This window comes from Shewanella hafniensis (genome assembly GCF_019655335.1).
GTDB classification, from domain to species: Bacteria; Pseudomonadota; Gammaproteobacteria; order Enterobacterales; family Shewanellaceae; genus Shewanella; species Shewanella hafniensis.
This window is the reverse complement of the sequence record NZ_BPFD01000023.1, coordinates 1-56,053: the sequence shown is the minus strand read 5'-3', so window position 1 is coordinate 56,053 and position 56,053 is coordinate 1. Positions and strand designations below refer to the sequence as shown.

General features: G+C 44.9%; 50 protein-coding genes and 1 other RNA gene. 24 read left to right on the top strand and 27 right to left on the bottom strand.

Annotated features, from left to right (window positions below):
- The first annotated feature begins 486 nt into the window (after positions 1 to 486).
- Positions 487 to 2,928 (top strand): TonB-dependent receptor, encoded by a 2,442-nt coding sequence (locus K5Q99_RS09145; protein WP_220776687.1) that lies wholly within the window; start codon positions 487 to 489, stop codon positions 2,926 to 2,928.
- 91 nt (positions 2,929 to 3,019) lie between these two features.
- Here the strand turns inward: K5Q99_RS09145 and K5Q99_RS09140 are convergent, their stop codons facing one another.
- The 4 genes from K5Q99_RS09140 to K5Q99_RS09125 form a co-directional block, all read right to left on the bottom strand.
- Entirely contained in the window at positions 3,020 to 4,789 is a 1,770-nt protein-coding gene (locus K5Q99_RS09140) for a monovalent cation:proton antiporter-2 (CPA2) family protein (protein WP_220776686.1), read from the bottom strand.
- 340 nt (positions 4,790 to 5,129) lie between these two features.
- Entirely contained in the window at positions 5,130 to 6,875 is a 1,746-nt protein-coding gene (locus K5Q99_RS09135; RefSeq protein ID WP_220776685.1) for a GGDEF domain-containing protein, read from the bottom strand.
- 48 nt (positions 6,876 to 6,923) lie between these two features.
- Positions 6,924 to 7,139, bottom strand: coding sequence for a hypothetical protein (locus K5Q99_RS09130; protein WP_220776684.1), 216 nt, complete (start codon positions 7,137 to 7,139; stop codon positions 6,924 to 6,926).
- A 58-nt stretch (positions 7,140 to 7,197) separates the two neighbouring features.
- A complete protein-coding gene (locus tag K5Q99_RS09125; protein ID WP_220776683.1) occupies positions 7,198 to 7,989 on the bottom strand; it encodes an SAM-dependent methyltransferase in 792 nt (263 codons plus the stop codon).
- A 418-nt stretch (positions 7,990 to 8,407) separates the two neighbouring features.
- Between K5Q99_RS09125 and K5Q99_RS09120 the strand changes: the two genes are divergently transcribed.
- Positions 8,408 to 8,899, top strand: a complete 492-nt coding sequence (locus K5Q99_RS09120; protein ID WP_246604439.1) for an outer membrane protein assembly factor BamE — start codon at positions 8,408 to 8,410, stop codon at positions 8,897 to 8,899.
- Positions 8,900 to 9,013: 114 nt separating this feature from the next.
- On the opposite strand, the gene K5Q99_RS09115 is transcribed toward K5Q99_RS09120, so the two are convergent.
- Together K5Q99_RS09115 and K5Q99_RS09110 are read right to left on the bottom strand one after the other, a co-directional pair.
- Positions 9,014 to 9,346, bottom strand: coding sequence for an RnfH family protein (locus tag K5Q99_RS09115; RefSeq protein ID WP_106651167.1), 333 nt, complete (start codon positions 9,344 to 9,346; stop codon positions 9,014 to 9,016).
- Positions 9,336 to 9,773 carry a type II toxin-antitoxin system RatA family toxin gene (locus K5Q99_RS09110; RefSeq protein ID WP_028760728.1) on the bottom strand — a complete coding sequence of 146 codons (438 nt, stop codon included), beginning with the start codon at positions 9,771 to 9,773 and terminating at the stop codon, positions 9,336 to 9,338. Before K5Q99_RS09110 ends, K5Q99_RS09115 begins: the two co-directional genes overlap by 11 nt.
- A gap of 278 nt (positions 9,774 to 10,051) precedes the next feature.
- On the opposite strand from K5Q99_RS09110, the gene smpB reads away from it, so the two are divergent.
- The 3 genes from smpB to K5Q99_RS09095 all read left to right on the top strand — a co-directional run bounded on the left by smpB (position 10,052) and on the right by K5Q99_RS09095 (position 12,486).
- Positions 10,052 to 10,543 carry an SsrA-binding protein SmpB gene (gene smpB / locus K5Q99_RS09105; RefSeq protein WP_011790147.1) on the top strand — a complete coding sequence of 164 codons (492 nt, stop codon included), beginning with the start codon at positions 10,052 to 10,054 and terminating at the stop codon, positions 10,541 to 10,543.
- 71 nt (positions 10,544 to 10,614) lie between these two features.
- Positions 10,615 to 10,970: a transfer-messenger RNA gene (gene ssrA, locus K5Q99_RS09100) on the top strand.
- Between the two features lie 268 nt (positions 10,971 to 11,238).
- Positions 11,239 to 12,486 carry an integrase domain-containing protein gene (locus K5Q99_RS09095; RefSeq protein ID WP_220776681.1) on the top strand — a complete coding sequence of 416 codons (1,248 nt, stop codon included), beginning with the start codon at positions 11,239 to 11,241 and terminating at the stop codon, positions 12,484 to 12,486.
- A 51-nt stretch (positions 12,487 to 12,537) separates the two neighbouring features.
- On the opposite strand, the gene darG is transcribed toward K5Q99_RS09095, so the two are convergent.
- The 9 genes from darG to K5Q99_RS09050 form a co-directional block, all read right to left on the bottom strand.
- On the bottom strand, positions 12,538 to 13,599 hold the full coding sequence (darG, locus tag K5Q99_RS09090; protein ID WP_220776680.1) for a type II toxin-antitoxin system antitoxin DNA ADP-ribosyl glycohydrolase DarG: 1,062 nt from the start codon (positions 13,597 to 13,599) through the stop codon (positions 12,538 to 12,540).
- A gap of 8 nt (positions 13,600 to 13,607) precedes the next feature.
- Positions 13,608 to 14,147: a type II toxin-antitoxin system toxin DNA ADP-ribosyl transferase DarT gene (gene darT, locus K5Q99_RS09085; protein ID WP_246604437.1), complete on the bottom strand. Its 540-nt coding sequence runs from the start codon at positions 14,145 to 14,147 to the stop codon at positions 13,608 to 13,610.
- Positions 14,148 to 14,279: 132 nt separating this feature from the next.
- Positions 14,280 to 14,444: a hypothetical protein gene (locus K5Q99_RS22440; RefSeq protein ID WP_246604436.1), complete on the bottom strand. Its 165-nt coding sequence runs from the start codon at positions 14,442 to 14,444 to the stop codon at positions 14,280 to 14,282.
- A 378-nt stretch (positions 14,445 to 14,822) separates the two neighbouring features.
- On the bottom strand, positions 14,823 to 17,936 hold the full coding sequence (locus K5Q99_RS09075) for an HsdR family type I site-specific deoxyribonuclease (RefSeq protein WP_220776679.1): 3,114 nt from the start codon (positions 17,934 to 17,936) through the stop codon (positions 14,823 to 14,825).
- Positions 17,933 to 18,928, bottom strand: a complete 996-nt coding sequence (locus tag K5Q99_RS09070; RefSeq protein WP_217529378.1) for a Fic family protein — start codon at positions 18,926 to 18,928, stop codon at positions 17,933 to 17,935. The genes K5Q99_RS09075 and K5Q99_RS09070 overlap by 4 nt, the downstream gene beginning before the upstream one ends.
- 88 nt (positions 18,929 to 19,016) lie before the next feature.
- Positions 19,017 to 20,276, bottom strand: a complete 1,260-nt coding sequence (locus K5Q99_RS09065; RefSeq protein ID WP_220776678.1) for a restriction endonuclease subunit S — start codon at positions 20,274 to 20,276, stop codon at positions 19,017 to 19,019.
- Positions 20,273 to 21,832 (bottom strand): type I restriction-modification system subunit M, encoded by a 1,560-nt coding sequence (locus K5Q99_RS09060; protein ID WP_220776677.1) that lies wholly within the window; start codon positions 21,830 to 21,832, stop codon positions 20,273 to 20,275. The genes K5Q99_RS09065 and K5Q99_RS09060 overlap by 4 nt, the downstream gene beginning before the upstream one ends.
- A gap of 77 nt (positions 21,833 to 21,909) precedes the next feature.
- A complete protein-coding gene (locus K5Q99_RS09055; protein ID WP_220776676.1) occupies positions 21,910 to 22,845 on the bottom strand; it encodes a restriction endonuclease in 936 nt (311 codons plus the stop codon).
- A gap of 738 nt (positions 22,846 to 23,583) precedes the next feature.
- A complete protein-coding gene (locus K5Q99_RS09050; RefSeq protein WP_037459496.1) occupies positions 23,584 to 23,781 on the bottom strand; it encodes a helix-turn-helix transcriptional regulator in 198 nt (65 codons plus the stop codon).
- A gap of 132 nt (positions 23,782 to 23,913) precedes the next feature.
- Here K5Q99_RS09050 and radC point away from each other — a divergent pair, with 132 nt between their 5' ends.
- The 8 genes from radC to K5Q99_RS09010 all read left to right on the top strand — a co-directional run bounded on the left by radC (position 23,914) and on the right by K5Q99_RS09010 (position 28,307).
- A complete protein-coding gene (radC, locus tag K5Q99_RS09045) occupies positions 23,914 to 24,420 on the top strand; it encodes a RadC family protein (protein WP_246604434.1) in 507 nt (168 codons plus the stop codon).
- Positions 24,421 to 24,460: 40 nt separating this feature from the next.
- Positions 24,461 to 24,823, top strand: coding sequence for a hypothetical protein (locus K5Q99_RS09040; RefSeq protein ID WP_220776675.1), 363 nt, complete (start codon positions 24,461 to 24,463; stop codon positions 24,821 to 24,823).
- Positions 24,824 to 24,966: 143 nt separating this feature from the next.
- Positions 24,967 to 25,347: a type IV toxin-antitoxin system YeeU family antitoxin gene (locus K5Q99_RS09035; RefSeq protein WP_220776674.1), complete on the top strand. Its 381-nt coding sequence runs from the start codon at positions 24,967 to 24,969 to the stop codon at positions 25,345 to 25,347.
- Positions 25,348 to 25,492: 145 nt separating this feature from the next.
- The gene (locus tag K5Q99_RS09030) at positions 25,493 to 25,906 is read left to right on the top strand and encodes a DUF2787 domain-containing protein (protein WP_220776673.1); all 414 of its coding nucleotides are present in this window, start codon (positions 25,493 to 25,495) and stop codon (positions 25,904 to 25,906) included.
- Positions 25,907 to 26,028: 122 nt separating this feature from the next.
- The gene (locus K5Q99_RS09025; RefSeq protein WP_220776672.1) at positions 26,029 to 26,589 is read left to right on the top strand and encodes a tyrosine-type recombinase/integrase; all 561 of its coding nucleotides are present in this window, start codon (positions 26,029 to 26,031) and stop codon (positions 26,587 to 26,589) included.
- Positions 26,590 to 26,736: 147 nt separating this feature from the next.
- A complete protein-coding gene (locus K5Q99_RS09020; RefSeq protein ID WP_220776671.1) occupies positions 26,737 to 27,459 on the top strand; it encodes a lecithin retinol acyltransferase family protein in 723 nt (240 codons plus the stop codon).
- A 283-nt stretch (positions 27,460 to 27,742) separates the two neighbouring features.
- Positions 27,743 to 28,051, top strand: coding sequence for a CopG family ribbon-helix-helix protein (locus K5Q99_RS09015; protein ID WP_220776670.1), 309 nt, complete (start codon positions 27,743 to 27,745; stop codon positions 28,049 to 28,051).
- Positions 27,996 to 28,307 carry a type II toxin-antitoxin system RelE/ParE family toxin gene (locus tag K5Q99_RS09010; protein ID WP_220776669.1) on the top strand — a complete coding sequence of 104 codons (312 nt, stop codon included), beginning with the start codon at positions 27,996 to 27,998 and terminating at the stop codon, positions 28,305 to 28,307. Before K5Q99_RS09015 ends, K5Q99_RS09010 begins: the two co-directional genes overlap by 56 nt.
- Before the next feature lie 191 nt (positions 28,308 to 28,498).
- Here K5Q99_RS09010 and K5Q99_RS09005 read toward each other — a convergent pair whose 3' ends face one another.
- Both K5Q99_RS09005 and K5Q99_RS09000 read right to left on the bottom strand, forming a co-directional pair.
- Positions 28,499 to 29,167, bottom strand: a complete 669-nt coding sequence (locus tag K5Q99_RS09005; protein WP_220776668.1) for an inovirus Gp2 family protein — start codon at positions 29,165 to 29,167, stop codon at positions 28,499 to 28,501.
- Between the two features lie 331 nt (positions 29,168 to 29,498).
- Complete coding sequence (locus K5Q99_RS09000; RefSeq protein WP_220776667.1) at positions 29,499 to 30,812, bottom strand: helix-turn-helix domain-containing protein; 1,314 nt, start codon at positions 30,810 to 30,812, stop codon at positions 29,499 to 29,501.
- Positions 30,813 to 31,044: 232 nt separating this feature from the next.
- Here K5Q99_RS09000 and K5Q99_RS08995 point away from each other — a divergent pair, with 232 nt between their 5' ends.
- On the top strand, positions 31,045 to 31,764 hold the full coding sequence (locus K5Q99_RS08995) for a hypothetical protein (RefSeq protein WP_220776666.1): 720 nt from the start codon (positions 31,045 to 31,047) through the stop codon (positions 31,762 to 31,764).
- 468 nt (positions 31,765 to 32,232) lie between these two features.
- Here K5Q99_RS08995 and K5Q99_RS08990 read toward each other — a convergent pair whose 3' ends face one another.
- The 3 genes from K5Q99_RS08990 to K5Q99_RS08980 form a co-directional block, all read right to left on the bottom strand.
- Positions 32,233 to 32,745 carry a hypothetical protein gene (locus K5Q99_RS08990; protein ID WP_014620650.1) on the bottom strand — a complete coding sequence of 171 codons (513 nt, stop codon included), beginning with the start codon at positions 32,743 to 32,745 and terminating at the stop codon, positions 32,233 to 32,235.
- A 107-nt stretch (positions 32,746 to 32,852) separates the two neighbouring features.
- Positions 32,853 to 34,088: a DEAD/DEAH box helicase gene (locus tag K5Q99_RS08985; protein WP_220776665.1), complete on the bottom strand. Its 1,236-nt coding sequence runs from the start codon at positions 34,086 to 34,088 to the stop codon at positions 32,853 to 32,855.
- A 152-nt stretch (positions 34,089 to 34,240) separates the two neighbouring features.
- Positions 34,241 to 36,979, bottom strand: coding sequence for a sensor domain-containing protein (locus K5Q99_RS08980; protein WP_220776664.1), 2,739 nt, complete (start codon positions 36,977 to 36,979; stop codon positions 34,241 to 34,243).
- A gap of 521 nt (positions 36,980 to 37,500) precedes the next feature.
- On the opposite strand from K5Q99_RS08980, the gene K5Q99_RS08975 reads away from it, so the two are divergent.
- Positions 37,501 to 39,918 (top strand): Lon protease family protein, encoded by a 2,418-nt coding sequence (locus K5Q99_RS08975; protein WP_220776663.1) that lies wholly within the window; start codon positions 37,501 to 37,503, stop codon positions 39,916 to 39,918.
- Between the two features lie 78 nt (positions 39,919 to 39,996).
- Here K5Q99_RS08975 and K5Q99_RS08970 read toward each other — a convergent pair whose 3' ends face one another.
- Entirely contained in the window at positions 39,997 to 41,064 is a 1,068-nt protein-coding gene (locus tag K5Q99_RS08970; RefSeq protein ID WP_220776662.1) for an alkene reductase, read from the bottom strand.
- Positions 41,065 to 41,197: 133 nt separating this feature from the next.
- On the opposite strand from K5Q99_RS08970, the gene K5Q99_RS08965 reads away from it, so the two are divergent.
- Positions 41,198 to 41,779, top strand: coding sequence for a TetR/AcrR family transcriptional regulator (locus K5Q99_RS08965; RefSeq protein WP_220776661.1), 582 nt, complete (start codon positions 41,198 to 41,200; stop codon positions 41,777 to 41,779).
- Between the two features lie 296 nt (positions 41,780 to 42,075).
- Here the strand turns inward: K5Q99_RS08965 and K5Q99_RS08960 are convergent, their stop codons facing one another.
- Together K5Q99_RS08960 and K5Q99_RS08955 are read right to left on the bottom strand one after the other, a co-directional pair.
- A complete protein-coding gene (locus K5Q99_RS08960) occupies positions 42,076 to 42,300 on the bottom strand; it encodes a TIGR02922 family protein (protein WP_106651195.1) in 225 nt (74 codons plus the stop codon).
- 329 nt (positions 42,301 to 42,629) lie between these two features.
- Positions 42,630 to 44,198 carry a methyl-accepting chemotaxis protein gene (locus K5Q99_RS08955; protein WP_106651196.1) on the bottom strand — a complete coding sequence of 523 codons (1,569 nt, stop codon included), beginning with the start codon at positions 44,196 to 44,198 and terminating at the stop codon, positions 42,630 to 42,632.
- Positions 44,199 to 44,617: 419 nt separating this feature from the next.
- Here K5Q99_RS08955 and K5Q99_RS08950 point away from each other — a divergent pair, with 419 nt between their 5' ends.
- Entirely contained in the window at positions 44,618 to 45,340 is a 723-nt protein-coding gene (locus K5Q99_RS08950; protein ID WP_006085103.1) for a YebC/PmpR family DNA-binding transcriptional regulator, read from the top strand.
- 64 nt (positions 45,341 to 45,404) lie between these two features.
- On the opposite strand, the gene K5Q99_RS08945 is transcribed toward K5Q99_RS08950, so the two are convergent.
- Positions 45,405 to 47,045, bottom strand: a complete 1,641-nt coding sequence (locus K5Q99_RS08945) for a carotenoid oxygenase family protein (protein ID WP_220776660.1) — start codon at positions 47,043 to 47,045, stop codon at positions 45,405 to 45,407.
- A 14-nt stretch (positions 47,046 to 47,059) separates the two neighbouring features.
- Positions 47,060 to 47,569 (bottom strand): DUF2141 domain-containing protein, encoded by a 510-nt coding sequence (locus K5Q99_RS08940; protein ID WP_220776659.1) that lies wholly within the window; start codon positions 47,567 to 47,569, stop codon positions 47,060 to 47,062.
- 183 nt (positions 47,570 to 47,752) lie between these two features.
- Here K5Q99_RS08940 and K5Q99_RS08935 point away from each other — a divergent pair, with 183 nt between their 5' ends.
- Both K5Q99_RS08935 and K5Q99_RS08930 read left to right on the top strand, forming a co-directional pair.
- Positions 47,753 to 48,931 (top strand): sensor histidine kinase, encoded by a 1,179-nt coding sequence (locus K5Q99_RS08935; RefSeq protein ID WP_220776658.1) that lies wholly within the window; start codon positions 47,753 to 47,755, stop codon positions 48,929 to 48,931.
- Positions 48,932 to 48,959: 28 nt separating this feature from the next.
- Positions 48,960 to 49,610, top strand: a complete 651-nt coding sequence (locus tag K5Q99_RS08930; protein WP_220776657.1) for a response regulator — start codon at positions 48,960 to 48,962, stop codon at positions 49,608 to 49,610.
- 93 nt (positions 49,611 to 49,703) lie between these two features.
- On the opposite strand, the gene hpf is transcribed toward K5Q99_RS08930, so the two are convergent.
- Both hpf and K5Q99_RS08920 read right to left on the bottom strand, forming a co-directional pair.
- The gene (gene hpf, locus K5Q99_RS08925; protein WP_006080817.1) at positions 49,704 to 50,060 is read right to left on the bottom strand and encodes a ribosome hibernation-promoting factor, HPF/YfiA family; all 357 of its coding nucleotides are present in this window, start codon (positions 50,058 to 50,060) and stop codon (positions 49,704 to 49,706) included.
- 248 nt (positions 50,061 to 50,308) lie between these two features.
- Positions 50,309 to 51,877 (bottom strand): methyl-accepting chemotaxis protein, encoded by a 1,569-nt coding sequence (locus K5Q99_RS08920; RefSeq protein WP_006080816.1) that lies wholly within the window; start codon positions 51,875 to 51,877, stop codon positions 50,309 to 50,311.
- Positions 51,878 to 52,307: 430 nt separating this feature from the next.
- On the opposite strand from K5Q99_RS08920, the gene K5Q99_RS08915 reads away from it, so the two are divergent.
- From K5Q99_RS08915 to K5Q99_RS08895, 5 genes are all read left to right on the top strand, one after another.
- Positions 52,308 to 52,691: a DUF3649 domain-containing protein gene (locus K5Q99_RS08915; protein ID WP_220776656.1), complete on the top strand. Its 384-nt coding sequence runs from the start codon at positions 52,308 to 52,310 to the stop codon at positions 52,689 to 52,691.
- A gap of 1 nt (position 52,692) precedes the next feature.
- Entirely contained in the window at positions 52,693 to 54,390 is a 1,698-nt protein-coding gene (locus K5Q99_RS08910; RefSeq protein ID WP_220776655.1) for a PepSY-associated TM helix domain-containing protein, read from the top strand.
- A complete protein-coding gene (locus K5Q99_RS08905) occupies positions 54,387 to 54,737 on the top strand; it encodes a DUF3325 domain-containing protein (RefSeq protein WP_006080813.1) in 351 nt (116 codons plus the stop codon). The genes K5Q99_RS08910 and K5Q99_RS08905 overlap by 4 nt, the downstream gene beginning before the upstream one ends.
- Before the next feature lie 108 nt (positions 54,738 to 54,845).
- On the top strand, positions 54,846 to 55,283 hold the full coding sequence (locus tag K5Q99_RS08900) for an OsmC family protein (protein WP_106651204.1): 438 nt from the start codon (positions 54,846 to 54,848) through the stop codon (positions 55,281 to 55,283).
- A gap of 209 nt (positions 55,284 to 55,492) precedes the next feature.
- Entirely contained in the window at positions 55,493 to 55,933 is a 441-nt protein-coding gene (locus K5Q99_RS08895) for a hypothetical protein (protein ID WP_220776654.1), read from the top strand.
- The last annotated feature ends 120 nt before the right edge of the window (positions 55,934 to 56,053 follow it).

Genomic DNA, 56,053 nt, shown 5'->3' with positions numbered 1-56,053 from the left:
ATACAGTATTTTTATCCTATTAGACCTAAGTAGAAAATACTCGATGTTTTGAACTAACCTAGAGGGAAGCAAGCTAAATCCATATAAATCATGATGATAATGACTGCGACCATCACCAATAATTTAAACGACCGTTTCATTTTGACGTTTACGTAAAAGCAATAATAGCTAAGTGCAATACCCGCTAAGCACTAGGTTGCGTTTCCCGATCAACAAGGTGGGATGTAATGGTTAACTCAAAAAATAAATCACTTTTTTATAAAAAAAATGAAACAAATTTGAAATTACAACGGGATGGAGCGTAAACCCGCCCATTTATGACGTTTCTCTCTTGCTAGAGCCCATTATCGGTTTGCTGACAAAGATGCCATTTCGCAGCATTTATTGGCAGCACTGCACATTTTGACAATAACAACTGAAACATTTGTTGCCAACTTAAATGCAAATCATTACTATTCGCGACCTATTTATTTGGGGGAACCATTAATGAAACCATTTCGTTTGTCGCTAACTGCACTCGCCTGCCTTTCTGTTTTATCGCAAACCGCACACGCCGAAGCCAACTCGATATCAGCAAATGCTGAAGCCAACGTTGAGCGCATCACGGTTTATGGCAGACAGAACTCAGTAGTGAAGAATTCAGGGCTGGCAACTAAGTCCGACATGTCTCTTATGGAAACCCCAGCAGCTGTAGTGATTGTTGGCCAAGAGCTGATCGAAACCCAAGGCACTGATAATCTGCAGGACTTGATCCGTAACATCAGTGGCGTGACTCAAGCGGGAAATAACTATGGCATTGGTGACAACATAGTCATCCGTGGTTTAGGCGCAAATTACACCTATGATGGGATGTATGGCGGTGCTGGCCTAGGTAATACCTTCAACCCCACGCGCTCTTTAACCAACGTTGAATCCGTTGAAGTATTAAAAGGCCCAGCGACCGGACTCTATGGCATGGGAAGTGCTGGTGGCGTGATTAATCTGATTGAAAAGAAACCACAGTTTGAGTCAAAGCATAAGTTCAGCGCCGAAATGGGCCAATGGGACACCTACTCCCTTGCTCTGGATAGCACGGGCGGCCTGAGTGATGATGTCGCCTACCGTTTAGTGGCTAAATCTGGCCGCAGTGATGGGTATCGTGATATAGGTACAGACAGAGACGAAATCTATGGCGCCTTAAAATGGGTATTAAGTGATAGCCAAGATGTAATGCTTTCAGGCGCTTACATCAAAGATGCTATTGCCGTTGATTCAATTGGTCACCCGATTCGGATTTACAATGCAGAATCTGTCGGCGGTAAGAGCGCGGGCGAGGTCACGTGGCAAGATCTGGTTAATGATCCCAACGGTAATGGTCTACAACTCACCGATGCACAGCGTCAGCAGTTAGCGGCCTCGTTGTCGGGCGCTGACGGCTTAACCCCCTATTCGTTTGGTGATGCAGGGCTGATTTCACCCATGGCGAAGGACAATGAGGGTGAAGAGTTAAGATTTAAACTGACCCATAATATTTACTTCAACGATAATCTGTTTCTTAATCAGCAGTTGCAGTATCGCGACTACACGTCAGGTTTTGCACGCCAAACTGGTGCCTATAACTACGTCTATTGGAAACAAGGCAAAAACCCGATCAACACAGATCCCCGCGCGCCATTAGTTGAAAATGGCGTACTTTATCCTTTTGCCGCAAGACGTCAGGAATACCGTAAAGTCGATGCCGACGAAACGTCTTGGCAGTACTTTGCCGATCTACGTTATGACTTCCAAATCGGCAATATAGACAATGAATTATTGGTCAATGCCAACTATGAAGACCGTAATATTCGTTTCCAGCAATATTCTATCTTCGATGCCGATCAAATCTATAAAAACAAGGATGGAGAAATCACTTATCAAGGTTCCCTGCCTTATATTTACGACATCCGTAATCCTAACTGGGGTACAGGCAAGTTTGAGGACTATGACCCACTCAAGACTGCGAACTATGACAAAAAAGTCAGCGCTTGGGGTTTGGGTGTACAACACGTGGGATATTTAGGACATGGCTTTACCACACGTGTAGGCGTTGCCTTTAACGAGATAAAACAAAGTTATGAACACTTAGGTGTCGATGAACGCTATAGTGCAAGTCAAGCTGCTGCGACGCAGGAAGAGGACACTACGGATAACGGCATCACCTATAATCTAGGTTTAACTTATATGCCAACGGACGATTTATCTTTCTTTGTGAACCACTCAAAGGGGCGCACGGCTTACAGTATATTAGGCTCTGTGACCGGCAAAAATACTGACCGTGAAGATTCAGAATCGGTAAGCAATGATCTGGGTATGCGCTTTAAAGCCTTTGATGATCAAATGCTCGCATCATTGGTGCTCTTTAAAAGCTCACGAACCAATGTGCCTTATACGAATGAAGAATATAAAGTAGGCGTATCAGGACCAGAAGTACCCGTGTACTTTTACGATGGTAGCGAAGATACTCAGGGAGTTGAACTCGATCTCAATGCCCATCTTAATGATCAATGGCGCGTTAACCTCAACGGCATGTACCAAGATGCAAGGGATAAACAAAATCCAAATACTTTAACCTATAATAGCCGACAAAAAGGCGTACCTTATGTCACTGCCAGTGCTTGGGTGACCTATGGCGCCGATTGGTTTAGCTTATCAAGCCCAATCGAATTAAGCCTTGGTGCTAAATTTGTCGATGATCGCAGCACACACTCTAGCTCATTTGGTATTCCAGACGGTTATGTGCCTAGCTATACCGTTGTCGACTCGGCGGTGAGCTTCAACGCGGATTCTTGGAAAATCCAGCTTAATATCAATAATCTGTTCAATAAAGACTATTACAGTAAAGCGATGTTCTTAGGCGGTATGCCGGGTGAAGAACGCAACGTCAAACTGCAATACAGCTATAGCTTTTAACACCTAAACATCAGCGTTAAATTTGATGTTTTAAACCAATAAAAAGAGAGCATTTATGCTCTCTTTTTATATCCAAATCAAAGTGACAATATTAGCTCACATTCTCCCTATCGCCGCGCATAAGGGATTCCAACTCTGCCTTACCCTTGTTCGATAGATTGATTAACGTCGCTAAATCATTCTGATGAGCCGCACTGGCAATCACCAGTTTCTTATCATGCTCAGCAAAGATTTTTACCCGCTCGTTGGCTTGTACCTGCGATAAACCTAAACCTTGAAGGATCTTCTCGCTGGCCGACAGCGCCGAGCCAAAGGTCTCACGAAAGACATCTGTCACCCCAAGGCTCATCAAACGATATGCATGGTTACGGTCCCTCGCCCGCGCGACTATGTTGATATGCGGAAAATGCGTTTTCACTTGCTGAGCGATTTCAATAGAATCTTCAACACTGTCCACGGCAAGCAATAATAAACGCGAGCGAGCAATCCCCGCCGACATCAACATGTCTAAGCGTCTGGCATCACCAAAATAGACCTCACCGCCATATTTGCGAATCACATCCACATGACTCGCATCCTTATCCAATGCGACAAAAGGGATACCTGATGAGGCCAAAATACGCCCGGTGATCTGGCCTACTCGACCAAATCCAGCAATCACCACTTCAGATTCGGTGACATTAATCGTATCTGGCAGACGAGTATCCACCACTTTGGCTTTAGTTGCTCGGAACAAAGTAAATAATAGAGGCGTTACTGCCATAGACAAACCAATAGCAAGCACAAGGACTTGCGCAATTTTATCGCCGACAATACCAGATAGCTGCGCCTGAGATAAAAGCACAAAGGCAAATTCACCGCCTTCTGCAAGGATCAACCCTAGTGCAATACTCGGGCGCCATTTGTGGTGCCGAATGCGCCCCAACACCATCAGCACAAAGGTTTTAATCAGCAACATAGCCATTAAAATGCCCAGAATAAGTAACGGATCTGATAGTAATAACTTCAAATCCATACTCATACCGACCGCCATGAAAAACAGCCCAAGCAATAAGCCTTTAAAAGGTTCTATGTCAGTTTCGAGCTGGTGCCGATAACTTGAGTTAGCGAGCATAATACCCGCCAAAAATGCCCCCATGCCCGCAGAAAGTCCCAACCACTCCATTAACTCAGCGCTGCCCATCACCAGCAATAATGCAAAGGCGGTGAGCACTTCACGCACCCCACTGCTTGCCACTAGTTTAAGGAATTTAGGCAGTAAATATTTTCCCACTAACACAAAACCAACGAGCGCAAGACACGTCCAGTACCAAGGCACCGCATGATGTTCAATCTGAGCAGAATTGGGCGCCAAATATGCTGTCAGCAGCAACATGGGGATAACGGCAAGATCTTGCATTAACAAGACCCCAAAAGCATCACGTCCAAGTGGGGTTGTGAGCAACCTATGCTCACTCATTAACTGCACGGCAAAGGCTGTCGATGATAAAGATAGCGCGGCGCCAACCACTAAAGCCGCCTCAATAGACAAGCCAAAGCCCCAAGCCAAACCTCCAATCGCAGCCCATGACAACAACAGCTGACCACTGCCTAAACCAAAGATAGCACTGCGAAGTTCCCATAATTTACTTGGATTCAATTCGAGTCCAAGTACAAACAGCATAAGTACCACACCTAACTCGGCAAAATGCAACACAGCAGCAGGATCAGAAACTAAGGCCATGCCACCAGGACCTAAAATGATGCCTGCAGCTAGATAGGAAAGGATCGGGCCAGCGCCAAAACGTTTACCTAAAGGAACAAAAATAACCGCCGCCAATAAAAATAGCAGCACCGACGTGAGTAAACTCGACTGTTCCATGAAGGCTCCAACGGAAAAAGGAATGCGCAGTGTTCCATATATATTTGCCCCGCCGCAGCTCGGCAAATTAACAGCTATGATATCCCATTTACTTATTAACAAGGTCAAGGCAATTCATTAAAAATGAGAAATTTTTGATGTGAAATCACTTAAGCACTGTGAAAGTAAACTGCAGCAACAGTGCTGAGTAAACGAAGTTAGGTACTTAGAAACACCTTAGACTGTTGCTGCATGTTAGTGAGTGGCTGCAAAATATAAAACGAGCAATAAACTAAGGAAGGATAGAACCACTAAGGGCTTGCCAACTCTGGATAAGACAACATGGCTCACAGGACTGGCATTACACTGATGGCGATGCGATATGACGCCGTAAATCTGTTGCCTGCTTGTCACATTTTAATATGTCAGAATAGCGTACTACTGTGTTGCGACCATTGGCCTTAGCGGCATAGAGCGCCATGTCGGCTCGGTGGAATAATGGATCCAAACTCAGATCATCAGCCATTAAACCACTCACGCCAAAACTCGCCGTAATGACGAACTTATGCCCTGAATGTTGGGTATCAATGGCCTCAATACGGGCTCGACATTGCTCCGCCACTTCCATGCCTTTCTCTTCATCGGCATAGGGTAATAAAAGCGCAAACTCCTCACCGCCGATACGAGCAAAAACATCACCATTTCGGATATGAGATTTAAGGGAATCAACCACCTTTTTAAGCGCCCAATCGCCAGTACCATGGCCAAAAGAATCGTTAATGCGCTTAAAGAAATCTAAATCGAATAAAATGACACAAAAATCCCCGCCGCGGGCCGTGGCTTGCACAAAAAGGTTTTCTCCTAACTCTTGCCCTGCCCCGCGATTCAATATGCCTGTTAAGGCATCCATTCTCGCCATACGCATAAACTTACGTTTCTGCATCTGGCCTACCGCTAACAAAATGCCGAGGAAGAACAATCCACCCACTAAAATAGTGATAAACATCAGCATATTAGTGTATTCGCGCTCTTTTACCGTTTGCTGAGCGATATAAAGCTCTCGCTCTTTATTGAGTAGATTGATCTCACGCGCCTGTTCATCGGCATTAAATTTAGCGGCCTGATACGCTAACGTTTTCATTTTCGCTTCATCAAACATCAGCTGATTGTAATACTGCTCTTTTTTCGAATACTCATAGGCTTGTTCAAACTGTTTATTCTCAGCATTTAAGCCAGCTAACACTTTAAAGACATTATGCTTTAACTCGGTATAACTAGGTTCATTAGGTAATGACGTAACGAACTTGGCATGCTCGACCGCATTTGCAAATTGCTCCAGTGAAAAATATGCTTCGGCTAACAAAGAATGGACACTATTAATTTCTAATTGAAAGTTAAAAGACTCGTACCCCTTTAACGCTTTCAAAAGTAAAGCAACTGCAGAGGTGTATTCTTGCAACCTTAACTTAGACTCCCCCATTCCTTTCAATGCAATAAACGAAATCAATGGAAAGCCATTCGACTCACAAAAATCGTGTGTGTTCTGGAATTCATCAAATGCCTTGTCATATATTTCAAGCTCTAATTGATAAACTGATAAATACAACTTTGCAGTACAAATATCTTTTACATTATCAGCTGCAGCAAGTGATAGTGCCTTAGCCGCGTAGGTCCCCACCTCTTCTTTTATGCCCATTGCAGAGTACAAACTGGCTAAACGTAGATATGCAGCACGTTTGATATCTATATTATCAATTCGATCTATTAACCCTAGGCTTTTGCTCATTACAACAAAAGCATCTTTAAAGTTCCTAAGGGCGATGTACGCCGTTGCCTCATAGCTATAGGCAGAAAATAAATAATCGCTATTTTGAACTAAATTTTCGGATTGAATTAAATTATCTAGGGCTTCTTGATATTGACCTGAATAAATAAATGAAGTCCCTTTAAATACTAATAAGCGCCCTTGTTGAAAACGCGTCATATGCTCGAAATCAGCTTCAAGTTCATGGAGCTTAGTAATGGCAATGGATAGATCGGTATGTTGCAGTTGTTCTAGCTCTGCTAACGCCTCATCAAAATTGATAGTTGCAGCCATTAAGGGCATACAAAATATACCCGAACATAACCACAAAAAAGCGCGCAGGAGTTTCAATTACTCACCGTTACCATGGGAAATAACTAAGTAGGACTGATAATCACCATCGCCACTCAAGCTTTTCAGTTTTTCCATATCTCCCGACATGACGGCTACAATTTCTTCATCATTTAACCCATGGGCACGCATAACGGCCTCAGGATCCTGTTGATACGCTTCCATCAGCTGTGCATCTTGACCCAACTGAGTAAAAAAATCCGATAATGCAGACATACTTTTCCTTATTTATATAATGACTCCCGAACTCAGCTCAGAAGTACAGCACTCGCAATTAGCCTAAGTCTTCAGGTCTAATGCCTAATTTAGTTAAAATAGCATAGTTGTATTCGAGTTTTTTTGCTGGCGGGATCAGTAAAGTACTGATCGGAGACAAGTTTGCCTCAGGCAGCTTACTCAATGGCAAATACTCAATTCTAGGGGCTTGAACTGGCAGATTGGCAGCTTCGTAGATCACCACTTGATGATCTCGCGGATACCATTGATGCAGTTGTTCAACCAAAATCTGCAGCCTGTCACTCGTAGTATGGAACTGAGTTAAGGTATGTTCGCCAGCAATCGCAATTTGCCATAACAATAAATGGGTTGTCGGATCGGGCACATGATTAAAAAACATAAACTGGCTAGCTTCAAAGCTTTGATGCCCAGAGCTGCCGGGGTCAATGCCCAGATCAGCCCATAAACACGCCTCGGCCGAAATCCCCGGCTCCATCTTCGCTGAAAACCCTTCTGCCCTAGCCCGCGTAATCGCCATATGGGAAACACAGGCAAAAATTCCTGGATGACCATAAAGCGCACAAACGGTTTTCTTGCCAGCCCTCACAGCCTCCAATATAGCATTAACCATTTGTTCATAGGTTTCTCGGCGATTTTTCACTTCGCCATCTTGAGCATAAAACGACTGTAAATTGATGACATTGGGATTAATGTTCTGGATCCAACACTGGGAAAAACCATCGGGCAGGAGTGAAAACACCACATCGGCATGTTCAATATAACTGCGACTCATCACACAGATTTGTCCAGCCAGCTGCAAGCCCGTGCCTACACAAACTAATGACCCCAAAGCATCTATCCCAATACTTTATTTCAAACACTGCGAACTCATAGCTAAAAATCACAGCGCAAGAACATAATAAAAACATATCTGCAACTTTAATCTGATTTAAGCAAGATTACTATGTTTATCGCCACACAAACTGTTTATCGACTTACTGACTAATTGCTTGGCTTTAAAGAAAAAATCTGGCCCTCATTTCCTTTTATACAATCCTGTCAACACGCTTAAGAGGCTAAAAACACCTCCACAGTTGCCACAAGACTTCCAGTAATAAATATCCTTAAAGATTGAGAACTAAAGCCAGCATCGCGGGTCGAAAAGTCACACAATTCGATCTATGACGGCAGCAAAGCCCGATTGCCCTTGTCATGAAGGGGAATGCTTGGGTATTATGGCCGCCAGATTTTCAGAAGTAGCGCATACAATGATCAATAAAAAGCAAAGTCTTACCCTGCTGAGCGCTGTGGCGCTCTCTGTTTCGCTCAGTGCTTGTAGTGTGTTCGATTGGTTGATTTATAAGCCCGACATTCCACAGGGTAACTACATGGAACCGCAACAAGTCGAAAAGTTGCGCATTAACATGACCAAAGAACAAGCCGAATACATTCTCGGCCGTCCAGTATTACGCGATAGTTTCGCCGACGATACTTGGTACTATGTGTATCACTACAAGAGTGGACGCGATGCCAGCATTACGCATAAAGAACTCATTTTGCACTTTACGGGTGATAAACTGACCGCAGTAAATGGCGATTATGAGCTAAGCAAAGAATTTGATACGCCACTTGAGCAAAGTAGTTTACCTACGGGGAATAAAACTGAGCTAGTGCCACAAATTCCTGCACAGCGTCCCGATGTCAAGCCCTTAGTAAAAGAAAACCAAGCTGAAGCGCAGGTTCAAAAACCAATTAAGTAAAATCCTAAACTTTGCTTATGCTCTTCTCAGTCAAATGAAATACAAAAAGCGCCTTAGGGCGCTTTTTTATTGAGCAATGATGGCAAACTGATATCAGTCTTAATACCAATCGTATTAAGCTCGTCCACCCGTCACTTTATTCGCTCGGCCTTCATCTTTAGCTTTATCCGCACGGCGGCGACGCACATCCTTAGGATCAGCAATCAAAGGACGATAAATCTCAACCCTTTGGCCAGGTAAAATCACTTGGTCATGTTTGACCACATTACTAAACACACCGAGCTTAACCGTCTCTAAATCGATTTCAGGGAAAAAGCTCACTATGTTACTTAAACGCACCACCTCTATCGCTGACGTGCCAGGATTCACATTCACCGAAATCACTTTTTGCTGTGTAGGTAAGGCGTAAACCACATCAACTACAAACTTATCTGTCTCATTTGTCACTGTAAATTACCTTAGCGCGACTCGTAAATGCCGTCACCATTGATACCATAAGATCATTAAACACTTTACCAAAGGCCATATCGGCTAACGAGCTTGAAAACTCAAAACTCAGCTCGAATTCTACCTTGCAGGCTTCTTCAGTCAGTTCAGTAAAACGCCACTGCCCCAATAAATGCTTAAAGGGTCCATTTTCCAATGTTAAATCAATACTCTTACCAGGAACCACTTGGTTGCGAGTCGTAAAGGTCTTACGGATCCCCGCTTTACTCACATCCACAGATGCCAGCATAGTTTTGCCGTCAAATTCTAAGACTTTGCCACCCACACAACCGGGTAAAAACTCTTTATACGACTCGACATCATTCACTAAGTCATACATTTGCATCGCACTAAAACGGACTAACACACTTCGAGAAATTTGCGGCATAGGACTTAGCACTCTTCACTAACGACTTCACAACGACCTAAACAAGCTCGTACGCACAAAAAGAACGCACGCAAGATAAACAACTTAGGCAAGCAATCAAAATTTGCACGGATTTTATCACGATACGTAAAAAACGCACCCCTTGTGCACTTAGGTTGATACTCAACAGCCTAATCGCGTTCAAAAAAACAGCAACAACGCGATAGAGGCTTGAAATTAACTAAATAAAACCTTATATCAATACCAAATTGATTAACCGTGCGTATAATGGCGCCACTATGGTAAAGAAAAAATCAAGCAAAGCCGCGCCTGCGACTATCGCACGTAATAAGCGCGCAACCTTCGAATACCGTTTCGAAGAGAAAATGGAAGCCGGCCTATCCCTTATGGGATGGGAAGTGAAATCTATCCGTATGGGTAAGGTCAACTTGTCCGACTGTTACGTATTCCTGAAAAATGGCGAAGCCTTTATGCATGGCTGCACCATTATTCCCTTGAATACGGCATCGACACACGTTGTCTGTGACCCACTACGCTTAAAAAAATTGCTACTCAGCCGTAAAGAGCTAGATAAACTAGCGGGCTTAGTCGAGCGCCAAGGCTACTCTATTATTCCTATATCAATGTACTGGCGTAAAGGTGCATGGGTGAAAGTGGAAATTGGTCTAGGTAAAGGTAAGAAAGATCACGATAAGCGCGAAGATACTAAAGCGCGTGAATGGGAAGTTGAAAAAGCCCGCGTGATGAAAAAAGAAAAAACGCACGGATAATGAACAAACGATTGAACTTGAAGTAAATGATGCTAGGTAATCATTATGCTACGGGTTACAATCAAATTCTTGGGGGCGATTCTGGATTCGACAGGATTCACGAAACCCTGGGAGCATGCCGAGGGGCGGTTGGCCTCGTAAAAAGCCGCAAAGTTATAGTTGCAAACGACGATAACTACGCTCTAGCAGCTTAGGCTAGCTAGCCATCTGACACAGGTCTCTCAAATGGGCGGTGTATACAGGTGGTCATCTTACATTTGATAGCGAGGGAACTCCGTCCGGGGGTGAACCGCGAAATAGTACCGGACTCGCCCGATGAAATCCTGTCTTTCGGAGTTTATTCGGGTTAATTAAAAGAGAGACTAAGCATGTAGTGCCTTGGATGTAGGTGTTCTGGACGCGGGTTCAAGTCCCGCCGCCTCCACCAAATGAAGTAACTAAGACGTCTCAGGACGTCTTTTTTATTGCCTTAAATAAATCAAACTCAATGACTTAGCTGCAAATCATGTCTATAGACGTCTAATAGTGTTTGGTAACATCCACAATTTTTAGTAACATCGGATGTAACACCAATGCTTGTTCTCGATAGTCGGTGTTACTAAAAATGGCGTTATCTAATGTAAATCAACACGTTATCTAAATAACTACGTTAGTAACACTGAGTGTCTACAAAGTAATGCTGCTAAGGTGTTGTTATGGCAAGACTAGCTAAGCCTCTATCTGATACAGAAATCAAAACAGCTAAACCAAAAGACAAGGAGTATAACCTTGCTGATGGTGGTGGACTGCAAATCAGAATTAAACCAAATGGTTCCAAACTCTGGTTATTAAACTACTCGCACCCTATCACTAAAAAACGTCAAAACCTTAGCTTAGGCTCTTATCCAGATATATCACTCGCATCTGCACGTAAGCTCACACAAGAAGCACGAACTCTTATTGCCCATGGAACAGACCCTAAGGCAAATAGAGAAGAGCAACTTGCCGCTAAAGTCGCAATTATCGAGCACACATTTGGTAAAATTGCCGCGGAATGGTTTGAACAGAAAAAAGATGCTATCACAGAGGATCATGCCGCTGCGACTTGGCGCTCCTTCAAACTTCACCTACTCCCTTCATTGAAAGATATTCCTGTTACTCAAATTACAGCGCCTATGGTCATTGAATATTTAAGGCCAATAGAAGCAAGAGGTAATTTAGAGACAGTTAAACGATTAACGCAACGACTCAATGAAGTGATGATTTATGCTGTTAATATCGGAATTATCCACGCTAATCCACTATCGGGAATAAAGGCTATTTTCAAAAAGCCTCGTAAAGAACACTTAGCAGCAATGCAACCAAGTGAGCTACCGGAGTTAATGCAAGCAGTTGCAAATGCTAGTATTAAAAAAGTAACTCGCTTTTTAATTGAATGGCAGTTGCACACCATGACTAGACCTAATGAAGCCGCCCGCGCTCGTTGGGATGAAATTAATTTTGAGGAAGGTGTTTGGCTTATCCCTGCTGCTAGAATGAAAATGAGACGCGATCACCTCATTCCGCTCACAGAGCAAACATTAGCCCTATTACAAGCCATTAAACCAATAACCGGACATAGGGAATTTATCTTTCCAGCAGATAGAGACCCAAAAACTCACTGTAATGTACAAACCGCCAATGCCGCTTTAAAACGAATGGGATTAAAAGACAGAACAACCGCCCATGGCTTTAGATCTCTTGCCAGTACAACACTAAATGAGCAAGGCTTTGATCCTGACGTAATAGAAGCTGCCCTTGCCCATACTGATAAAAACCAAGTACGTAGTGCCTATAACCGCAGTATTTACCTTGAGCGCCGTCGAGTGATGATGACATGGTGGAGTGAATACATTATGGAAGCAGCTAAAGGGAACGTGAGTCTTGCGCATAATGCCAAAAACTTACGACTTGTAGCTCAATAAAAAGCGCAAAAAAAGCCTCAATTAAGAGGCTTATTATCTGTTAATAAATCATTAAACTGAGGCTCGTAACTGTAACCAGTCTTGCTCACTTAATCTGTTCCACGCTGCAAGAATATGAGCGGGTTTCATTGTAGCCTTTCTCGCATTCCAGCTGTGAACCCGCTGAACTAACTCATCAGCAGACAGTGCAGGATTTGACTCTTGTGTCACAACCCAATGAACCGTTGACAGTAGTTCCATGCCGTTCTGAGACTCATACCCTTCAATTAGCTTAGCGACTTTATCAAAACGTTGCTTAGTCTCTGAGTGTTGCTCTAGGAAACCTAAAGCCTCCTTGGCGGCATCATCTTTGAGATCAATAGGTGTTTCTGGCTTATTCAAACCATCGGCATAACCAGAAATAAAGTGACCTTCCATCTTATCGAGTACGTGACGGAGTACATCAGCGTAAGGCCCATAATGATGCTTTTTAAAAACAACCTTATTTAATGGCTCGCCCACCACAGTCAAAAAGTAAACTAACTTTTGTACTTCAAGTAATGACAATCTGTAGCCAAAACCAGTAGATACATAGCGGTCGATTAAACCTAGAACTGCAGCTCTACCAATAGTCATTCGTGGGCGTCGAGTTTGATTGGGCATAAGCACAGCACTAGGCGCTGTTTGTGGTGGATAAATGCGCCAATCAACATCAGGCAACTCAGCGAGTGAAGTCTGTATGACTTGCTCAACCTCATGCCAGGGTAAACCACCCAATCCACTGCCTAGGGCAGGAATAGCCACTGATTTGAGGCCAAGACGGCGAACTTCAGCTTTAAGGCTCTCCAAACCTGACTCTATGTATTCGAGCTTAGATTGGCCTTTCCAGTGTGCTTTAGTGGGGAAATTGATGATATAAAAAGGTGAGTTGATTGAATCAAGTGAAACGGGCAGCACAGTACCTGTCACCAAAGACTTATCGTCACAGGCTTTTTTGTATACTTTGAAGTTGTCAGGAAAGGCTTTTTTAAATTGCAACGCCAAGCCCTTACCCATCACCCCTACTGTGTTAACAGTATTGATGATTGCATCAGCTTGATCATGTAATATATTGCCTTTGTGATAAGTAATCATTTTAACCTCTAGTAATACCACTGTGGCCGCACAATAACCTCAGGCTTATGCTGTATAGCTTGTAGTAATACGCTCACTTCTTCTGCTACCGCTTGGGTTTTTACCCCGATTTGTCGGATAGTGTGCCATGCCACAGATTCGAATGCTAAAAATTCTGCCTGCTTCTCCTCTTTAAAGTCTGACCAATAGCGTTCATTAATGATCCGCTCTAAGTCCAATTCATTAATACGAGTGAAATCATCTATTTGTTCGGCATAATCCAAATCTGCATGTATATCGGTAAAGAAGCAATTATCGTTAGTCAATCGAATGGTGCCGATATCACTGATCAAATGTAATACACGCTCTTGTCCACCCAGATCGTCATCATGACCTTTATGGATCACAAATAGCATCACGGAGCGAGGGCAAAAATTAAACGGCACATATTGCCCAATAGTCCCACCAGCAGCCACATTCACAGGGCGAACTAAACGACGCGGCTTAATGTGGCTATAGCCAATATTCTGGTTAACTAAACCAAGTTCCATGCGCTTATATTCTGCCAAACAAAATCCGATAAAGCTCATCCATACTGTTCACCGCCTGAAACAGTCTTTTGCTTACCCTACGAAGCTGTGGGCGGAGTGTTTTCTTGCCTTCCGCGTTCGCCTTGGTATGTTTGGCAACGGGTGAATGTTTTAGGTAGCTGCGTTACTACCACGTTTAGTCAACTTTAGCTGGATATGCCTCACAATCCCCTTGTTCTCAGAAATCAAGTCATAACCTTTGCTGTCAACTTCAGGTTTGGCAATTTCAAGCTCACAGGTGTGCTCTAGCCAGCTGCGTTTTAGCAATTCGGCCACGAACAAATGCTCTAATAACTTCTCTCTAAATGACGAGTGTAGAAAATGTTTCTCATCTAAGTTGCTGTCTCCGATGATTTTCTCATCCTCTTGAACTTCGTCCCCAAGACCTTTACTGTCCGAATGCTTGCGGCTTCGGTCCTATGGCTGGCGCAGTCATCTCAACCAGCTCATTGGCTATCGAGAGATTTTCATTGGGGAGGAACCCAAGTTCATGAACCATAGCTACGTACTGGCGCATAGCAGAAACGTAATTGTCTATCGTTCTTGGCCTGCGCACACCTTCCAGTTCGTTAGTCAAGCGTTGTACATCCCTTTCACTGCTGAGAGTGTCCGGGCCAATGACTATGCTCAGGTGATCACCCAAATTCAACTAGGCTATAACGCCCCGCCCACCCCTTTAAACTTCTCCACCAAGGCGACAATCCGTTGAAACACGCTTTGCTTCTTGGTCTTGTATTGTGGGCTAAGCGGGCTCATCTTCGGCAAAGCTTCATTCAGTGCAGTGCCGTTCTCAGTTGCATATTCACGCTTTAACGAAGCAGCGATGTAGCGTTTGACGGCGTCCTCATTCAAGCCCTCTTCTTGGATAAGCTCAGTCACTTCCCGTTGCTGCTCTGCTTGGGCGAATTTAAAGAACTCATCAATGATGCTGGCTTTGTCAGCAATCTGATCCAAATCGGTCTGGTTAATAAAATCAACTACTAAGCTCTCTTTCGCTCTATTGCCTAAGCTACCGCGTATCATACGGCGAACTTCTTCAATCAAACCCTCTTTGCTCTTGTTCTTATTATTGTGATCAAAAATCAGTTCAAGAATGTAATCGAGGTTAATTTCTTGAGATTTCAGCAAATCAATTTCAAAGACCACATCGTCCCAGTCTACCGTTGACTTATCTTTGTCCTGACCTTCTTTATCGCGTCGCAACCAGTCGCGGGTATCGTTGTAAGTAGAACGATAATCTTGAACAGCACGTTCGCTCGGCATATCGATGGTTTGCATTGCCTCGATGTCAGCATCGTCCAAGTAGTACTTAGCTTTAAACGTTTCAACCGCTTGTTCATCACTGGTATCTAGGCTTTGCAGTGCTTTCAAGCCAGCAAATTCATCGTAGTTTTGTAAAATATTTTCTGCTTTGAGGTATTCACCAAACAGCTTGGCAAACTCTTTTTTATCTTGTTCTTTTTCAATATTTTCTGGGTTTGGAAAGCGCTCTTGCAGCTCTTTTACGATATCAACAAAACCTCGACGCGCTTGGCCAGTCGCAATATCGTTAAAGCCTTCCATGTATTCTTTGTAGCTCTTCTCCAGCACCACGTTTTTGGTGTTTTTGTCACCAAACAAGGTGATGGCATCAATGGTTGCCTGTTCCAAATCACGGAAGGTAACAATATTGCCAAAGGTCTTCGTCGCATCATAAATGCGGTTCGTGCGAGAAAACGCCTGCATCAAGCCGTGATAGCGCAAATTCTTATCAACAAACAAAGTATTGAGTGTGGGCGCATCAAAGCCCGTTAAAAACATACCGACCACGATAAGCAGATCAATTTCTTGATTCTTCACTCGCTGAGCAAGGTCACGGTAGTAATTCTGAAAGCCATTACTGTCAACGCCATAGTTAGATTTAAACAGGGCGTTATAATCAGTGATCGCGGCGCTCAAAAACTCTTTCGCGCTGCTGTTCATGGCACTTACTTCAAAGCTCTCATCTAAAATATCACCAATGGCGTCCTGCTCTTCATTGGCTGCAAATGAGAAAATAGTCGCAATGCGCAGAGGTTTACTCGTCGGGCCATTATCAGCCTCGGCCTGCAATGTTTTGAAGGTTTCATAGTACGCTTTCGCCGCATCAACACTACTTACCGCAAACATGGCGTTAAACCCTTTGGCGCCAGAATAGGCTCGATGCGTTTTCTGGTTAAAATGGCTCAGAATATACTGCGAGATTTCACCAATGCGCATTGGATGTAAGAACGCTTGCTTGTTCTCTGCGGCACTGAGCTTCTTATCATCCTGCTCAGTCTCAATACTTTTAAATTGCGGGCGCACATCGTTATAGTCCACTTTGAACTTGAGTACTTTCTCATCACGAATAGCATCAGTGATCACATAAGTGTGCAACTGCTGACCAAACACATCGCCCGTGGTTTCTGCACCCAAGGCGTTTTCAGGGAAAATTGGCGTACCGGTAAAGCCAAACTGGTAGTACTTTTTGAATTTCTTCTTCAGGTTTTTCTGCGCTTCACCAAACTGGCTACGGTGACACTCGTCAAAAATAAAAACCACTTGCTTGTTGTAGATAGGTAAATCGCTTTCACCTTTAATTAAGTTGTTGAGCTTTTGGATTGTGGTAACAACAATCTTGTTATCGTCTTTATCCAGGTTGCTTTTAAGCCCTGCGGTACTGTCTGAACCGTTCACACTATCAGGCGAGAAGCGCTGATACTCTTTCATCGTCTGATAGTCGAGGTCTTTTCGGTCCACCACAAAGAACACTTTATCGATACAGTCTAAATCGGTGGCTAAACGTGCTGCTTTAAAGCTAGTGAGTGTTTTGCCTGAACCCGTGGTGTGCCAAATGTACCCGCCGCTCTCGGTGTTGCTCCAATTCTTAGCGTTAAACGCGCTCTTAATCTTCCATAAAATACGCTCTGTAGCGGCAATCTGGTAGGGGCGCATCACCAGTAAGGTATTGCTGACGTCAAACACCGAGTAACGCAAGATCACTTCAAGCAACGTCTCTTTCTGGAAAAAAGTAGCGGTAAAGTCTTTTAAATCCTTGATCAGCGTATTGTCAGATTTTGCCCAGTGCATCGTAAAGTCGAAGCTGTTCTTGTCGCGCTTAGTGGTATTGGCAAAATAGCGCGTATCGGTGCCATTAGAGATCACAAACAGCTGCAAGAACTTGTACAACGAGTTCTCTGTATTAAAGCTTTCTTTGCTGTAGCGATGTATTTGGTTAAACGCCTCACGAATAGCCACACCACGCTTTTTCAGTTCAATTTGCACCAAAGGCAAACCATTGACCAAAATCGTCACATCGTAACGGTTGGCATGGCTTCCCGTTTGCTCAAACTGCTTAATAACCTGCATTTTGTTACGAGCAATGGTCTTCTTGTCGAATAGGTAGATGTTTTCTATATGGCCATCATCAAACACAAAATCGAAGATATAGTCACTGTGCACCTTGCGAGTTTTATCAAGAATATTGTCGCTGGGTGTGTTTAGGTATTGCTCGCAAAAGCGCGCCCACTCGGCATCAGTAAACTCGACCTTATTAAGGGCTTGCAGCTGCTTGCGCACATTCGCCAGCATGGCGTCTGGCGTCGTTAGCGCGGGTAAATACTCATAGCCCTGATTTTTTAGGTCCTGAATCAGCTCGCGCTCAAGGTCAGCTTCGCTTTGAAAGCTTTCTGCTACCTGCCAGTTTTTTGTGTATTTATCTAACACAATAAAGTTGTTGGATTCTGCGATTGTTTTGTAGTCCGTCACAGGTGAACCTCCCAATGGCCGGTTTTTTTGGCACCAACCCGTTTTAATAATGAATGTTGTTTCAGTTTTTTGATGCGGCGTTCAATGGTACTGAGCGCCTTTCCAGTCTGCTCGGCCAACGTGGCATTGGTGATATAGCGGTCTGCTTTTATCAATTCGAGGATGGCGTGATCCAGCGGTGACAGCTTTAAACCTGCATTTATACCAGCGCTTATACCCGCATTTTCAAGCTGATGGGAAGTACTTTCTTCAATGGCATCGAGTATCATCTGCAACATAAAACGGATAAACGGCGAACAGTCCGTTTGGGCAGTACTGTTGCGAATAGCTAGGTAGTATGCCTCCTGATGCTGATGCACCAAACTTTCTACCGGGATATTAATAAAGATGGGGTGCCACTGCGACAAAATTAGTGTTTGCCACAGACGCCCCATTCGGCCATTGCCATCCGCGAACGGGTGAATAAACTCAAATTCGTAATGAAAAATACAACTGGCCATCAGTGGGTGTACATTGGTAGTGCGCAGCCAAGCCAACAACTCCCCCATCAGTTTAGGTACTCGATCGGCCTGCGGTGCCATATGCACCACCTGATCACCCGACATTACGCCAACGCCTTGACTGCGGTATCTTCCTGCTTCTTCGACTAAGCCTGTCATCAACAACTGGTGGGCAGTCAGTAAATCTTTACTTTTACTGGGCTGCCAGCTGCCGATTGCTTCATAGGCCGCAATTGCGTTGCGCGCCTCCTGTACTTCTTTGGGGGGCGCAATCACCCTTTTACCCTCAATAATGGCCGTAATTTGCGCTTCTGACAGCGTGTTGCCCTCTATCGCCAGCGAACCCTGAACCGTTCGCATGCGGTTGACCTTACGCAGGCGCAACAGTTTTTCCTGTTCAAACTCAACGGTCAAACGGCCAATGGCTTCGCTGATGTCGGCGACCAAGTTGAGGATCTCGGTGGTAATGGTAAACGGCGGTTGATAGGCCATTAGACTGCCTCCTTATGCTTACCATCAAAGGCAGTTATCCGGAATTTCCGGATAACTGACACTGCTATTTCCGGTAGCGTGTTACTCATTAAGCAGCCTCATGTGAATGAGATCGCGGGAAGCTCAACAACAGGTCACGATAATACTCGTATTGCTTTTGGCGTAGCTCGATTTCGCGGGGCAGACCTTCGATGATGGAATTGGTGAGAGCGTCGAATTTGTCGAGGATTGTAGCTATTCGGTTCTGTTCTTCATACGAAGGAACCGGAACAACAATCTTTGAAAAGTCGCTTTTATTGATGAGGGGCATCGTTCCTCCGCCCAGCTCACCCTGTCGACGCAGTGTCTCACGCATAGCAGTCAGTACGTGGAACAGGTAGCCGACTTGAACGCTATCATCGGTCAATATAATTGCATTAATTTGTTGATTGGGGATGCACTCGTTAGCATTAATTACTGTCTTACCCATATCAGCGCCGATACATGTGACTAGCAATGAACCACTAGGGATCCGAACTTTGGGCATCGAAGCTGCTCCTTCAGCTGACAAACGACGACTTGGACACGTGATGTTACGCATCCCGTTCTTGATATCGCTGGGGGTTACAAAATCAACATCGTCGCCCCATGCAAACTTGTCTGACGACCTTGGAGTGCGGCCAGTCACGATGTGACCAATCTCCTCCAACGTCTTCCACTCAACTTCACCTTCTTCAAAACTTAGCAACTGGTCGCGGTAGTAGTTGTATTGTTTTTTCCGCATGTTAAGCTCGGCGGTCAGCTCGGCGGTCATGGCGGTAAATGCGTCCAGTATGCGCACTATTTCAGCTTGTATTGCCAGCGATTTTTCTGGGTTATCTGGGCATGGGATGGGTACGACTATTTTTGACAAATCACCGCTAGAAACTCTGCGAACCTTAGCCCCTGTAATGTATTTTCTCTTCTGAGCTTGAAATGCTTCCGTTAAAAAATAGTGAGCTAAATACTTAACATTTTGCTCGTGTCGGAATAGCATCATATCGCCAGAAATTACGGATTGATTCCCTAGCCATGCGAGAGGTTTCACAACGTCTTCGTCATTTTCTGAAGTTGTTGCAAGCAAGAGATCGTTCCTTTCCGCTTTTCTTAATTTTTTCGCTAGCTCTTCTGATATATAGGTAAAAGTTTCATCAGCCGACAAACCGTATTTAGTATAAATCTGACCATAATGGATGGCTGGAAACCCCGTTTCGATGAAGTCCTTTTTTTGCAAACCATTACCGCGTATGAATTTGCCAATTTCACCTAGTGGCAGCCACTCCACCTCAGCCCCATCCAGCAGTTTTTCCATATAGGTCAAATGACTCATGCTTCAACCTCCTCACCCTCAATCTCCGCCACAATGGCATCAATATCACTACGAAGCGCATCAATTTTAGCAACAGTGGTTTTAAGTTCGGCATTAAGCTCTGTAATATCCACTAGCTCACGGTTATCTTTCGCTTCTACATAACTGCTTACCGAAAGGTTGTAGCTATTGCCTGCGATAACATCCAACTCAACCGATTTCGCAAAGTGCTCAACGTTCTCTTTGCTGGCAAACACTTTCATGATGTCTTCAATGTGCTGCTCAGTCAGCACGTTGTTGTTGGTTTCTTTTTTAAACAAACCGCTGGCATCGATAAACTGGGTGGTAGTATCGGTTTTGTGTTTAGACAGCACCAAAATATTTACCGCAATGGTGGTGCCAAAGAACAGGTTAGGTGCCAATGAAATCACGGTTTCAACGTAGTTGTTATCAACCAAGTACTGGCGAATTTTTTGCTCAGCACCACCACGGTAAAAAATACCGGGGAAGCAAACAATCGCTGCACGACCTTTGCTTGATAGGTAACTGAGCGCATGCAGCACAAAGGCAAAGTCGGCTTTTGATTTGGGCGCAAGCACACCAGCGGGCGCAAAGCGGTCATCGTTGATTAGGGTTGGGTCATCGCTACCAATCCATTTCACCGAATACGGTGGGTTAGAGACAATCGCATCAAAGGGTTTGTCGTCTAAAAAGTGCGGTTCGGTTAAGGTATCACCCAACTGAATATTGAACTTGTCGTAGTTAATATTGTGCAAAAACATATTCATACGCGCCAAGTTATAGGTGGTGTGGTTAAGTTCTTGACCAAAAAAACCATCTTCAATGATATGCGCATCAAAGTGCTTTTTAGCTTGTAACAGCAACGAGCCCGAACCCGCCGCAGGGTCATAGATTTTATTAACACTGGTTTGGCCGTGCATGGCGAGCTGCGCGATCAATTTTGAAACGTGCTGAGGCGTGAAAAACTCGCCACCGGATTTACCGGCATTCGCTGCATAGTTTGAAATCAGGAACTCGTAGGCATCACCGAATAAATCAATTTGGTTGTCTTCAAAATTACCGAAGGTTAAACCTGCCACGCCTTTTAACACCGCTGCTAGGCGTTTGTTTTTTGCCTCTACCGTATTACCCAGACGATTACTGGTGGTATCAAAATCCGCAAACAAACCTTTGATATCTTTTTCTGAATCATAGCCATTGGCTGAGTTTTCGATTGCAGCAAAAATCGCCGCCAAATCCGTATTTAAATTTTCGTTCTTGTGTGCATTGGCCGCCACATTGCTAAACAACTGGCTTGGGTAAAGAAAATAGCCTTTGGTTTTAATCGCATCTTCTTTAGCCAACTTGATGTTTTCGTCATCGTCAGACATTGCAGCATAATTAACACTCTCATCACCGCCAGTAATGTAAAGCTCAAAGTTTTCACTGATAAAGCGATAGAACAGCGTACCCAGTACATATTGCTTAAAATCCCAGCCATCCACGGAGCCGCGCACATCGTTGGCAATCGCCCATATTTGGCGTTGAAGTTCGGCACGTTGTTGCATACTTGTCATGTTTGTTCCTGCTTATGGTGTTCTAAAGAGTGGCTATACGGTTTTAAGACCATCAATAGCGCCCAATTTACGCGACATCACTCTTCCAAAAAATAATCTGAATCTATTGCCTTAACGGCATATAGCTCACGGGTTGATACTCCGACATTGTGCTCTATCATCAGGGCCGCGAGTTCATGGCCATCAATCAGCACGATGCGTTTTTCAATACGGGTAACAAAATCACGGGCGTCTTTACTGAAATTTGAAGTAGTAATAAATACCCCTTTGCGGGCGCGATGCATGTCGAGCGCACCTGCAAAGGCTTGAATATCCGGTCTGCCGACTGTGTTGCCGCGGTAGCGTTTTGCTTGCAGGTAGATGGAGTCTAGCCCGAGCTTATCCTCTTTGATAATACCATCAACACCACCGTCACTGCTGTATTGAGTTGCTTGGCCAGCATCCTTTTGACTGCCGCCGTACCCCATAGCCAGCATCAAATCGACCACCAGCTGCTCGAAAAACTTGGGCGATAATGTGTGGATTTGTTCAATCAATTCATCGGCAAGGGCTGAATTAAGGGCGGTAAATGCTTGCGCCATTAACTCTGTTGGGGTTTGAGTATTATCGTTATGACTGATACTGGCATAACACTCTACTTTGCCTTGTTCAGTTGATTGCTCGTGGTGGGCACTTTTAAAGTCATTAAAGGTGTCAAACAGGGATAAGTAATCGTTATTAATAAGCTGACCACTTGCCAGAGCTTCCCTTCCCCTGTTGGTTATCTCGCAGATACCACGCTTAGGTTGATGGATAAGTCCCGCTTTAACCAGATAGGTTTTAGCCCAACCAACCCGGCTACGAATGTAGGTTTGTTTACCACTTGGCAAGGTGAGCGCAAGCTGCTCTTCAGAAAAGCCATAGAGGGCTGCAACGTCATCATAAACCTGCTTCAGCGGTTTTTGCTGCCCGTTTGCTAACACCTTAAGCACCGCTGGCATCATCTCTTCATAGCTTGGAATTGTATCGACCATCCCTGTGCCTCACCTCTTATTATTCTTGTGGCAAAAACTGCAACGGTAATCGCCTAAACGCTTTCATATATCATGTTCAAAGCAGATTTATTAAACGATTAGACCATTTAGATTGATGCAAATAATTTTTAGGATTGTGTCAGAAAAGATCCATCTAATCCAGAGAGATAGCACACAGTCTTGGTACTAAGCTGTCATGCTTTTGGTAGGAAGTGGTATCCCTTAGGGTATCTTCAAAGCCTTTGCCGGTGATTTGACCATGTAAATACGTTCTCTTCGTTTTTTGAAACATAACTGGAGTTAACCGCTTTGAAGACGAAGCACTAAGGGATTGATGCCTCCATCCTTTGTGTTGATCATCAGGGCGACAAGACAAGCGCATGCCGGTGAGGGCTATACGCTTGTCTATACGTCAGTTAGTGCCCGATTTGAATAGTCTTTGCCATTCCAGCGCTTAATGCATCGTGGTTGTTAGACTGATAGTGTAATTACAGTAGTGACTACGCAAGATCTGTAAGCTCTGAATTTAGTCCTTACCCTAGCTTGTTTTCGGTGGTTCCCTTGGTTTAGTTAGGTTGTTTTTAGTTTTTGCTCATAGGCTTACTTATAGAGGGATTCAGCCAAGAAAAAGCATTTCAATCTAGTAATGGAGGACACTCTATAGCCTTTGAAGGCTGGAGGCTGTAAGGGATATTCTGAAGTTCATTAATGTGCAGTAAAACGGATGTTGATATGAGCTTAAACGGTTGCACTTTGGGCATCACGCTCCTCTATTCTTGTTAAAATCCATTCTTGCACTTCACTTTCTACCCAAGCGGCAGCTCGGCTACCGAGTGACACAGGTCTGGGAAATGTTCCTTCTGCGATGTACTTGTAGATAGTGGAACGCGCTAGACCGGTGTAATCCATAACTTTAGTAAGGCGAATTAGTTTCATGATGAGTTTCTCGGTTATTGTCTCATTACATATGCCCTTCTAGTAATTTTTAACTTTTTCCCGATTTCCAAATATTTTCAGATATATATCACTTCTTTGCATAAGCCCATTAACGCTTTCAAGGAGCCTGATATGTCAACAAAAGCGATGCCCTCCCAATCCGTAAAGCCCCCATTGCTAAACCAACCGTTCAACCATTGGCCACAAACTGCAGAAGAGGTCCTCGCCTCTGCCGCCAATATCATTGCCGAGCGCTATGTAAAGAAGGACGCCTATACCAATCCACAGGCCACTAAGGATTTTTTAACTTACAAACTGGGCGGTTATGAGCGGGAGGTGTTTGCGGTAATGCTGCTTGATAACCAGCATCAATTACTCGAGTTTAAGGAGCTTTTCTTTGGCACTTTAGATGCCGCCAGTGTCTATCCACGAGAGGTGGTTAAGGCGGTATTGGCCGTCAATGCAGCAGCGGTGATCTTTGCCCATAACCACCCGTCCGGTGAATCTGAACCTTCAACTGCAGATAAGAACATCACCAAACGGTTAACCGATGCATTAGCACTTATCGATGTGCGCGTGCTTGACCATATCGTGGTTGGCCGCACGCCAGTGTCCTTTGCTGAGCGCGGCTTACTTTAGCCAGCGTTTAAACCTGCCACGCCAAATCAAGGAGTCCAACATGATTGAATTTACCGATAGCTTTTCACAAGCCTGTGTCGCCGAAGCCTGCGCTGCTTTTCCTGAGCTGCGTAACCGTTTAGCGGTTGAACTCATTTTGCCGATGTTTGTGCGGCCACTTAATGCCATGGGCCAAGTGATAGGCAAGCCAGTTGTTGCACCACACCGCGAGCTACATAAAACCGTATTATTTGTTTTTCACCGTGATGTGGTTGAGCACTTGCCCAAGGAGATCAGCTTTTGCCGCTATGTTTGCACCTGTGACAGTTATGGTGTGCCAACAGGTGAATGGCAACGAGTGATCAACGGCGTGTATTTTAACCATGGCAGTAATGAACTGCCTAATTGGAGTGTGCATACCTAAAAACGATTACCCGCCCTGTATCCAGCCAGCTAGCCAGCTGTATTCGCCGCTTGTACTAGCCAAGGCATTTATCACAGTTCTCGCTAGTCCACTAACAAGCAACCCACTCCCAAAGTTTCACCTTTTTAACCATAGAGGTTCCTATGACAACCCTAAAACTTTTCGATATTGAGCACGCTTGGGGCTTGCCCCGTAAAGTGTCACCCCGCTTTGGTGCGAGACTTATTTTGCGTGGTCTGCATTTGTATTATCTCAATGACAGAGCAAGTTTTGTCGGTGAGTTTTCCCCTGAAGTACGCAAACGCTTCAATCACGCTTTTCCGAAATTGGTTAAACAACTTGAGCGGTTAGTCGTCACCGGTGAGATAGATGCCACAGAGCAGCAGTGCGTCACCATTGAGTACGATGACTTTACCTGTGAGGCCGATACCTTAGGCAGCCATGGTTATTTGTATATTGCTGTCTATCAAACCGCTGACAAACCACTACCCGCATTAACACACAGCCCTTCGTTAACCTTGTAACACCAAAGCACATTCTAAATACCTCATCACGCTCCATCAGACTCGTTTCACGCAATCGTTACCCCACCAGCAAACACAACAAGAGCCCAGGAGTTGTAGCTCCTAGGCTCTTGCGTGTGCGCGTAAATCAAACAAGGAATATCCCATGAAGTTAATCATTAACCGTAACCAACTGCCATTAATGCCTAATCGTTTTTACCAAGTCATTGAAAAGGAGCTGGCTAACGTCGATCCAAAAGATGCTAATGCGATCACGCTCAATTTTAGAGATCCAGATTACAGCGCCGAAGATGGTGGCTTTCATCCCGTCGAAGTCCGGCTTGAGAAACAGCAAGAACATTGGCGTTTAGTGTACGTCACCGACTTTGCTTTTCGCGGCCATCCCTTCCCTGAACTCGTTAAAGACATCGATATCTGCTTTAACAGTAAGCAGGTCTATAGCCTGTTTAGTGGCTGGATTGGCGAGCGGGAATGCAGAGCATTAATCGATTTATTTACCCAAAACTTTGCCACTTATTTCGATATGGGCGTTTACAAGGTGAAGGTCAGTTTGGATTAAACCACTTAGCCAAATGAAGTTCCCAGAATCCTAAAACGGGAACACTCAAACCCTTGCCCGATAAGGCTTTGCACAACACAAGTACCCAAAAGCACGCTATAGCCAAAAAGAGGAACATGACCATGCCTGAGGTTCACGCCGTTAAAGATCAAGACACCGTTAAGCTTATCAGCTACCTACTGGAAAGACAGTTTAGCCAGCAACTGGCCGATGTGTGGAATATCGGCCTTAATCTCGCCCTTAGGATCTCTGACTTACTCTCGATTAAGTTCAGTGATATCCACGGCGATAGACTCATCATTAAGGAATCCAAAACTGGCAAAATCGCCAATATCAAGCTCAACCAAAAGACATTGGAACGGATTCAGCGTATTCAGCGTGAGCATCCTAACCATATCTATCTATTTCAGTCCTACCGTAATCAAAGAGCGAAGCACATCAAACCCGCGCCTTTGTCACGGCGCTATATTTGCCGCGCACTAGCGATGATTGGGGAAGAGCTCAAAATCGCCTTAGGCACCCACTCAATGCGTAAGACGCGAGGCTATTTGCTTTATCAACAAACCAAAGACATTGGCCGAGTAATGAAGATGCTCAGGCACAGCGCCGAAGAAACTACCCTGCGCTATATCGGTATTGAGCAGGACGATATTGATAAGGACTTTGTCGAACTAGAAATCTAACCCTCGCTTATCACTACTGGATAGCGCCCCTTCTTTCATCCCCCAAACACAGCCAATAGACCATCAACGCGAACACATGCAACTAACCAAAGTCTGCATGGCGTAATAACACGTAGCAATGGTGAGACCTGGCTAAGGAAAATATTCATGCAAGCATTACAACCAGGTGATCATCTGGTCACCAATATCGATCCGCTTGGCTTAACCGAACACCATGGCCTTTATGTTGGCCATGGCAATGTGATTCACTTATCTAAACAGGGCATCATCGAAGAAATCGACCTGCAGCAATTTGCTGGTGGCCATAAGATCAGAGTGAAAAAGTCAAGCCTGTTTCCCCATCAAGCTATTGAGCTTGCACGCAGTCAACTGGGTTATACCTCATACGGCGTTGCTACGAACAATTGTGAGCAGTTCGTCAATGAATGCTTAGAAGGGAACTGCACCTCCAATCAAGTGAGTAATCTCACCCACGTTGCGCTGCAAGGCTCTGCCAGAGCAGGCTTATTGGGAAGTACCGCTTCAAAGCTGGCCACGGGGACTGTCGCAAACCTTGTGTTAGCCTCTACCGCAGTAAAAATGACTGGCGAATACCTAGGGCTACCCGATAACGTCAACACGCTGCTAGGTACGCCTGGAGATCTTGTTGCCAAGCCTGCAGAATGTCTACTAAAAGGCACCAGCCAAACCCTGGGTAAGAGTTATGCTTGCTTACGCCAAGGAGAGATTACCGATGCGGGGATCAAGCTCGTCACTGGCAGTGTAGAAACTGGCTTAAATACCGTGTTGACGACAGCAGAAGTGGGCATCAATGGCGTAAAAGCTGGTGCTGGGCTGATAGCCGATGCATGGCATTGGCTAAGGTCATAATGCTTCACCTGCAGTATTGAGTACTCAGTCAGCCATAACCCAAACCCTATAAACGAAGCGGCATGCCGCCGCTATCGTTTTTACCCCTCTTACCTTACGCTGATGATTCACCTGATACCTAGGTAATATGTGTCCCTGTTAAGCGATACAAATTATCATTCTAATATCCTTGAGCTTATGGTGTTGCTCGAGCAGACGAGCAAACCGTGTAATCATTATTTTTTGTATCGCGTTATGCTAAGGCATTACCTAGTAGTACTAATCATTACCTTTGGAGTGATAGATGAGCGCAATCAAACCAGTATCGGTTAAATTAGATGCCGATATTAAAGCCAGAGTCGAGCATTTAGCCGAAACCCGTAAACGTTCATCACACTGGATGATACGTGAAGCGATCCGTGAATACGTTGAGAGAGAAGAGAAACGCGAGGCACTGCAGCAAGAAGCGTTACGCGCATGGGAAGAATACCAGACATCTGGCTTACATGTCACCGCTGACGAAGTGGTGAGTTGGCTAGAGTCCTGGGGGAGTGAAAATGAAAAGGCTGCCCCTACATGCCACAAATATTTTCACTGCCACAGCATTACGTGATTTAGAACGCTTACGTGAGTTTCTTCGCAGTAAAAATCCCCCTGCCGCACAACGGGCTGCCAGCGCCATAATCAATACCATTAGAAAACTGGAAAGCTATCCAGACATTGGTCGGCCTATCGATGACAATGACTTTAGCTTTAGGGAACTGCTGATTGACTTTGGTGACACAGGTTATTTGGCAATGTACCAGTATAATGGCGGCGAACGATTGACCGTGTTGTGTATCCGCCACCAAAAAGAAGCCGGTTACTGAAACGGCTGAATCAGTGACGGATTGCCCCAATGGACTATGTCATCAAGTCTGCCATTGTGAATATCGCTACTGCTCTACTATGAGCGCAAAAGCAAGGGACCTTAATCCCTTGCCCTTTACTCCCTTATTTTAACTCACCCCACTAGCAACCGCACTTAGCGCTAATTAAGCCAATCACTCTGTCACCACGCTTAAATACGGCTACAACCGAATGAACGTGTTCTATCGCCATAATGCTTAGTCTCTAACTTGGCCAGATAGCTCAAGCGGAAGAAAGCACTCGCAAAGGTCTGAGGATAATTCGGTGCGTTACGATTGAGATAGTAAACTGGCGTATCCTCAGGGAAATGCACTAAATGCCGCGTACTGTAATCATCTAATCCCAAGGCACTGGCCCAGGCTTCAACAATCTTAGTACTCAGGTTTTGTCCACTTCGATTGTAATTACCGAGATGGTTATAGGCATCATTATTGAGGAAGATAGCGATATGGTAATGGTCCGTATCTGCATCGGCTCGCTCCTTTGCCCAAATAATACGCTGAGTAGAAGGATGCACCCGCTTACCCTCACGGCCCTTGATTAACCTATCATGCTGGATTTTGGCATCCAGAGATTTAAAGAACTTGCTGATCACCGTTGAATCATAAACTACAGGTGAGTCGCGAAAGTTAAGCTGTGGTAGATGTAAATCAAACCGCACCATGAAGGTACGAGGGTGCTCATTCATAGCAGCCTGTAAGGTCTGTAGAATGGCGCTTAAGTATTCAGCGCTTAGTGGCCTAGGATAAACTTTGAGGCCTTGGTATTGGCCATTGCTGATGACGGTAAGGTTAGTGTTTGAGGTGTGACGTTTTGACATGTTGATTTCCCATATTGGTTAAGTTACATAACGTATGGGGTCTGTGTAATTTATAACTCAAAAGCCAAAAAGTGATTGATATCAATTGCAAAAGTTAGCTCGCCTATGATGGCAGCTAACTCTGTATGTTCATGGGTAAGGTAGTGGTAGAGATACTGGTCGAGTGGATACTATTGAGTAGTAGGTATGACTACAGGACTGTAGTATTAACAAACAGACAATCGCAATAACTGAAATCCCCGCCAATCATTGATCAGCAGATCGGGCAAACAAGGGCGATAAGATCTCACATCGCTCGACAATTAAATCATTGAGATCTCTCGTTTGCTTGCTATTTCTCAGTAAGTAGCACATTGATTGGCATGTGCCTGGTTGGAGAAATATACATCATGGGACAAATAGTTAGGTTGCAAATAATGTCTGTAGGTTTGTGTTCTACAAATTCAGTCAATTCTCGATAAACAAATTTTGCTAATCCAAAGCTGATGCTCATAAGCGTGTCAGAAATTATTTTTGCCAATTCCTCTGCACTTAGCTGCACATTTTTGAGTAAAAAGCTTTCCAGCATCATCTCTTCTCGTAAGAAATAATCATACACCTGCCGCTCAAGGCTAGACACAATCGTAAGCTCACTGTAATGCAGATTTTTTCTTGAAAACAGATCCCAATGTTTGGTTAGCATTAAAGATGCGTATGAAATCACTTGCAAGTCTAGAGTTTTAAACCCATGTCTTGTATTAAATTTTTCATAGAAATACCTAGAACACTTCCACGCATTTTCAAGATTTACAATGGCACTGAATCGTTTTTGTGCTTCAACACGCTTATGTTCAGCGAGAATTATATCGCCATTAAAGTCCTCTTTAGTCATTTCAGTGTCTGCCGCAGCTTGTAACAGCATGTATAGATTCAACTCCCATTGATTCACCAAGGCAATGGGACGTGCGGGTTTAGCGCCAATCGGAGGATATTTTGTAAGGCTGGTATTTATGAAGTAGCAACTCTTACTTTGTGGTCTTCTTTTCTTGGTTATCTCTGGTGTACCTGGCTGGTAGTGATTTATGTAGCCAAGGCTGATTAAGTTTTTCCGCTGTGAGGCCAGCTGTTGCTTGGACATACCAGTAAGTTTATACAACTGTGCATATCCAAGCGTACGCACTTCACCAAACTCATCGGCATGCATTAAAAAAGTAATAAGTAGTAATCGATTAGCTAATTTTAATGGATGTCGCAGGCCTTCTTGAGTGTCGCCACAATCAACCAATAAATCCTGAATCAATACCTTCCAGTAACATTCTAAATCTTCTCGCTGCAGCTTTTCATTGAGTTTATCAGTTGGGCTATACACGCAAGCTGGGCGTCCTTTCCCTGAAGAACTTTTAGCCTTACTCAACGATTTTCGATAAAAGCCAATCCGGCATAACAACGTCATTCCATCAACGAAAGTGTTCTTAGAAACACCTAAAGCCTTAGCTAACGCCTCAATACTAACGCCACTAATTTCATCGATACCATATTGATATATCAGTCGAATAAAAAAGAATTTCAGTTCAGGTTTTGCAATAAGACGTCCTAAATAACCACCTTGTACGAGGTGGTTTTCTTTAGGTAAAGATAATTCAATACTGATGGCATTTAGGTACATTTTCACCTCGTTAACTTAAACAAAAACTGACTTTAGTAGCGTAAAAAGTACCTATTAAACAGAGTATGTGACTAAGTCACGCAATTAAGCAATCAATTAAGACATTGACAAAGTAGCATGATTTAGTTATCAAATTAAGTAAAGGTTTGAGTACTAAACTAAGTAATGTTTATTAGAAAAAGCTACTGTTATGACTTCATAATCTAAATTGACGTTTTATAAGAGGTAATCTATGGCTCAGACTAAAGGTCCATTCGATTGGATAGACTTCAAGAACGTGGATATGGTCAGGTGGGCTGAGGATTACTTTTTAGAAAAGAAAATAATACTTCCCTATCCAGTTGCTTCAGCCTCGGGAGTATACAATTCACTCGATAAAGTCTCGTTCGAAATTGGACTTGGGCAGTACAAAGAGCATTATGGCAATGAGTTATTATTGGTCCGCAATATGAAGGATGCTTGGCGGAGTGTCATTCAGAGAAAGGAAAACAAGAAAAATGGTAAAGTATCAATTACCTACCCAATTTCTACGAAGCATCATTCTCAACTTCGAGAATTGGCAGTCAAGGTGAAATTGCCACTGAATCAAGCCCTAGAAAACCTGATTGACAAAAACTTCCAAAATTTAATAGAACAAAAAGAGATCGCAAAAAGCATCGAAAAGGAAAAAAGGGATGCAGCAAAAGCCGCCAAACAAGCGCTAAAAACACCACCAATTGATAGTTATCTTATGCTCCAGAAAAGCATTGCAGAAAAAAATCAGCAAATTGATACATTATCTAATAATTTCAATGATTTACACGTATGCTGCAGCGAGTTACTTGATCTCATTGAAAGAACATCTACCCTTTTCAGTAAAGATGAACAAAAAAATTACCGACAGCTAACGGAAAAACTCAACAAACTAAATGCAAATAAAGTTGATGATACAAAAGTTAAGGATCAACAGTAATTTGGCTTATTTCATTCCCAAACGGCTAATCTAGGAATTCACCCTAGCCATTTTTAAATGGTGGGTATATCGGTGGGTACAAATGCGAATGGCTACAAACTAACAAACGCTAGCTATTGATTTTAGTAACACTAGATGTAACATCAATAGAGACTGAACTAAAACAAAACATTAAATTTCAAATGCATAACCTATCAATTCAGATGACGCCGCCCCACCAATTTTACCAGAAGGGCTTAACCGCAAGGTTAAGCCCTTTTTGTTTGCTCTGTTCATGGAACGCAATTTGAGATTTTATTTCCACAATTAAGCTTTGCTAGCTCGGATGGTTTGAGATTTTCTAGCTTGGGTAGTTTGAGAATGAGATATATAACTCAGATCACCTGCTTGGACTTGACCATCTAAAACATACGCATTGTTGCTAACGATTGGCTCCGCCATCACTAAAACCTATGAAAACGGCAAAAATCAGTACGAGAAGAGTAATACAGCAAGTGCGATTGAAATCGAAATAGAAATTAAACCAATGATTAAATGTATATATCTAGATAGGAATTTGTTTTCAATCGCTTCTTCAGGGCAATTGATTGGAACACATAAACTGATCTTGTCACCGATTTGAGGTCCAAACCGAGTGTAAGCTTGTTCGTCATAATTAATCAGAGTTCCTCTTGTATAACGCTTTCCTTGCCAAAAATATTCTACAACCGGATTAATGAAAATTTGTTGGTACCTGAAGTGCTCATGTTCTGGGCTGTATCTGGTATTTTCATCCAGTGAAATAATAGTCCCTTCAACGATATCGTATGTTAAAAATTGATCCTCTCTAAATCTCAATATTCCACCAATCCCGATGAGACCAAGGGTAAATGAGAACCAAGAGAATAAAATATGTCCTCCTATGTCCTCAAAGACAAATGCAGCGATGATCACGGAAGGAATAGACAAGATAAAAACCAAAAACAGCATCAATCGCTTCATACAACATCCAAAAAATTCAAAAAGGCCGAATCATATTAAAACGCTAACTGACGGTGAAACGATAAACATGATTAACTTTACACCGCTACACAAACTCCTATAAAAAATTAACGCTTCTTACCGCCCAGAGCGCGCTTTTTGGCACGTTGTTTTTGGGCCGCTTTGCCGTTACGCCTTGGTTCGGTGTCCATTTTATTAAAATCGGGTTCAAAACCGGGTAACCATTGTTGTGGTAAACGCTTGTCCAATACGACTTCGACTTCTTCCAGTAATAGAGCATCCTCTTGGCTAAAAAGGGTGATGGCAAGCCCTGCACTGCCCGCTCGGCCTGTGCGGCCAATACGATGAATATAATCCTGCGCGATAAAAGGCAGCTCAAAGTTAATCACATACTTGAGCTCAACGATATCTAGGCCTCGGGCAGCAACATCCGTGGCCACTAGCACTTGAATCTTGCCTTGTTTAAATTCCTGCAAGACTTTCTCGCGCGCACCTTGGGATAAGTCACCGTGAAACGCCTGAGTACTGATATCGGCTTTATTGAGTTGCTGAACCAATTTATCGACACCTTGCTTAGTGCGGCTAAAAATCAGCACTTGATGCCAGTTTTTACTGCGTACCAAATGGCTGACGAGTTCGGTTTTACGGTCGGCGTCGACGGCATAAACCACTTGCTCAATTTCGGCAGCGGTCGTGTTGCGCTTGGCAACTTCAATCAACTTTGGATCGCGCAGTAAGGTTTTACTTAAGCTGAAGATGGCGGCATCTAAGGTGGCAGAAAATAACAGCGTTTGTCTGTCACTCGGCACTTGCTTGATCACGGCTTGAATTTCATCCATAAAACCCATGTCGAGCATACGGTCGGCTTCATCAAACACAAGCACGCTCAATTGCTTAAAACTCAATGCACCTTGTCTGAGGTGGTCGAGTAAACGGCCCGGCGTAGCAATTAACACATCAATCCCTGCATTAAACACAGCGACCTGCGCATCGATACTCACGCCGCCGTAGGCGATGCCGATACGAATATCAGTCCCTTTAGCGTACTTAACAAAACTCTGCTGTACCTGCACCGCCAGTTCACGTGTCGGCACTAAAACCAATGCGCGTACGGGTCTTGCCGCTGTTAACTCTTGCGCGGGGCTGAGTGCCAACAAATGATGCAAGATGGGCAAGGCGAACGCCGCGGTTTTGCCTGTACCCGTTTGGGCGCCAGCCATCACATCCCGTTTGGTCAAGATGGCAGGGATCGCTTCTAGCTGGATGGGCGTTGGCGACTCATAGCCAAGACTCGCTAAGGTATTCACTAAGGTGGAGTTTAAGGATAAGGCACTAAAGGACATTGCGGTTAACCACTGAAAATAATGGCCAGAATTTTAGCAGACACAAACCCAAGCGACTAGCGCCATAGCGCTAGCCCTGTGGTTCTATCGGGCGAAACTAAATCAACCCCAGTATGAGTCAGACTTACAATCAGACTCGCAATACGCCAACATCACGATAGAAATGCGTCGAGATCTTCTGGTAGTTGCGGACGGCTAAAGAGATAACCTTGGGCTTGATCGCACTGATTTTGTTGCAGAAAATCGGCTTGTTCTTTGGTTTCCACTCCTTCGGCGATAATGTCGAGCTTCAACGCATGTCCAAGTGCAATCACGGCCTTAGCAATCGCGGTATTGTTAGTATCGAAGGGAATATCCCGCACGAAGGATTGGTCAATCTTCAGTTTATGGATGGGCAGTTTTTTCAAATAATTCAGCGATGAATAACCAGTGCCAAAGTCATCGACCGATAATTCGATGCCCAAATCGCCAAGTCGCTTTAAGTCACGGATTGCAAGATCGGGATTTTGCATCATCACACTTTCGGTCACTTCAAGCTCTAAGTGTTTGGCGGGCAAGCCCGTTTCAGCTAAGACACGTTTTACATCATCCACAAAGGAGCTGCGCTGTAACTGCTGTCCGGCTACGTTCACCGCAATGCGGCCAAAGTGTTTGCCTTCACTAAGCCAACGTATGCCCTGACGACAGGCGGTTTCTAACACCCATAAACCTATCTCATGGATAAGACCAATTTTTTCCGCCACGGGTATAAATACCGCGGGCGAAATTAAACCCAGTTGAGGATCATGCCAACGCAGCAGCGCTTCAAATCCCACGGTTTTTCGAGTCACTAAGTCGAGTTTTGGCTGGTACATCAAGTACAAGGCATTTTGCTCAATCGCACCATAGAGGGCACTTTGCAGCTTAAGATGTTCAAAAGATTGCTGCGTTAAGGACTCAGTATAAAAAGCGTAATTATTGCGGCCATCATTTTTGGCGCGATACATGGCCGCATCGGCGTTACGCAGTAAAGTGTCAGCATCGGTTCCATCACTTGGATACAAAGACACGCCCATGCTCGCGGTCAAACGCAAGTGGTCGCCTGTGCTCACAATAAACGGTTGTTCAAACACTTGCCGCAATTGATGAATGGCAACCGTGGCATCTTCGCTATTATCAATCCCCGAAATTAACGCCACAAACTCATCGCCACCAATACGTGATAACACATCTTGATCGCCTACTTGGCTACGTAAACGCTTGGCAAGCTCGACCAGCATTTCATCACCTATGCTATGGCCAAAACTGTCGTTGATATGCTTAAACAAATCGACATCAATCATCACAGTCGCTAACTGCAAATTCAGCCGCTTAGCTTGTCGCACTTCTTGTTTGAGCTGCATCATAAACTTCATGCGATTAGGCAAATGCGTTAGCGGGTCGAAATAGGCTAAGTGCGTAAGCTGCGCTTCATTCTCTTTCTGGGCAGAAATATCGGCAAATACCGCGACAAAATAACGCACATCACCGACTTCGTCATAAATCGTACTTATGGTGATATTTTGCGGGAAAATAGTGCCGTTTTTACGCCGATTCCAGATTTCACCATTCCACTTACCGTTTGCCAACAGGGCATTCCACAGTTTGTCGAAGAATGCTTTATCATGGCGACCCGAGCTAAAAATCCGTGGATTCTGACCGATCAGCTCATCCCTAACATAACCTGTGATCTCAAAAAAGGCGCCGTTAACGTCGGTAATATTGCCGTGCCTGTCGGTCACAACCACACCTTCGACCGAGTTTTTAAACACATTGGTCGCCAATGTTAGCTGCTCTTCAACCGCTTTATGCTTAGAAATATTGCGAGTCATACCGATAACGCCCACAAATTCACCGTGGGGATTTAAGGTTGGGAGTTTAAGCGTTTCTAACCAAAGATGATTTTTAGTTTCACCGCCATCTAAACACTCAGCGACAATAATAGGCATGCCAGACTCGATAGCGAGCCTATCACCCTCTAGAAAAATATTCGCAATATCCTCACCAAAAAGTTCGGCATCGGATTTACCGACAATCTCACTGCGGGGCATTTCCCACGCTTTTTCGACGCTGCGATTACAGAGAGTGTAAATACCAGCGGCATTTTTCATCCAAATATGTTCTTCAAAACTATCGATAAAACTTTGTAAGTCGACCGTATCGATATTCGATGGCGCACCTCGGCTTAATGCTTCTGCCGCACTATGTTGGCTTAATATCTCGCCTAGCCGGTGTTGAATGCTATCGCTGATAAGCTTGGCAAGTCGCAGCGTTTTCGAATCTACGCCTTGAGCCTCATGGTGATAAAAACATAAAAAGCCAAAGTTTGCCCCAGATGGCCAAGCGAGAGACAAACAAATCACACTGCCGATTGAGCTACAACTTCGCCAATCTGAGTGCTGCCGAGTATCTATGATCAATTGCGACTGACTGACTAGCTCAGTTAACTCTGACACAGATAATGACGAGGTAATTTGATGGTGAGCTAATCGCGGTAATACCGAAATCGACTCGTTTGGGCTAATCAACTGTTCTTGGGCTAACTGAGCATCAACGGAAGTTTCAAACGTATTGGAGGAGAGTGTCGATGTCGTATTTGAAGAAACAGCTTTTGACTGTGTAGCTATTGATGATGTCGCCGCTGATAATGTTGCATTAGGTAGGGTTTTCGCCGAGTGATTGCTGCTTAAATGACAGAGTAGTGCCTGGATTTCACTGCCAGCCGCAGAATCTGAACTTAACATACTGCTAAGTTCACCCGCAGCATTCCATGCTATTAATATCGCTTTACTGTTCGATATCTCGGCAACCAAGTTTAAATCTTTCAACCAGTTATCAAGATCTTGCTGCGAAATAGGTACATCTATCATCATCTTGCCAACTAACACCTAGTTACTGCTCAATCGACCCACGGCAAAAAACACCATAAGACCCCAAACGCATGCTCAAATTAGCCCCAAAGGGAAAGCGTTAATCAAGCGGTAAAACATCATAAAATTTTACTTTTAACATCAATTCACTACATCTCAATTGGCGCCAATCTTAGCTATCAAACCGTCCCTATCATAGCCACCTTTTAAGGCTGGAGAGGTCAAACCATCAAGGTTAGATAGATTTTCCAAGACCACTCAAAGTGCCATAGTACAGTAAGGCGCCGCTGACATTACCTTTGCTACTTTAGCACAAAATTTTCGAGTCAGTATTAGGATAAGTTTATTGCGTAACAATTAGTTAGACTTAACCGATTAAGCCTGTTCGCAATGCCACAGCGCTTTGTTAGCTGCAGATAACTATCCCTAAAGACATAAATCAGCAATAACGGAGTTTTGATTGACAAAAATGCTATCTTATTGTCTACAATGAAAATAATAAGGCTGAAAAAACAAGGATATTTATGCCCACTGACGTCGTATCAAGCCAAGCCACCCTACTCGACAGTAAACAACTGTATCGCATTTGCGAACTCGACCAATTAAGTACAGATTGCCAGTCCACAGCCGAGCTCACTCCACTTGATGATATTGTCGGCCAAGAACGTGCCCAGCAAGCGGTAGAGTTTGCAATGGGGATTAAAGAAAAGGGCTATAACATTTACGCCATCGGCCAGAACGGTCTAGGCAAACGGACCATGATGCTGCGTTATTTAAGCCGTCACGAGCCAAGCGATCACACGCTATACGACTGGTGCTACGTGGTTAATTTCGATGATACTCGCTGCCCTAAAGTACTTAAACTCGCTGCTGGTACTGGGCTTGAATTCAAAAAAGCCGTCGAAAAGTTGATGCTTAAACTTGTCAAAGCTATGCCTTTAGCCTTTGATAATGAAATGTATTATGCCCGCACCGAAAAGCTAAAAAGCCAGTTGGCACAGAAGCAAGAAGTCGCACTCACTGAATTAACCGAAGAAGCAAAACAAAAGGGCATCAGCCTCAGTTTGACCATGCAGGGCGACTATCAAATGGTCGCGCTCAATGGAGAAGAACCCCATGACGAAGCCTCATTCGACGCCTTGACCGATACTGAGCGCAGTCAATTTGAAAGCAATATCAACGGGCTAGAAGTGAAACTGCGCGGTATTATTCGCCAAATCACAGAATGGGAAGAAGAATTTAGCGACAAGCAACAAGAGCATGACGAGCAAGTCGCCAAAGAAGTGTTAATCCATTTTATTAAACCACTCAAAGATAAGTTCAAGCACCAACCCGAAGCGCGCACTTTCTTAACCGGTATGCAGGCGGATATCTTAGATAACCTAGATATTTTCTTAGAAGAAAGTGAAGAACAATTAGGCCTAGCTTATGCTTCCTTAGAAAAGAAAATGCCCCGCCGCTATCAAGTTAACGTTTTGGTCGGCCAAGGCACTCAAAAATTCCCCATAGTCGTTGAAGAAAGCCCGAGTTATCACAGCCTATTTGGCTATGTGGAAAACGCCACCTTCAGGGGGACAGTGTTCACCGACTTCTCACTTATCCGTCCCGGCAGTCTGCACAAGGCGAATGGCGGTGTATTATTGATGGATGCCGTTAAAGTATTAGAGCGCCCTTACGTGTGGGACGGACTAAAGCGCGCACTGCGTTCACGCAAACTGGATTTAAGCTCACTCGAAAGGGAAGTGTCTCTATCGGGTACGATTTCCTTGGCACCTGAGCCTATCCCATTAGATGTGAAAATCATCCTGTTTGGCGATCATGAAACCTATCAGCTGTTACAGCACTATGATCCTGATTTTAGTGAGTTGTTCCGCGTTACCGCCGATTTTGAAGATGTGATGGAAAGAACCGCGACCTCAGAGGCGCACTATGCCCGCTTTATCTCGAGCATAGTCCACGACAACAACATGCTACATTGCGACCGTGCGGCTATAGCACGCATCATAGAATACAGCTCGCGGGAGGCCGAAGATCAGCAAAAACTGTCGCTACACTCGGCTAATATTGCCAACCTGCTGCGGGAATCAAACTACTGCGCAAAATCGGCAGGCAGTCTGCACATTTTAGTACCGCATGTTGAACAAGCACTGCGAAATCAAGAGCAAAGGGTATCACGTCTGCACGACAACATAATGCAGAGCTTTACCAACGGCACCACCTTGATCAGCACTCAGGGCAAAGTGGTTGGGCAAATCAATGCTTTATCCGTCATCTCGACCTCAGATCATCAGTTTGGTATGCCCAATCGCATCACAGCAACCACAGCGTTTGGTAAGGGTGAAGTGATGGATATCGAGCACAGAGTCAAACTAGGAGGCCAGATCCATTCTAAGGGCGTGTTGATCTTAACCGCTTATTTAGCCTCAGTTTTAGGTAAGACGGCGCAAATCCCGCTCACCACTTACCTCACCTTTGAGCAATCATACAGCGGTGTGGACGGTGACAGCGCGTCGATGGCCGAATGCTGCGCCATTATCTCGGCTATTAGCGAGCAAGCAATTAGGCAAGATATTGCCATCACAGGTTCGATGAACCAATTTGGTGAGGCTCAGCCCATTGGCGGCGTGAATGAAAAAATTGAAGGCTTCTTCGATGTCTGCAAAATAAAAGGCCGTACGCCGGAACAAGGGGTGATTATTCCTGCCTCGAACATGGCCAACCTTATGCTGCGCAAAGACATTGTCGATGCCGTGGCGCAAGGTGAGTTCCATATTTGGGCCATTACCCATGTAACGCAAGCAATGGAGTTACTGCTCGGTAAAACCGCGGGCAGCTTGCCGCAAACGGCCGCACCTAGCCAAGGGCAATATTCTCCCGAGAGCATTTTCGGCATCGCTCAGCAAAAACTCACCGCACTCAGATCCTTAGTTAAAGCGGATTAAGCTAAAGGATGTGGGATAGGCAAACAAAAAGGGTTAGCCAATGCTAACCCTTTTTGTTTATTAAGCTATTAAGTGAAATTACACTAAGCTTGCTAGCATTTCATCGCTATAAGGCACGAGTTCAACGCCATCACGCACGCGAGCAACATAGTCAGGGTTAGCAATAAATGGACGACCGATAGCAATCAAGTCAAACTTATTCGCCGCAATCGCTGCACTGGCGGTTTCAGCGCTGTAGCTTCCCACTCCCACTAAGGTTTTGCCATAGTGTGCGCGCACATAACTTGAAGCTCTGCCGCCAAGATAGTCAAATTCCATACTGTCATCGAAAATCCCAATATGCACAAAGGCGATATCGCGCGCCTCTAGTTCTGGCAAGAAATAATCGAATACTTCTCGGTCACGGCTATCGGCCGCCATATTGAAATAAGCCCCAGGTGAAATCCGCAGACCGGTTCTGTCTTTGCCGATACGAGCCACAACAGCATCGACAACTTCAAGCGCAAAGCGGGACATATTGGCTGGCGTGCCACCGTATTCATCTGTGCGGCGATTACTGTCATGGTGTAAGAAGGTATCAATTAAATAACCATTTGCACCGTGGATTTCGACGCCATCAAAACCAGCTTCAATGGCATTTTCCGCTGCTTTAGCGTAATCACGCACTAGGCCTTGAATATCCTCGAGTGTGGCGGGTTTTGGCGTAACATAAGTTAGCTCACGCATTCTTGGCACGCTGCCTTCAATCTTCTGGGCTGATGCCGCAAGCACATCGCCACCACCGAAAAAGTGTGGATGAGCAACTCGGCCCGTATGCCATAACTGCACAAAAATCTTACCGCCCTTGGCATGTACCGCATCGGTCACTTTACGCCAGCCAGCAATTTGCGCTTGAGTAAAAATGCCAGGAGTATTTGGGTAACCTTGGGCATCGGGACGAATAATCGTCGCCTCAGTAATGATCAAACCCGCTTCGGCACGGCGTGCATAGTAGGCAACCATATCATCGGTCGGCACTAAATCGGCATCGGCCATACAACGGGTCAAAGGTGCCATTAAGAAACGATTGTTTAAGGTGATAGTGTCATTTAGCGTGTAGGTTTCGAACAGATTTGCCAATGAATTTGGCGTGGTGTGTGTGGTCATTTTGTCAGTCCCATTCTTGAATATGCGTTCAAGATATTATTATTTGAATGATCATTCAAGTTAATTTTTGAATGTTCGTTCAACATTAGGTAGAATTCAGCCTAAGCGTTTCTATACAAGTGAATTAAATTCGATGCGTAATGCAGAGTTCGACCGAGAACAGGTACTTCGCGGCGCTATGGCCGCCTTCATGCACAAGGGTTACACCAAAACGAGCATGCAAGATCTAACTCAAGCCACGGGATTACATCCGGGGTCGATTTACTGTGCTTTTACCAATAAACGCGGCTTATTAATCGCAGCCATCGAGCAATATCAACTCGACAGAAATGTGCAGTTCAACAGCCTATTCGCTAATAGCGAAAATGTGCAAACAAACTTAAAAAATTATTTAAATCATATTGTTGCTGAATGTTTGAGTTGCGACAGTGCCCAAGCTTGTTTATTGACCAAGGCATTAAATGAAGTGGCTGAGCAAGATGTTGAGATTAGAGATATCATCAATCAGTATCTGCAATCTTGGCAGCAAGCGCTAACGCAGCAATTTACGCGCGCAGCCCAGCAAGGATTGTTACAAGGCCACCGTAGCGACGAGCAAAGAGCCCAATATTTTATGATGGGAATTTATGGTTTAAGAACCTTCGCCCACACCCATCCAGATGCCAAAACCCTACAGCATCTTGCCGAACGCTTGCTGACTGAAGTCTGCCATTAAAACCAGTTAATCGGCTCAATGACAAATCTCTGGGCGACTAAATCGACACTGGCTATGAATACCACTGCTTAGTGGGTAATCGCTCAGATGTCATTGAGTGTTGAGCTATTGAGGATCAGTTATTAAGTTTGACGTTTTAGAAGCTAACGCCATGCAAGCCAGTGAATAGTTCCGACATTATAAAAAGAGTAAAAGAAGTATTGCTTGGAAGATCGGGACGACTATTTTTGCAAGGCTATTATGCGTCCCAAATATGACTACTTTTGAATGGCAAGTTATTGAATACTAATCTCATTTCAGCCTAAGTTAACCTGAGCAAACACCCGCTCGCCCAATGAGTTGAGTATCTTACACTCACCTTCGAGTACGGCAATGATCGATTTTCCCTTACGAAAACTTGCCGGTATCATCACACGTCCAGCGTCACTCACAGGTAAATCAGCTAACACAGCATTGTGCATAATTAGCCCTACGGGCGCATCATAATATAGAACAGTAACAGTCGCTTGATTTGCTTGCATCACATTTAACTCACATTAAGCAGCGTCTGCTGCGTTGTTTTACGTCGCAAGAGAGCTCCCTGTCCTCTACCAATTAAAATATCCCCAAAGATATTTTAAACACTTTTAAATCAAATGATTAAGGTCTTATTTAATTTTTATATTTTTATTATGGTGCACAACACTGTATTTAACTGTGCATCTTGAGCTATTTAAGCACTTCAGCAAAAAGATGCCAATCTATTTCTATTATGTTAATCAATTACCCATCAAGGATCACATATGCAATACATCCCAAGGTGCGTTTTTATGCATTTTTTAGAGTAAACAACCTAAATGTGATGACTTATTTACTTAGCCTTAAATCCCACCCTAAATCCGCCCCAATGTTTGCCATTCACAAAAATGGGCACTGACAAGTCGTGCATCACTTCGCCCGTATCCCGTTTGTAGGTTTGCAGTAATACAGGCTCGGTATGAGCGCCACAGCGGATGCCTGTCGGATCATTAAACAAACGTTTGGTTCGATTATGCACCATATCAACTTCGACCTTACCCGTCAGTGCTTGGCTAAAGCGTTTGTTATGAGTCGGGAAATAACCTTTTTTATCAACGGCTCCCGCATAGATTATTTCGCTGTGTTTTGCCAGAATGGGTTCTTGAATCGTTGGAAAATGCTGATCGGTATAACGATCGAAAGCTGTGCTGTATTTTTGCGGCTGAGTATTGGCAATAGGTTGGTATTTAGGATTAAACAAATCCGCCTCACTAAAACTGCCGCTGGCTAAACCTTGTGCTAACTTGTCACCACAGGCTTTAGCGGCGGCATTCGCCAATTGCAAAACTTGCTGATCGAAGGTTTGTGTATCCCATTTAGACAGCGCTTTAAAAATCCCCTCAGTGGTCAAAGATAAGGTAAAGGCCTGCTCTGATACGCTATGACTCTGTTTACCCGTCGAATTTAACGAATCACGGATTTGAGTCACCGAGCGGCTAATGTCATTAGTGGTGTTGTTATATTGTTTGAGCGAATCTTCCATATCACCTAACGCATGGGCCGATTGGGTCACTGAGGCCGAAATCTCAGTGAAGTGCGCGTCTAACTCACCCATAGCGGTGACCACATCGGCGGTTTGCGTTACGACCCTTTCCATCAGTCCAGAGGTTTTATCGGTTTCGCTGCGGATTTCTAATAACATCTTGCCGATATCTTGGGTCGCACCTGCGGTTTTACCCGCAAGGCTGCGTACTTCGTCAGCCACTACCGCAAAACCTCGACCCTGCTCTCCCGCACGAGCCGCTTCGATGGCCGCATTTAACGCCAACAAATTCGTTTGTTCGGCAACGGAGTTAATCACTTCGGTAATTTTTTGGATTTCTTCGGCTCTTGATTTAAGCGCCTGCACTTGCTCAGCGGCAGTATCAATATCCGTACTCAGTGAACGAATGGCCGCTACACCTTTTTGGGCTTGGCTACGCCCCTGCACGCTAACACGCTCGGCCTCTTGTGCCTGACCTAAAATATCGGCGGCATTATCGCCAAGTTGGGCCGTAGTATGGCTCAATTGCCCCGCGGCAACGGCAATGGCGCTTGCATGCTCACCATTTGATTCAATGGATTTGTTCAGTAAATCAATAAAATGTGACACTTCAGCCGAACCAATAGCAATCTTACTGGTTTGCACACTGATATCATGGGCGGGAAGGCTTTGCTCTTGTAATACCTTAGTATTTGCCTCATCGGTGTCGAGCTTAGCCTTAGTTGCGCGCAAACACACCCACACCACTAAGCCAGAGGTGATTGCGCCCAAGATCAGCGCCTGCACAATGCTCGGAAGATGCAGTCCCTCGAGCAATAAACTTCCCAGAGTAATCAGCATGAAACTGATGAAAATTAAGGTTTTTTGTTGTATTTCCATATACTTCCCGTAACTGAGCAAGATAAAAATGAAAGGGAAATGCTAAAAGTCGAATCATTAGCCCTCGTTCAGCCGCTATCGATTACAACTGACTAGGAAGGACTCACCATGATAACGCTCAAGATTTATAGTTTTAGTCTATTTCTCTGAATAAGCTAGAAAATTTATCTCGCTAGATAAACAAAGTAGCAGCTAACTATCATCAACAGTCTCGCGTGTGTATGGCATTAGACATTAGTATTAATTTCGCGTGATTTAGTCTTAGTCCATTCTCAAGTTTACCCCATCTGAAAAAGCCAACTTTGCCCTCAAATGCGTGCCCCGTCGCCTTCTCGGTAATAAATCACATAGGGACGACTGCACTTATGCCAAGAAAACTGCTAATATCGGCGCAATTTTTTTGAGCTAACGAGATCAAGATGGGCAGAGCATATCAAAACAAGAAAGAATCCATGGCGAAAACAGCCGGTCAAAAAACCCGCATTTATTCACGCTACGGTAAAGAGATTTACGTCGTCGCTAAGCAAGGCGGCGTTGAACCCGATGGAAACTTATCACTGCGTCGCTTGATTGAACGCGCTAAGAAAGACCAAGTGCCAGCGCATGTTATTGAACGCGCAATCGAAAAAGCCAAAGGCGGCGGCGGTGAAGATTATGATACCGCCCGTTACGAAGGTTTTGGTCCTGGCAACTGCATGGTTATTGTTGACTGCCTAACCGATAACGTAAAACGTACCTTCACCGAAGTGCGTCAAGCCTTCGTGAAAAACGATGCCAAACTCGGCGGCCCAGGCACTGTTGGCCACATGTTTGATCATCAAGCCGTATTCGTGTTTGCGGGCGATGACGAAGATGCAATTTTAGAGCTGCTGATGATGGCTGACGTTGATGTGAGCGATGTAGAGCTGGAAGATGGCTTAATCACAGTTTACGCGCCGCACACTGAGTACTTTAAGGTCAAAACTGCACTGACCGAAGCGATGCCAGAAGTTAACTTCGAATTCGACAACATCACCTTCGTACCGCAGGACATGACTAAAGTTGAAGGTGAAGATGTGGCTATGTTTGAAAAGTTTATCGCCGCTTTAGAAGATTGTGATGACGTACAAAACGTCTATCACAATGCGGAAATTGAAGACTAATCACCACTTTCGCCTGAAATAAAACGCAGCCCTAGGCTGCGTTTTTTGTTTATAGGTCAACATATTAAGCGTTAATGAAACAACCGTGAAACCCTAACGGCAATACCCTGTTCATTTGAGCCGAAGCGATGGGGCCCGCACTGATATCACTGGCACGAAACAAAGACAAACCAGACAGTGCATTGTGGTAATCGAGCCAAGTCATCAACAAATAGGCTTCATGCTGCTCAGTGGCGGGGATATAGAGCGGCTCTTCGGCAATCTTGCCTTTGCCAAGATAAAACGCGCTATAGCTCGTATCGCTAAGTGTATTAGCACCGTGCTGGCTTCTGTCTTTTGCATTATGAATACAATACAGAGTGTTACTCAGTCCTGATTCAGATTCGGCTTCATATTTAAAGGTAGAATTAGCACCAGAATTAATAGCAGAATCTGATCTTGCTCCGACGCCAAATAGCGGGACAAAATCCGAAGCTCCGCCCGTTTTCTCAGCAAGCTCTTTATTGCTCTTAGTGTGCTGCGCAAACTGGGGAAACTCCATCATCACACCGCTGCGGTTAATACGCGCAGAGGAAGGCAATGTCTCTGCAAGCTGCGTTTTGCTAGCTGCTGTTAGTGGTGCTGTGAGCGGAACAATTATGGTCACTAACTCGGCATGGGGTGTTTTTGTTTTACGGGCGCCCGTCAGTAACCCCTTCATCCCTTGCGTTAAAATCGTCGAATTGGGATAGAGACAAAGCTGCACTGACAGTTCGTCATTCTTCTCAATGGCTTGGCCAAAGTGAAACACAAATCCTGCAGGCAGTGGGTGTAACTGACGCGCTTTAAAGTCAGCTTTGTCGATAACCAGTAATTGCGATGGCAATTCGGGTTGCCATTTAAAAGCATCGATATAAGTTTCGCCCTCTTCATACACGCAAGATGAAATATAAAACACTAGCTTATTCTCACTCTGCGCAAAGGCATGTAAGTAACTCGCCTGCGGTAATTCAATCACTTCCATTCTGGCAATGCTGTCATCGGCTGCCACTTGATACACAAGTAATTGCTTCTCGCCGCCAACATACCAGACGCCAAAATTCCACAACCCACCTTGTCCGTCATCGAGTGGATGGGCGGAAAAGGGTAAACCCTTAAACTTATCGCCAAAGCTTTTCACGCCAAACGTGGTTAATGTCTGGGCATCGAGTCGATAGGGTGAACCCGCTTCCCACAAAGCGAGCAACTCGCCGTGGCGCGGTAATAAACTGGTGTTAGCCACATTCAAGTCATCGTTATTGCGAATAGGTAAAGCATTGGGGATCACTGTGCCTGCGGTGGTGTACTTAAACGTTCCAGCGGCCTCCTCCACTTTAAACTTCTTTGTTTGGATAAACTTAGCCTGATGCTGAACTTGCCCATTGGCCACACTAAACTGCTGCACCATGCCATCGCCATCGAACCAATGTTGATATGCCTTACCCGCCCGAGACATTTTCGCTGGCCCATTACGATATAGATTGCCGCTCAATTGCGCTGGCCACTCGCCCGAAACCTGCATAGTGAGCGGCTGATAGTCGCCTTCCACCCCGTTAAAACCTATAGCCCATGGTGCACGGGCAACCGCTTGTGCGTTATCTAGCGCCAGTAATTTATCCACTGAAATTGCCCAAACCGCGGTCGTCATGAGGGCGGCAGAGCCTGCTAGAAATTGACGTCTATCCATGGTGCAGCCCTCCCTTAACGAATGTGTACAGTGATTTGCGCATCGGCCTGCAAACTAAAGCTGGCGCCTTTAAAGCTCGCAGGCCCGAAACTGCCGGCGTTATTGCTAAAACCATAGCCTTCACTCGGCACACCTAACATATTGGTATCTAAGCTGTGATTACCATTTTCATCGTGGAAGACCTTAACCGCATATTGACCATCGGCGAGATCGCTAAATACCAGTCTGTGCTCTGTCTTAGTGACGGGCTTTATCATAGACGCGCTAGGATTATGGCCTGCTGCGTAATCCTCGGCATTGGCATAGAGCGCCACCATTAAGGCGCCGGTTTGTACTTGAATATTATCGATATCCACAGTCAGGGTATGTGTCTGGCGGTCTGTGGACATGGCGCCTGCAGACATGCTTCCTGCAGACAAGAGCAAACAAGCTAAGCCTGCGCCCCAAACCGCTGATAACGTCCTTTTGGTCATATTTGCTCGGCGAATCTGGGCTGTTGTCATCGTTAAATTCACGTGTTTCATGTCTTACTCCTGTTATTTGCGCTGATAAGTAACTGCGATGGAGTTAGCTTAAAAAATCACAGGACTAAAAACAGGTGCCAAAAGTCATGAAACAAGAATTTAACAAGATGACTTTTGGCATAGTGACATCTGGCGCTGATACCTTAGAATGGTCGGCAGAATTGGATTAAGGAATCGTCATTCGTGCTAGAAAATCGATTAGCGAAAGAAGAAAATATGTTAATTGCCGCAGGAGTGCTCACTTGGGCATTAGTGGCTTGGGTTGGGATAAATCAAACCGCATTGCATACATGGCAAGGCATGCTCAATGCCACGCTTTATGGGCTGTATTTAGTGGCATTTATACTGATCGCTACCGATAAAGTGGCGCATAACAATATGCGGTTTCGTCGCCTTGCCACACTAGCAATGCCGTTGATTGTGTTGAGCTTATTGCTCACAGCAAACCATGCATTGCTGCCGATCCTCTTTGTTATTTGGGCATCACTATTGCCTGAGTTTTTTAATCGCCGCCAAGCCATTTCACAGCTGCTGTTAGCCAACCTTGTTTATTACGCGCTGCTGCAATGGCATTGGCATGAGCAAAGCAATGTGTTCAATATTTTGATTTATCTTGGCTTTCAACTCTTTGCCTACAGCAGCAGCCAAGCAAGGCTTTCCGAGCGTAAATCACGCTTGATACAAGAACAACTAAACCAACAGCTCATCGCCACTCGCGCCCTACTGAGCCAAGCCAGCGAACAGCAGGAAAGATTGCGGATCTCCCGCGATTTGCACGACATTCTCGGCCACCAGCTCACAGCACTCTCTCTGCAATTAGAAGTACTGAGTCATAAAGCGCCCGAAGACCTCAAACCTCAAGTTAATCAAAGTAAATCCTTAGCCAAAGAGCTACTTGAAAGTATTCGCGCCGTCGTCAGGGCGCAAAGAGTGCAAGTCGGATTGGATTTAGTCCCCCCTCTAGAGGCGTTGATGACCCGCTTACCCAGCGTCACTCTTACCTGCAAGACGATGAAACCACTACAATCAGCCGAACTGACTCAGGCACTACTGTTAGTGCTGCAGGAAGGCATCAGCAACGCCGTGCGCCACGGCAAGGCGAATCAACTGCAACTAAGCATGGAAGACTCCCAAAACGCATTGGTATTGCAACTGAGCGACAACGGCATGGGGCTAACACGGGGAACCGCACGAAACGTATCAGCTAAAAACGGCACAGAGCTAAACGGTACAGGACAGTTCGGCACAGGGCTTAGCGGCATGCAGGAAAGACTGCAGCCCTTTAATGGCAAGGTGCAGCTAAGGGCGAATGACTCGGCGCCCGGCTGCCAACTCACTCTCACACTCCCTGCACTCGCTTAATTTTTATTAAAAACGCTTTGGAATCAATATGGATATGCAAAACAACATCATCAGTGTCGGCTTAGTAGAAGATCAACAATTGGTTCGCCAAGGGATCGCTAGCCTGATCGCCATTTCCGACAACATTCGCGTGTTATGGCAGGCCGAAGACGGCCAAGATGCACTCAAACAGCTTGCCAGCAATCCTGTCGATGTGCTGCTCAGTGATATTCGCATGCCAAACCTTGATGGCATCGCCATGCTCAAACAGATACGTCATAGTGCCAATAGTTTACCTGTCATCATGTTGACCACTTTCGACGACAGTGAGTTATTCCTCAATAGTTTACAGGCCGGAGCTAACGGCTTTTTACTCAAGGACGTGTCACTCGATAAATTACTGCACGCTATCGAAACTGTCGCCAAAGGCGGCTACTTGATTGAGCCTTCGGTACTCAAACAGATGAGTGAGCCTAAAGCTGCACCTAGCGTTGGGGTAACTAGAAATGAATTATTGTCGGAACGGGAGCGGGAAATTCTCAGTTTTATGGCGGGCGGCTTCTCCAACAAAGAAATCGCCAATGCGGTATTTTTAGCGGAGGGCACAGTAAAGAATCATGTCTCTAACATACTCACTAAACTCGATTGCCGAGACCGCACCCAAGCTGTACTCAAGGGCTTACAACTGGCGTTAATTTAACCCATTAGCATTCTGGAAAAAATCATAGCCAACAAAAAGGGCCAGTTAAGGCCCTTTTTGTGCTCACCTAAGGCGGTGGGTAATGACTAAAACCTAACGAAGCTCCATCTCTTGGATAATTTCATGGGCAATGGCTGGCGTTGTGCAGCTCGGGGTTTCATGTAAATCTGCTTTTAATTGGCCTTTACGGTGCTTAAGTGCTGCATCTAATTTTTTCGATGCGGCCTTGATAGCTGGGTACATCACCTCATCGGTACCCGAAGCGGAAATGCGGCTGCCTTCATAATTGGTTCGAATTTCAACCTGATACTCGCCATGCTCTTTCGCAATAATGATATCCAGTGCGATCAGAGAGGGAAAATGAGTGGCGATCTTAGCAAATTTCTCGTTAACATCTTCTCTAATAGAATCAGTAACATCGACGTGGTGACCAGAAATATTTATTTTCATAGGTTGTCCCTTTTAATTTCATTACTTTTATTTTCGCTTCACTACTAGAGCTTGGGGCATACAGAATAAAACACAAGGGTTATTGGCAAATATTTCGGTCAACTCAGGTATTAGCATCTCCTAAATGTGACAGCCGTCAAGAAGTTGAAAATAAAACTGTCTGAAAAATGCGATTAAGTGATTGATTTATAAACAGGCGTTGATAGTCAATCAATCACAAAATTCAATGCGACCTAAAGTAAATACACTTAATATTTACGTTGCACACTCTGCTGCCAAAACTGTTGTGACAGATGATGCGTCTTAGTCGATAGACGCGACACTTGGTCGCCCCGCGCCGCCGCATCGAGCGTCTGCTCTAAACTCTGCTGAGCCAAATCGCTGATCACATGAATAGCACGACTGATTTCAGCGGCCACTGAGGTCTGCTGGGTCATAGCGGCGGCATTATCATCACTTAAGGAGTTAATCCTTGATATAGATGAAAGCAACTCGCCAAAAGCAACACTGGCTTCCTGCGCTAAGCCGACCGAACGTTTAACCTGCTCTTGTCCCGCCATCATAGTCGAAGTCGCCCTTTGAGTACTTTCCCTAAAGCGGCTAACAATTAATTCGATTTGCGAGGTAGATTGACTAGTACGACTCGATAATTGTCTGACTTCATCGGCCACCACGGCAAAACCGCGGCCACTGTCCCCTGCCCGCGCCGCTTCAATTGCCGCATTTAAAGCTAACAGATTAGTTTGATCGGCAATGGCACGTATCACCTCAAGCACTTGGTGAATTGCACGGCTATCTTCTTCAATAGTTTGAACCACATCGGAAAAGTGACTCACTTGCACACTCAACTGATGAATCGCCTCTATGACTGTTTCTAAACGTGAATGACCGCGTTGAGCCGCCTCGTGGCTCGACACCATTTCAGAGGCGGTGCGGTGAATATTGCCCGTCACTTCGGCAAAACTGGCGCTCATCTGCTCCATCGCTGTTGCAGCCTGCGTCGTTTGCTCACTCTGGCTATCGGCGTGCTCCCAAGTGTTGGTAATGGTTTGTTTAAGATTGACACTTTGAGATTGGATTTCACTGGCAGAATCCGCCATGCGGCCGACAACGCCACCAATTTCGGTGATCAAAAAACGTAGGGCGAGGTCTAATTTACCGATCTCATCTTGGCGGCCGGTATACACGCCCGTCGCCACAGGATCGTCAATAATATTAGTCGCCATCGACACGAGTTTTTGCAGCGGCTGCATCAGGAAATACCATGCTAGGCACGCTATCGTCATCCCCGCAATTGCAGCACCAATGGGAGAATAACTGGCAATCATTGTCGTAGTCATAATCGAAATCAGCATGGCCAGCAGTATCTTACCACTGAAACCTAGCCTATCTTTGCGCAATGCTTTAGGTTGCTTGCCCTGATTTATATCGCTGTAAATACGCTCGGCAGCTTTAATCTGCTCAGGGGTCGCTTGACGGCGAACAGATTGATATTCGTGAATTTTACCGTCTTCATACACAGGTGCGACATAGGCATTTACCCAGTAATAACCGCCATTTTTAGTGCGATTTTTAACGATACCCATCCAAGGTTTACCCTGCTTAATTCGCTCCCAAAGGATCTTAAACGCAGCTGCGGGCATATCTTGATGACGCACTATGTTATGGGGATTCCCTTGCAACTCAGCAGCACTAAACTCGCTAATCTGCGAAAAAGTCTGATTCACATATTTGATGTTTCCCTTCAAATCCGTCGTGGAGAGTAAAATCGCATTATCTGACAGGTGTGTTTCACCATTCTTAGAGTTTTTATGCATAGGGTTATCAGGTTAGGTCTAGGTAAAAAAGATAACGAGCATTCTGCCAAAACGTCAGAACATCAAAATTGATAAAGCTCACATAGGCAGCACAAAAATTAACCTAACGCTAAACAAGCAGTAACCACTAAACACATATCAACAAATAAAAACAAACAATTGTGACAGGGCGCTCGTTACGCTACATACGTTAAACTCGTCACCCTACACTCGCTAAAGCAGATCAGCTTAAGATCACAAATTCACATTCGAATCTAAATGATATCGTTTATCATTTGAATTAACTAAGTTATACTTCTCGCGGTTAGCTATTCACTGCTATAGAAATGCATTTGTCGTTAAGCCAAAAAGCTCAAGCACACTTTGCAGAATTAACCGTAACGGATAGCTATAACGGACCCATATTGGCTCGAAATGAGAAGTGGCACTTATGTCTAATACACCCGCGTTTGAAACGTCAACGCAATCATCTGCAGTGCAAACGCGCTCTTTCTCACTGATTTCACGGGGGGGTGTGCAAATTGCGCGATGGTTTAAACAAGAACAGTCACAATTTGCCGTCAAAGTCTTTGCCCGCGCGAGCGCTGCACTGCTGGCGGGTTATATTGCGGCGGCTACCTTGGCTTGTCTGCTCACCGTCGTGCTGCCTATGCCCCGCTTCGAAAGCACAATAACGGCCAATATGTTGGCTTTTCTGTTTTATGCCATCGCCATTATTTACGCCTTTTGCGTACGTAAAACTTGGCATGCATGGCGAGATTTAGGCCTAGTGAGTTTGTTATGTTTTGGGTTGATTCAGGTGTGCGGACAGTAAGATGAAAGAGACATTTTTTAGAACCTTATCTTGGCTACATACCTGGGCAGGTTTGCTCGTGTGCTGGGTGTTATTGTTGATCTTTTTTGCGGGTAGTTTGAGCTATTTCCGCCATGAGATCAGCCTCTGGAACGAACCCGAATTACATCAAGGGGTTTATCAAGACTATCAAGCCGATACACTCGCAAACCAACTTGATAAAGGCCAAGATTATATTGCTGCGCATTCACCCGAATCGGCGCAGCGCTGGATGATAGGTTTTCCGACTGAGCGTAAACCCTTTCAAAGTGTGAGTTGGCAACTACCGCCAGAAAAAGGTCAACGTCGCGGCAAGACTGAAGAACACGTGGCCCTCGCCGATGGCAGCGGCATGGTCGCAGAAGTGCGCGAGAGTCGCGGCGGCGATTTTTTCTATCGTCTGCACTTTGACTTGCATTATATGTCCGCAATTACGGCCCGATATATCGTCGGTGTTTGCACTATGTTTATGCTGATCGCCCTTATCAGTGGCATAGTGATCCACAAACGGATCTTCAAAGATTTGTTCAGTTTTAGACGCGACAAGGGCGCCCGCTCTTGGCTAGACGCGCACAATGTGAGCTCTGTCATCGCCCTGCCCTACCATTTGATGATCACTTATACAGGGCTTATTACCCTAATGCTTATCTATATCCCATGGACGGTTAATACCGCCTATTCGGGTGACAACCAAGCCTTCTTAAAAGAGCTGAATCCCGCTAGACAAACCGAGAAAGCCGCGGGGATTAGCGCGCCACAGGTGCAACTGAGTCAATTACTGCCGCAGGTGCAAACCGCTTGGGGCGATGCGCCAATTAAGCAAGTGATAGTGTCATATCCTAACGATCAAAATAGCCAAGTGACCTTTTACCAAAACACAGGTAAAGATGTGACCGATGAGGCCAACATCTTGATATTTAATGGTGTTAATGGCGAGCTTAAATATGCTAGCCCACATGAGGCCTCGGGAGCATCAGCCACCTACGACACTATGATGTCGCTACACACGGCGCGTTTTGCCGCCCCCCTATTACGCATATTGTTCTTTTTCTGTGGCTTATTGGGCTGCGCTATGGTCGCAACAGGCACGTTGATGTGGGCCATTCGTCTACGTCAAAAACAACAGAAAACTATAGATAAAGGCGAGAAACCAAGTTTGGGTTTACGTTTGGTCGAAGGGTTAAACTTCATGTTTATCTTAGGATTACCCTTAGGCGCTGTGAGCTTCTTTTACGCAAATCGTCTGCTATCGACAAGTTTTGCAGGCCGCTCCGAATGGGAAGTTCACTGCTTCTTTATCGCGTTAGCGGCAATGGGAGTCTGGGCTTTCTTTGGCCGTTCACGTCGCCAGTGGCAAGCAGCATTAATACTCACAGGCAGTTTGTGCTGTGCACTGCCCGTGCTTAATGCCTTCACATCGCCGAGCAATCTCATCGATAATATTCAATCCCATCAATGGCCTTTAGTCGGATTTGATGTGCTCGCCATTCTACTTGGCGGCGCTATGCTATTTGCCAGTAAAAGATTAACTTTGATTGCCAAAGCCCCCGCTAAGCGCCCAGCAAGACCCGCATCCAATGCGACAAATGCCAAGGCGAATAAGGCGCGCCGCAGCGAGCCAAAAACATCCATCGCCAACGAACTTACCTCGCCGTCTTCATTGGAGGAAGCCAAATCATGATGCCAGAATTTATCCCCGTACTTGGGATCTTAGGCTTGAGTTATCTCTCACTTGCTCTGTTCGCCTTAGCTAAGTTTGGCCATTTTAAGGATGTGTTTAACCGTCCACCAGCACAATGGCAAAGCCATTTACTCACCTTGTTTGCTTGGTTATTACTGGCATTTAGCTTAAGTGCCTGCGCGAGCGATCAAGGCTGGGCCTACGGGAGCATTTTGTTTATGGGGATCATTTCCCTCGCGGCCATGCTGGTCATACTGACGTTAAGCTACAGTCCGCGCCATTTGCCGATTGGTATTGTCGCTGGTAGCGTACTCACAAGCAGTCTATTACTGAGCGCTGGGCTATAATTTTCGTTGCACTAAGCTATAACTTCCTGCTGCAGTGAGCCACAGGTCATGGCTAAGTGCGCACCGCTAGGCTATAGTGCCCTGATGTCCTTCAGATAGGAGAAAATAATGGGCTTTAACTTAACGGTTAACTGGCAAACCTCGCCCGCCGAAGAAGGCGAATTTTGTCGAGATCACAGCATTACATTTGGCAGCGGCCAGACGATTCAAGCCTCGTCGGCGCCGGAATACAAAGGCAATGGGCAGAATGTAAACCCTGAGGAAAGCCTGCTGGCGGCGTTATCCTCATGCCATATGTTGACCTTTCTCGCGATTGCACATCTTAAGCGCTTACCGGTGACGTCCTATGTGGACAATGCCACTGCAGAGCTGGGTAAAAACGACGCGGGCAAGTTGGCCGTCACTAAGATGGTGCTCAATCCTAAGGTCATTTTCGCTGAAGGGGTTGAAGTCAGCCAAGAAACCCTTGAGAAAATTCACGAAAAAGCACATGTAAATTGCTTTATCGCCAATAGTTTAGCGACAGATATCCATATCAAATTTTAAGATTTGTGCTGATATCTACGGCCCGCTAATGGATTCCTAAGCGGGCTTTTTTATTGCCACACCGCAGCTCATCGCCATCACCAAATCTCCGCAGGCCCTCCACTGAGTCTTACTATTCGCACCCCCGAAATTTCTCCATGATTCAGCTCATATCCAGCTTTTAAACCGTACGATTGGTATAACTTAGAGCTAACTGTTGGAGTTAAACGATGCACATTCAACCACTGCGACATTCCCCGTCTGTCAGCCCACAAAAAAATGTCTCCAACGCTGAATTTGCACTGGCCAAAAATTCCGCTCAAACCAGCGCCCCAACATCAACGGATACAGTAACGCTTTCTCGCAATGCAAAACAGTTGGCGGCAAATGCGCAAAAATCAGCTGAAAAACCAGCAGAAATGCCAGCTCTGAGGGATAACATAGAAACCTTAGTCGAATTGAAACACGCGAAGATGAAATATCAAGTGATCGCCGATATGACGAATATAGCGACAGGAACGAGCCAAGGAATTTCGACGTCAACGGCCTATTACCTAAGCCATAACGAAGACGCGAGAACAATGACAGTCAATCAGCTTGCCCAACAACAGCAAGTGAACACTATGCAGAACTACGCAGAAACGAGTAAGAATATTAATGAATGGGCATAAAAATGGGTGTTGTCTCGGGAACTAAGAGACAACACCCTAACTTTGTACGCGACTATGTTAACTGAGATACCTTAAATTTCAGTTAAATACTGAATTTAAATATCAATTACTTAGCTTTTA

Excerpts from the sequence above, each read along its gene's own strand:
- K5Q99_RS08975 (WP_220776663.1), top strand. The coding sequence starts at position 37,501 with ATGCCCACTGACGTCGTATCAAGCCAAGCCACCCTACTCGACAGTAAA.
- K5Q99_RS08990 (WP_014620650.1), bottom strand. The coding sequence starts at position 32,745 with ATGAAGCGATTGATGCTGTTTTTGGTTTTTATCTTGTCTATTCCTTCC.
- K5Q99_RS08930 (WP_220776657.1), top strand. The coding sequence starts at position 48,960 with ATGGATATGCAAAACAACATCATCAGTGTCGGCTTAGTAGAAGATCAA.
- K5Q99_RS08940 (WP_220776659.1), bottom strand. The coding sequence starts at position 47,569 with ATGAAACACGTGAATTTAACGATGACAACAGCCCAGATTCGCCGAGCA.
- K5Q99_RS08985 (WP_220776665.1), bottom strand. The coding sequence starts at position 34,088 with ATGTCCTTTAGTGCCTTATCCTTAAACTCCACCTTAGTGAATACCTTA.
- K5Q99_RS08955 (WP_106651196.1), bottom strand. The coding sequence starts at position 44,198 with ATGGAAATACAACAAAAAACCTTAATTTTCATCAGTTTCATGCTGATT.
- K5Q99_RS09005 (WP_220776668.1), bottom strand. The coding sequence starts at position 29,167 with ATGTCAAAACGTCACACCTCAAACACTAACCTTACCGTCATCAGCAAT.
- K5Q99_RS08965 (WP_220776661.1), top strand. The coding sequence starts at position 41,198 with ATGCGTAATGCAGAGTTCGACCGAGAACAGGTACTTCGCGGCGCTATG.
- K5Q99_RS09140 (WP_220776686.1), bottom strand. The coding sequence starts at position 4,789 with ATGGAACAGTCGAGTTTACTCACGTCGGTGCTGCTATTTTTATTGGCG.
- K5Q99_RS09135 (WP_220776685.1), bottom strand. The coding sequence starts at position 6,875 with ATGCCCTTAATGGCTGCAACTATCAATTTTGATGAGGCGTTAGCAGAG.
- K5Q99_RS09020 (WP_220776671.1), top strand. The coding sequence starts at position 26,737 with ATGCAAGCATTACAACCAGGTGATCATCTGGTCACCAATATCGATCCG.
- K5Q99_RS08970 (WP_220776662.1), bottom strand. The coding sequence starts at position 41,064 with ATGACCACACACACCACGCCAAATTCATTGGCAAATCTGTTCGAAACC.
- K5Q99_RS08905 (WP_006080813.1), top strand. The coding sequence starts at position 54,387 with ATGATGCCAGAATTTATCCCCGTACTTGGGATCTTAGGCTTGAGTTAT.
- K5Q99_RS09060 (WP_220776677.1), bottom strand. The coding sequence starts at position 21,832 with ATGACAAGTATGCAACAACGTGCCGAACTTCAACGCCAAATATGGGCG.
- K5Q99_RS09010 (WP_220776669.1), top strand. The coding sequence starts at position 27,996 with ATGAAAAGGCTGCCCCTACATGCCACAAATATTTTCACTGCCACAGCA.
- K5Q99_RS09000 (WP_220776667.1), bottom strand. The coding sequence starts at position 30,812 with ATGTACCTAAATGCCATCAGTATTGAATTATCTTTACCTAAAGAAAAC.
- K5Q99_RS08900 (WP_106651204.1), top strand. The coding sequence starts at position 54,846 with ATGGGCTTTAACTTAACGGTTAACTGGCAAACCTCGCCCGCCGAAGAA.
- K5Q99_RS09055 (WP_220776676.1), bottom strand. The coding sequence starts at position 22,845 with ATGGTCGATACAATTCCAAGCTATGAAGAGATGATGCCAGCGGTGCTT.
- K5Q99_RS08910 (WP_220776655.1), top strand. The coding sequence starts at position 52,693 with ATGAAAGAGACATTTTTTAGAACCTTATCTTGGCTACATACCTGGGCA.
- smpB (WP_011790147.1), top strand. The coding sequence starts at position 10,052 with ATGGTAAAGAAAAAATCAAGCAAAGCCGCGCCTGCGACTATCGCACGT.
- K5Q99_RS09040 (WP_220776675.1), top strand. The coding sequence starts at position 24,461 with ATGATTGAATTTACCGATAGCTTTTCACAAGCCTGTGTCGCCGAAGCC.
- K5Q99_RS09025 (WP_220776672.1), top strand. The coding sequence starts at position 26,029 with ATGCCTGAGGTTCACGCCGTTAAAGATCAAGACACCGTTAAGCTTATC.
- hpf (WP_006080817.1), bottom strand. The coding sequence starts at position 50,060 with ATGAAAATAAATATTTCTGGTCACCACGTCGATGTTACTGATTCTATT.
- darG (WP_220776680.1), bottom strand. The coding sequence starts at position 13,599 with ATGATTACTTATCACAAAGGCAATATATTACATGATCAAGCTGATGCA.
- K5Q99_RS09120 (WP_246604439.1), top strand. The coding sequence starts at position 8,408 with ATGATCAATAAAAAGCAAAGTCTTACCCTGCTGAGCGCTGTGGCGCTC.
- K5Q99_RS09030 (WP_220776673.1), top strand. The coding sequence starts at position 25,493 with ATGAAGTTAATCATTAACCGTAACCAACTGCCATTAATGCCTAATCGT.
- K5Q99_RS09145 (WP_220776687.1), top strand. The coding sequence starts at position 487 with ATGAAACCATTTCGTTTGTCGCTAACTGCACTCGCCTGCCTTTCTGTT.
- K5Q99_RS08920 (WP_006080816.1), bottom strand. The coding sequence starts at position 51,877 with ATGCATAAAAACTCTAAGAATGGTGAAACACACCTGTCAGATAATGCG.
- K5Q99_RS08915 (WP_220776656.1), top strand. The coding sequence starts at position 52,308 with ATGTCTAATACACCCGCGTTTGAAACGTCAACGCAATCATCTGCAGTG.
- K5Q99_RS09110 (WP_028760728.1), bottom strand. The coding sequence starts at position 9,773 with ATGCCGCAAATTTCTCGAAGTGTGTTAGTCCGTTTTAGTGCGATGCAA.
- K5Q99_RS09035 (WP_220776674.1), top strand. The coding sequence starts at position 24,967 with ATGACAACCCTAAAACTTTTCGATATTGAGCACGCTTGGGGCTTGCCC.
- K5Q99_RS09050 (WP_037459496.1), bottom strand. The coding sequence starts at position 23,781 with ATGAAACTAATTCGCCTTACTAAAGTTATGGATTACACCGGTCTAGCG.
- K5Q99_RS08945 (WP_220776660.1), bottom strand. The coding sequence starts at position 47,045 with ATGGATAGACGTCAATTTCTAGCAGGCTCTGCCGCCCTCATGACGACC.
- K5Q99_RS08995 (WP_220776666.1), top strand. The coding sequence starts at position 31,045 with ATGGCTCAGACTAAAGGTCCATTCGATTGGATAGACTTCAAGAACGTG.
- K5Q99_RS08950 (WP_006085103.1), top strand. The coding sequence starts at position 44,618 with ATGGGCAGAGCATATCAAAACAAGAAAGAATCCATGGCGAAAACAGCC.
- K5Q99_RS09130 (WP_220776684.1), bottom strand. The coding sequence starts at position 7,139 with ATGTCTGCATTATCGGATTTTTTTACTCAGTTGGGTCAAGATGCACAG.
- K5Q99_RS09095 (WP_220776681.1), top strand. The coding sequence starts at position 11,239 with ATGGCAAGACTAGCTAAGCCTCTATCTGATACAGAAATCAAAACAGCT.
- K5Q99_RS08895 (WP_220776654.1), top strand. The coding sequence starts at position 55,493 with ATGCACATTCAACCACTGCGACATTCCCCGTCTGTCAGCCCACAAAAA.
- K5Q99_RS08980 (WP_220776664.1), bottom strand. The coding sequence starts at position 36,979 with ATGATGATAGATGTACCTATTTCGCAGCAAGATCTTGATAACTGGTTG.
- K5Q99_RS09065 (WP_220776678.1), bottom strand. The coding sequence starts at position 20,276 with ATGAGTCATTTGACCTATATGGAAAAACTGCTGGATGGGGCTGAGGTG.
- K5Q99_RS09015 (WP_220776670.1), top strand. The coding sequence starts at position 27,743 with ATGAGCGCAATCAAACCAGTATCGGTTAAATTAGATGCCGATATTAAA.
- K5Q99_RS09070 (WP_217529378.1), bottom strand. The coding sequence starts at position 18,928 with ATGGCCTATCAACCGCCGTTTACCATTACCACCGAGATCCTCAACTTG.
- radC (WP_246604434.1), top strand. The coding sequence starts at position 23,914 with ATGTCAACAAAAGCGATGCCCTCCCAATCCGTAAAGCCCCCATTGCTA.
- K5Q99_RS08960 (WP_106651195.1), bottom strand. The coding sequence starts at position 42,300 with ATGCAAGCAAATCAAGCGACTGTTACTGTTCTATATTATGATGCGCCC.